A 57,671-nucleotide genomic window follows, 5' to 3' on the forward strand; every position below is an offset into this window, starting at 1 on the left:
AGTTAATTTATTTATTCTCTTTTTCTGTGCTTTGTTTTTTTGGATGAGTTTAACTAGCCTAATTCCCACTCTGCCTTCTTATCTTCAAAATATAGGGGCAACGGTGAAGCAAGTAGGTTACATAATGGGCTGTTTTGCCATTGGTTTACTTTTATCTCGTGTATGGTTAGGAAAATTAGCAGACGAAGGTTTACAAAAATTTATTAATTATCTTCCTTTTCCTTCTGGGATTAATAATTTTATTCTCCGTTTTTTTCGTCGCTTCTTGGGGAAATTAGTTGATTATCCTAGTCGTAAGGTTGTAATTATCATTGGTACAATTGTTGCTTTTATTGCACCTTTAGGATATTTATTTTTTGATTCTTTATCGGAATTAATGATTACTCGTGCTTTTCATGGGGTGAGTATTGCGGCTTTTACTACGGGTTATAGTGCTTTAGTGGTAGATTTATCGCCCCCGAAACAAAAAGGGGAGTTAATTGGTTATATGAGTTTGGCAGTGCCAATTGGAATGGCCATAGGCCCTGCTATGGGGGGATTTTTAGAGGCTTACACCAGTTATGAGTTTTTATTTCTCCTTTCGGCAAGTTGCGGTTTAATGGCGTTAATTTTGGCTTGTCAGATTCGAGAGTTAGATTCTCAAGTTGATAAAAATCAAAATATTTCTGTGTCGGGGGAGGTATTAAGTAAGGAGTCTTTGATTAATCGTGATTTTAAAGAGTTAATTTTTAGTGCGTCTTTTGCTGTACCTGCTTTAGTTTTACTCTTAATTGGTTGTCTTTTTGGTACTTTAGTCACATTTTTACCCTTATATATCCGAGATTTGGGACTTAACTTTAATGTTGGTTTCTTTTATACTGCGGCTGCGATCGCATCTTTTGCAGTACGTTTTCTTTCAGGTAGGGCATCGGATAAATATGGTAGAGGTTTATTCATCAGTGGTAGCCTAATCTGCTATATCTTATCAATGATTTTCCTCACCTTTGTTCAAGATAATATGATGTTGATTCTTTCGGCAATATTAGAAGGAGTAGGTGCAGGTGTATTAGTTCCCATTACCCTTGCGTTAATTTCAGATCGTTGCAGTGCGATCGAACGTGGTAAAGTATTCGCAGTGTGTGTTAGTGGTTTTGATGTGGGGGTTGCCCTCGGTGGCCCCGTTTTAGGTAGCTTAATTCTTGATTTTGGCTATCGTGTACTCTTTGGTGTGACAGCATTAATGGCGATCGCAGCTTTGTTAATTTTTATCGGTTTTAGTAACAAAAATATAGCCAACTCATGGAAATTTGCATGGGGTATAAGTAATGATTTATATGCAGTAAAATAATTAATTTTTTATTGAAGTTTCTTAATAAAAGTAAGAAAAAAAAGGAATAGGAAAAATAAAATTAAGATCTTGATTTATATGTTGTAAAAGATGTCATGGAAAATCAAATTAACTTAGATAATATTGAGGCGATAATCTTTGATTTGGGTGGGGTAATTATAGATGTAGAAATGGAAAGCCCTTATCAAAGACTGTTAAAAATTAGTCCCCGAAATGATCAAGAATTACTATCTGAATTAAAACAAATAGCCTACGAATACGAAATAGGAAAAATAGAAGATGTCACCTTTTTATCTGCTATCAAAAAAATAGCACAAATTGATTTAGATTTAGTAGAAATAGAAAATATTTGGAATCAAATGCTCAACCATGTTCCTGCATATATGGGAGAATTACTAGCTAAAATTAAACTAGAAAAAAGAACATTTATCCTAAGTAACACTAATCCCATTCATATTCGAGAAGTAAAAAAAAGATTTGCCCAAAGTGTAAAGGAATATACTTTTGAATCCTTGTTTGAGAAAATATATTATTCCCATGAAATAAGTTTACATAAACCTGACCAAGCAATTTATGATTATGTTGTCAAAACCTCAAAACTTAATCCCCTTCGTACCCTATTTATCGATGATAATTATCGTAATGTGATCGAAGCAAAGAAATACGGTTTACAAACAATACATATGAATCCTGTAATGAATTTAGATAAAATTTTTCCCTTCCATAAATAATTTGCTAATATCTACTATTAAAATCTCACATTTTCCAATCATTCAAAGATGAGTATATCGAGCTTGTTCCAATTTTTAATCGGTTTTTTCCTCGGAATAATTCTTTTCACGGCAGGAATTGCAGGGGGGGCATATTTTTTCCTAACCCAAGTCTCAAGTAATCCCCCTAAACCGAATTTCTCAGAAGAAAAGTCATCCGTAGAAGAAACCCCACAATCTGAATCTGCCAATCAAACAGAAACAACAACAGCAACGGAAGAAACAGTTAAACAGACACAAGAAACCACAACCAATGAAACAGAGGATTTACCAGAAGGAGCATATAGGGGTAAAGTTATATGGTCAACTGGTTTAAGTTTAAGAGCAGAACCCGGAATCGATTCAGAAAGAATAGGAGGAGTGGGTTATAACTGGGAAATTATCATTCTTGGAACAAGTGACGATGGCGGTTGGCAAAAAATTCGTATTCCTAGCAGTGGGCAAGAAGGTTGGGTTAAAGCAGGTAATATCGAAAAAATAGATTAGACTTTTTCAAAAAATCAGGAAATAAGTTTAATATTGACGTTTTCTTAAATTGTGGGAACATAAAAGACATCAAATTAATCTAGGAAAAATAATTGTATTTAATTATTGATGTTATTACAGATTTGTTTAATGATTATCTTACTATTAATATCTTTTAATTAAATAAATGTATTCTAAATTACACTTTTCTAGGTAAAGGAAATTTTTTGATATAAAAATCTAAAATTGGAATAATATAACAATATCTATATTTTTCATGGTAAAGTCTATTTTACTGTAAAACTATAGTTATCACCTTGTTTTTTCTCGAAAATGCAATTCTTAGTTAAATTTCATTGAAGATTTTTTTCTTAGGAATATAAATTATTGAGCAAAATTTTCCAAAACATATTATCATTACCACTATGATAAAATCCTAGTTTTATTACTGATAAAATTTAGAATTGATCATCATACTATAATGAGGAGTCCTACCAGTTATGAATAATCAACAAATTTGTACACCACAAGGAATAATTGACCACAACAATGAAAGTCAATTTCAAGAACAGTTATTAAGATTTATCGACAACACAAAGGAAAAGGATGTTGTTGTTGATTTTAAAGGTGTTGAGTTTGTTGATTCTAGTGGTTTGATTGCTCTGGTGCGTGTTTATCAAGAAGCAAAAAAACAGGAGAAAAACTTATATCTTTTCAATGTTTCTCCTTCGGTGAAGATGATATTTGAAATTAGCCGTTTAGATAAGGTTATCGGCATAAGAGACAAGGATTATAGGCAACAACTACGCAGTGAAGATTCGATCGCAGCTTAAAATAAAAGTGTTTTAATAAATGAAGAGGTGACAAGGGGGAAAGCCCCCCTGTTTAGCGTTCAGCTATCAGCATTCAACCAATTATTATCTATTTTTTGTTTTTAATTGTCAACCTCTCTAATGTTCTTATTTACCTTTATTTAGTTAGGCAGGAATTCCTTTCAACACTTCTTCAGCCATTGCTAAAGTTTGGTTTATATCCTCTTCAGTGTGAGCAATAGAAGTAAATCCAGCTTCAAACTGAGAAGGTGCTAAATATACTCCTCTCTCAAGCATTCCTCTATGAAAACGGGCGAATTTACTGGTGTCAGCTTTTTTCGCATCATCATAATTATGAACTTCTTCACCAGTGAAAAACATCCCAAACATACCACTAATATTACCACCAGTAACCTTATGACCTGTGTTTTTAGCAATAGTTAATAAACCACTTATAAGTTTATGGGTAATTTCTTCCAAATATTCATAAGTGCCGGGTTTTTGTAGTAGCTCAAGGGTTTTAATTCCCGCCGTCATAGCCAAAGGATTACCAGACAAAGTACCAGCTTGATACATGGGGCCAGAAGGAGCAACCATTGCCATGATTTCCTTTTTACCACCATAAGCACCCACTGGTAAACCACCGCCAATAACTTTACCTAAAGTTGTTAAATCAGGAGTGATACCGAATTTAGCTTGAGCGCCACCATAAGAAATACGGAAACCAGTCATTACCTCATCAAATACCAATAAAGCACCATTTTGCTCAGTAATTAATCTTAAACCTTCTAAGAAACCAGCATCAGGAACAATAAAACCAGAATTGCCCACTACAGGCTCAAGAATAACCCCTGCAATTTCATCAGGATTATCGGCAAATAATTTTTTCACCGCTTCTAAATCGTTATAAGGTGCAGTCAAAGTGTCGGATGTAACGCTTTTAGGTACTCCGGGAGAATCTGGCAATCCGAGGGTGGCAACTCCAGAACCGGCTTGAACTAAAAACATATCACCATGGCCATGATAACAACCCTCAAACTTGATGATTTTGTTTCTACCTGTATAGGCTCTCATCAATCTTAAAACAGAAATACAGGCTTCTGTACCAGAGTTGACAAAACGCACCATTTCAATACTTGGTACTGCATCAATCACCATTTCGGCGAGGATATTTTCTAAATAACAAGGTGCGCCAAAACTTGTACCTTTTTCCAAAGCCTCACTTAAAGATTTGATGACTTCAGGATGAGCATGACCACAAATTGCAGGCCCCCAAGTCCCAACATAGTCAATATATTTATTTTCATCCACATCCCAAATATATGCACCTTTTACACGGTCAAAAACAATAGGTTGTCCACCGACAGATTTAAAGGCTCTTACAGGGGAATTAACTCCTCCAGGCATTAATTTTTGGGCGGCGGCAAAGATTTCGTCGGATTTAGTAGTTTTAAATGATACTGTATTTACCAAAATAATCTCCCTTATTTCTTTTTTTGGTTATTTATTTATAATCTCTATATTTTACTGACATATGAGCTTTACTGCTAAATCTACTTCATTTCGAGGAAGGTATCAGAGTGTTAGGGATTGGGAGGAAGTGGGGTTTTTGGGAGAAACGGGTTAGGTATTAGGAGTTAAGAGTTAGAAGTTATTAATTATCAACCATTTACCTTTGCCCTTTGACCTTTTCTCCATCACTCATAAATGAAAATTTATCCTGAGTTCAGGTGATTGAAGATAAGACTTGTCGTTCAGGCTCTATAAATTCGTGCTAACTTATGTTAAGTATTATTAAAATCATTAAAATTGCCATAATCTTATCCTAATTGTTGCATGAATAATATATCCCGTCGCAGTTTGCTAAAATTATCCGCTATTAGTGGCATTGTTGGTTTTCTCGGCTATTCCCGTGTTGTTAAGCCTCAGCCGACAATTCATAAATGGGATACTTTAGAATTACCTCGTTTTTTAAGTAAGCCAAAGAAAGTGGTAGTTATTGGCGGTGGTTTAGCAGGATTGGCTTCTGCCTACGAGTTAAGTAGTCGGGGTTTTGAAGTTACTTTATTGGAAAAATCTCCCCAGTTAGGCGGTAAAATTGCTAGTTGGGACATTCAAGTAGGAAATGATAGTTTTAGGATGGAACATGGTTTTCATGGCTTTTTTCCTCAATACTATAACCTTAAAAGCATTGTAAAAGAAGTTGCGATCGAATCTAATTTTCAATCGTTAGAATATTATTCGGTGGTGTTTAAAGGAGATAAATATAAACCTGAAAATTTTCGCCCGTCTCATTCCTCTTTTCCTTGGAATATCGTTGATTTAGCTATTTCTTCTCGCAATTCTCTTCATTGGGGCATTAATTTAACAAATCCTGCCCATTGGCGAGTTTTTCACGCTATTACGGCCTTTAAAATTCCTGATAGCTATTATGACCTAGACAATATTTCTGTGGCAGACTGGGCGGCGAAAGGTATTCCCCAAGGCTTATTTGACTTGTACTTTCTCCCCTTTGCAAAATCCTCTCTAAATGCTCCCGATATTCTTAGTACAGGAGAACTAATGCAGTTTTTTCATTTTTACTTTTTCGGGAATCCTGAAGGGTTGGCTTTTAACGGCACAGTGGATGACATGGGCAGAAGTCTAGTTGAACCCATTGTTGATCGCATCGTTGATAATCAAGGTAAAATCATCACTGAAGCTAATATTAGTAAAATCAATTGCAATTCTGGGAAAATTACTTCTATTGAATATTATCAAGGGGATGAGGAAAACAATGTACCTTTTTGGGTAGATCTCAACCCCCTCTTAAAAGATGAACACTATAGCTATTATGGAGGAGGCGATCGCCTCTTTGCTGTAGTTAAAGATACCGATGAAGCCTTTTCTTTAAGCTGTACTCATCAAGGTTGTATTGTTAATAAGCAAGAAGACGGAAAATTTGTTTGTCCTTGTCATGGTGCAGTATATGATCAACAAGGTAAAGTGTTAAATCCTCCTGCAAAACGTAATTTAAAAACTTATAAGGTAATCGAAAGAGGAGAGAATCAAGTCAAATTAGTTGCAAATCAGAAAACCGCTAGTAAACCAAAAACCATTGAAGCGGATTATTTTGTTTTTGCTACTGATGTGGTAGGAACAAAACACCTATTTAATCTCATAGAAGGTGACACAAAAAGTTATCCCGAAACTAAAGCACAAATAGAAAGTTTAGCATTAGCTGACCCCTTTGCCGTTGGGCGTTTTTGGTTAGATAAAGATTTTGAGTGGCAACACAGCAATTTTGCCTCCTTATCAGGCTATCGTCTCACTGATAGTATTACTCTTTATCATCGCATTCAAAATGAATATAAAGCATGGGCGGAAAAAACGGGAGGTAGTGTGGTAGAGTTACACGCCTATTGTTATAAAGAAAAAGAATTTCCTACCCAAGAAGCTATTTTAAATACCTTTAGAGAAGAATTGATTGAGATTGTGCCAGAATTAGCCGATGCGAACATTTTACATCAGCAATTAGTCAACCAAAAGAACTTTTCTGGTTATCCCCCCAATAGCTTTAAAATGCGTCCTTCTACCGAGTCTCAAATCAGTAATTTAATGTTTGCAGGAGATTGGGTCAAAATGCCTTTTCCCTGTGGTTTAATGGAGAGAGCAATTAGTAGTGGTTTGTTGTCTGCTAATGCTATTCTTTATCGAGAGGGTTTACAACGACGAGATTTATTATCTGTTAATCCGTCTGGTTTATTTAGTATTTAACTTGAATTCCCTTGAATTCGATGTAAAATTTTCGGTTAAGGTCAGAAAAAGGAGAAACCCCTCTGTGTCTCCCCTTAAAAGGGGAGAAAGGGAACAGGGAACAATGTTTATTTTGTCACTCCGAACCCATTACTCATCTGTCATAATACGCAAACGAATCATTTTTTCTCCCTCATCATCAAGACGTAACTCGATGACTTCACTGGTTAATTTTTCCAGACAACTAAGAAGCGATCGCAAACTTGGGGTACTACTTCCTGTTTCCACATAAAGACGATCAGCTATACTACCTAATTTTTTCCAGAGAGTGTAGAGTTTACCCACATTCTGCTCTAAATTGGTTGCTTGTTTAACTAAATCCGCCGTCAAACTTAAGCAATCTAATCTCAGGGCTTCTTGTAAAGCAGACTCAACATCTACCGCAGAATCTCTCAGGGTTTCTACTTGGGCGGCAGAATCGAGGTATTTACTCAAACTTTTCGCCGTTGAAGTCATCTGTTTAACTGTGTCCACATCAGGATTGCTTTCAATTTCTTTTTGAATTTCGCTAATTTGTTCTTCTGGTAGTTTTTCTAATTCTTTGACTAAAGGTGCTAAGTGACGGGGGGGTAATGAACCATCAACGGCTTTCTCTTTAACACTTTCGGGAATTAAATCTGAGTTCATCGCTGTATATTCATCCGTCAACTGTTTTACTTCTCGACGGGTAATGCGATCGCCTTTTTGTGCCGCTTCGCTGACTAATTTTTGTATTTCAGGTTCTGCTTTAGCGGTTTCTACAAATGCCCGTTTACTGAAATTATTAATAGCGGTGGGTTCTAAATTTCCTTCTTCTAAGAGAGTATCTGCACTATTGGCAAGTTGAATTAAAGCATAGGCTTGACTTTTGGTAATTTCCCTATTTTTTAGCCAATTTAAAAAACCTGTACCTCTGCCTTCTCCGCCGACTTTTTCCCGATCTCGAACAGCCCTTAAGATTCTACCACGCCAAATATCCGTCTGTAAATCGAAGCGATCGCACACTTTCCAAACATCATCAACTTTTTGCAGAAAATCCTCCTCCGCAATTTGATCATCTTCTGGATCGGGTAAGTTAAACTCTAAATCAGCAGGGATGGTAAGAGCTTCTGCAATTTCAACAGGAGAGGGAACAGTTTCCACCATATATATTTATTTTATTGATGATTGTTAGAAAATGTTTACAGGTTTTCTTATTGTCTATCTTTACATCCAATCTTGTCAATAGATAATTTTAGGGGCAAAGGTAATTAGTGAATAGTGAATAGTTGATAATTAAGAATTAAAAACTCCGAACACTTATTACTTATTTATTATTTATTACTGGTTTCCCCCTATCCCCTAAACACCCTGACACCTCTTAGTGATGAATCTTTGCTAAATCCAATATTTGCGGTATTAAATCTTCTCTTTTAACCGCCATTAAATGGACTCCTTGACAAATTTGTTGGGCATCTTTGATTTGTTCGGCGGCAATAGTCATGCCTTCTAGTAATGGGTTTTCTGCTTTTTCTAGGCGATTAATAATATGTTCTGGTATTTCTACTCCCGGCACATTTTTATTAATAAATCGAGCATTTTTAGCACTTTTTAACAAGAATATTCCTGCTAAAATAGGTCGATCGCATCCTTTAGCAATTTCAGTCATAAAGCGATCTAATTTATCAAAATCTGTGATTAATTGACTTTGAAAAAACTTTGCTCCTGCTTTAATTTTTTGTTCAAAACGTCTTTGTAAACCTGACCAACTCTTTAGTTGAGGATCAACCGCCGCTCCAGCAAATAAGTTTAAATTTCCATCGGTTAGGGTTTTATTATTCAGATCAAAACCCTCGTTTAATTGTCCAATTAACTTTAATAAACGGACTGATTCTAACTCAAAAACTGCTTTTGCTTGAGGATGATCCCCTGCTTTTAAAGGATCTCCTGTTAGAGCTAAAATATTTCTAATTCCTAAACTATAAGCCCCCATTAAATCTGCTTGTAATGCAATGGAGTTGCGATCGCGCCCAGTCATTTGACAAATCGGCTCAATTCCTTCTCTTTGCAACAACACACAAGAAGCAATAGAAGACATTCGCAGTACAGCACGACTACCATCTGTAATATTAACTCCGTGTACCCTATCTTTGAGTAAACGGGCAACTTCTAGCATACGTTCAGGATTGCCACCTTTAGGGGGTGTCACCTCGGCGGTGATGATGAATTCTTTAGATGCGATCGCATTTTCTAGTTTAGTCATTATAAGTGGGTAGGTAAAATTAATTGGATATTTAGGTTATGAAAGGGTAAAAGGCAAAGTTAAAAGGGCGGCATTGGGCAAAGGTAATTAGTTAGTTACCCCTCAACACCCTACGCTCCTACTTCCTTAATACCCCATTAATAAATCGGTGGTAAATAACCCAAAGCATCTTTAACTCTTTTGAGAGTCGCATTGGCGACATTTTCTGCTTTTTCCCTACCATCTCTTAACACAGAATCGAGATAAGTCTTATCTGCCATAATTTCTGCATATTTATTTTGAATAGGTTGTAATGCTTCAATCACCGTATCCGTCAATAAAGGCTTAAATTTGCCCCATCCCATATCCCCACACTCGTTACTTACCTCATCCTTACTTTTACCACTAAAAATGCTATATAATCCCAGTAAATTATTACATTCGGGACGATCTTCACTGAAACTTAAACCCATAATGGGATCAGTTTTACATTTTTTAATCTTTTTCCTAATTTCATCAGGGCTATCTAACAAGTTAATCCTACTCAATTCAGAAGGATCAGATTTTGACATTTTATTTGTGCCGTCAGTCAAACTCATAACTCTAGCCCCTTCTTTTTTAATCATTGGTTCAGGTACTTTAAAAACGGGTTTATCTTCACTACCAAACTTGTCATTGACACGAATAGCAATATCACGAGTTAATTCTAAGTGTTGTTTTTGATCTTCTCCTACAGGTACTTGATCTGCATCGTATAATAAAATATCCGCCGCCATTAGTACGGGATAATCTAGTAAGCCCACACTCACATTTTCTCCTTGTTTAATCGCTTTTTCTTTAAACTGAATCATTCTTTCTAACCAATTCAATGGAGTAACACAATTTAGCAACCATGTTAATTCTGTATGGGCTTTTACATGAGACTGTACAAAAATAGTAGAGTAGTTTAAATCAATACCACAAGCTAAATATAAAGCGGCAATCGTATAAGTATTATCTGCCAATGAAGTGCGATCGTGGGGAACTGTAATAGCGTGTAAATCAACAACACAGAAAAAATTATCATAATTAGGTTGTATTTCTACCCAGTTACGAATTGCCCCTAAATAATTGCCAATATGTAAATTTCCTGTGGGTTGAACTCCTGATAAAACACGCTTTTTAGTCATGATTCTGTTAGAAGATATATGAATTGGATTTTACTAATGATGAACAATATTTTTCATGTCTAAGGGCAAATTATATCATTACCCTTGTTCAGTTCGATCTAAAAATTGGGGTTTTATATATTGATTCCAAGTCTTAAGAATATTTTGAGCATCTTTGGTGTCAATATGACCACTTTTTGCTACTGATAAGGATTTTTCCAGCCAATCTAACCGAGATAAGCGTACTGTAGAAAGTACTTTTAATCCACTTTCTCGCCATTTTTCTAAAAGTGTATCAGTATTAGATCTAGGTGTTGTTGGAGGATTGGGGTATTAGGGTATTGGAATGATAGAGTATTGGGGTTTTAGGGGGAAATTTCTTTTTTATCTTAACTCCTAACTCCTAACTCAAATGATTGCCCCTTACCCTTTTGGCCATCACTCATAGATGAAAATTTATCCCGAACTCAGGTTAATTATCTTAAAACTCTGCATTCATTGGGGTACGAGGAAAAGGAATTACATCTCTAATATTTTCCATTCCTGTCATAAATTGAACTAATCTTTCAAATCCTAAACCAAAACCAGCATGAGGAACAGTGCCATATCTACGTAAATCTAAATACCACCAAAGTTCATCGCCATTAACGTTGCATTCAATAATACGAGATTGTAATACATCCAATCTTTCTTCTCTTTGTGAACCGCCGATAATTTCACCAATGCCGGGGGCTAGAATATCCATGGCCGCTACGGTTTTTTGGTCATCATTGAGACGCATATAAAAGGCTTTAATATCTTTTGGATAGTCAGTAACTATGACGGGTTTTTTGAATAATTCTTCGGCTAAGTATCTTTCATGTTCTGATTGTAAATCTATCCCCCATTCAACGGGAAATTCAAATTTTTTCTTGCTTTTTTCTAAGAGATTTATTGCTTCTGTATAAGTGATTCTTGCAAACTCATTATTAATGATATTTTCTGCATTGGTAAGCACATTTTGATTAATTCTTTGGTTGAAAAAAGCCATATCTTCGGGACAATGATCTAAAACATATTTAAAGACATATTTTAAAAATTCTTCTGCTAAATTTTGATCTCCTTCTAAGTCACAAAAAGCAATTTCTGGTTCAACCATCCAAAACTCTGCTAAATGTCGAGAAGTGTTAGAATTTTCTGCTCTAAAAGTAGGACCAAAAGTATAAACATTTTGAAAAGACATGGCCATAATTTCAGCTTCTAATTGACCACTAACTGTTAAATAAGCCTGTCTGCCAAAGAAGTCATTTTCATAATTAATTTCATCTTTTTTTTCTTGAATGATTTTTTCTAAAGGGAGATTTGTTACGGTAAATAATTCTCCTGCTCCTTCGCAATCACTAGCGGTAATAATCGGAGTATGAACCCATAAAAAACCTTTACTTTGAAAAAATTGGTGAATAGCATTCGCACAAGCATTTCTTACTCGCATTACTGCCCCAATGGTATTTGTTCTACCTCTTAAATGTCCAATAGTTCTAAGAAATTCAAAAGAGTGACGTTTTTTTTGTAAAGGATAAGTTTCAGGATCACAATCACCAAAAATGATTACTTCTTGAGCTTGTAATTCTACTTTTTGACCTTTAGCGGGAGAATCAACTAAAATCCCTTTTATGCTAACAGAAACTCCTGTATTTAATCTTTTAATAATATCTTGATAATTTGGTAAATCTGAGTTTAAAACTGCTTGTAAATTCCCAAGAGAAGAACCGTCATTAATTTCTATAAAAGAAAATTCTTTTAACTCTCTTTTAGTTCTAATCCAACCTTTTACTTCTATTTCTTCTTGAGCTTTTCCATTTCTCAAAATATTAATTATTCTTGCCATTTTTACTTATAATTTTGTAGATTATTAATTGTAATTTTAAATTATATCAAATTATATCAAAAAAAACTTTTATTCAGCAAATTATTAGATTTTATATATATTTATTGTAACTATTAATTATGATTAAATAATCAGATTTATAGACAGTAATCGTAAACAAATAAAATATTTATAATATTAGCTGATTTTGTTCTATAACTAGCTATTGAGATAGTTTGGATAGTCGGTGAAGAATATGTATAAACAATACAAAATTATAAACAAAAGCAAAATTGAGTATAATTAAATATGTTCCCTAAAAAATAAACAAAAATTTCCTATCTGCAATAATATGACTTCAACCATTTTAGCTAGTACTATTGTTGCTCCGAATAAATCGAGTCAAGTTACTCGCAAACCATATCCTAACTATAAAGTTATCGTTCTTAATGATGATTTTAACACCTTTGATCATGTAGCTAATTGTTTAATCAAGTATATTCCTAATATGACTCCTGATTATGCTTGGCAATTAACCAATCAAGTACATTTTGAAGGACAAGCTTTAGTGTGGAGTGGCCCATTGGAACAAGCAGAGTTGTATCATCAACAGTTAAGAAGGGAAGGCTTGACTATGGCGCCTTTGGAGGCTGTATGAGTAAATCTTCTGAGGGAAGAATTGTCTGGAATCACTCTACCCATTTAGACGGGTTAATTCCCATTTTAGAAAAATTGATTACTTATGAAGGCGTTAAAACCGTTACTCCAGCCGTATTAAGTAGATCGCGATCGCACTCTCCCCATATGAAGTTAAAAATATCTGTGCCGATTCGGGGAGGGTTTAAACTAATTGCTAGATGTGGAAAAAGTGTACAAGAAGTTTTTGTGATTACAGAATTGGATAAATCTCGACTAGAAGAAATTATAAAAGGTATTCTTTAAAATGCAAGTCTTTTAATTTTCTGACACTTCACATCAATAACTAATTTTATTTTTGCATAGTGTTTTTGGTTAAGTGAATATCGATCGCATTTTTCTTTTTCTCAATCTTAACTTGAAAAAATAGTTTAAATTTGACTTTATTTTTTCTTGAGAGGGGATTTAATAAATGAATGCAAAACTCTCTTAATCGAATTATTATAGGTTCAGTCTTTTTTTGTGTCACCATTGCTGTGGCTATTGTTGGCTACATGATGTTTGGCTGGACATTATTAGAATCAACCTACATGGTTGTAATTACTATTTTTGGAGTCGGTTATGGAGAGGTAAAACCGTTACAAACCCCCGCAGAAAAAATTTTTACCATTAGTGTGATAATTGCAGGGACATCTTCAGCTATTTATGGTTTGGGGGGATTTATTTCAATGATTACAGAAGGAGAAATTAATCGGGCTTTAGAGGCTCAAAGACAAAGAAAAACTATTTCTAACCTAGAAAATCACGTTATTATCTGTGGTTTTGGGCATATTGGGCAAGTTTTGGCTCAACAACTAGAAGAAGTAGCTGAGAATTTTGTAGTAATTGATCATAACCATGAAATCATTGAATTAGCTAAAAGTCGTAACTACTTAACTGAAGAAGGAGATGCTACAGATGAGAACATTTTAACGAAAGTAGGTATTGATAAAGCCAGAGTCTTAGTAACAGTATTAGCTAGTGATGCTAGTAATGTTTTTATTACCCTCACCGCCCGTGAATTGAATCCTAACCTAGTTATTATCGCAAGGGGTGAGTTTCCTAGCACGGAAAAAAAATTGCGATTAGCTGGAGCGAATCATGTGGTTTTACCCGCTTCGGTAAGTGGCATGAGAATGGCAAATTTGATTACTTCTCCTAACACCAATGATTTTTTTCAACATCCCGAAGAGCAAAGTTATCTTAATGATTTACTTAAACAGTTAGAGGTGCAGATAGAGGAATTATCTGTTGCTGATACTTCTCCTTTGGTGGGCAAAACTGTTAAAGAGTTGGAAATTCGTGGAAAGGGGTCATTTTTAGTGGTGGCTATTAGGCGTTACAGTGGAGACTTAATTAGTCATCCTGCCCCAACTCTAATCTTAAATAGGGGAGATATTTTAATTGTTTTAGGGCATCAAGCGGATTTACCTCAATTTGCCCGTTACTATCGACTTAATCGCTTTTTATCGACTAATCAACATGGATAAACTTTGGGTATTGTTATGTACGGGGTTAGTTTTTTTGATGCAAGCGGGTTTTATGTGCCTTGAGTCAGGATTAACTCGCTCTAAAAATAGTATCAATGTCGCTGTTAAAAATTTTGCAGATTTTGGTATCTCTGTACTTTTATTTTGGGCTTTTGGCTATGGCATTATGTTTGGTGCTTCTCAAGGAAGTTGGTTTGGTGGAGATAATTTCTTTTTCTCTGCGGATACCCAAGGAGATATGACGGTTTTTTTCCTGTTTCAAGCCATGTTTTGTGGTACGGCTACAACTATTATTTCAGGTGCGATCGCAGAACGAATTAAATTCCTAGCTTATACTATAGTTGTGATCTTAGTCTCAGGTTTGATTTACCCTTTTTATGGACATTGGGTATGGAATAGTAATGGTTGGTTAAAACAATTAGGTTTCATCGATTTTGCTGGAAGCACTGTGGTACATGGTATTGGTGCATGGGTAGGATTAGCTACTCTGATTATCATTGGTTCTCGTCAGGGTAGATTTAGCGATAAAGGAGAGGTTAATAAAATTCAAGGCTCAAATTTACCTTTTGCTGTGTTGGGTGCTTTATTTTTATGGTTAGGTTGGTTAGGATTTAATGGCGGTAGCACTTTCGCTTTTAACAATCAAGTACCAAAAATTATTCTTAACACTGTATTGGCAGGAGTGGGGGGAATGATAATGGCAATGATTTTTTGTCAAGTCAAAGAAAAACGGGTTGAGGTAGAAGAATTAATCAACGGTTCAATTTCTGGTTTAGTGGCAATTACTGCAGGTTGTCATATAATACCTAATCCTTTGGCGGTTATTGTGGGCATAACAGGGGCGGCTATGGCTAAATTTGTTTCACAAGCCTTAATTAGAGCCAAAATTGATGATGCGGTGGATGCGGTGGCAGTGCATGGAGGTGCTGGTTTATGGGGTACTATTTCCGTAGCTCTATTCGGTGATTTAGCTTTGATGAAGATGCCTATCAGTCGAATAGAATTATTGTTAATTCAGTTGTTAGGTATAGTCATCGCTATGGTTTGGGCGTTTGGTTTAACTTGGTTAATTTTGAAACCTTTAAATCAGATTTTTCCCCTCCGAGTCTCTCTTGAAGCAGAAGAATTAGGTTTAAATGTAGCTGAACATGAAGCAAAAACAGATACATATGAATTATTAAACGTTATGGACTTACAAGCAAAAACCCATGATTTAACCTTGCGAGTGCCAGTAGAATCTTTTACGGAAGTGGGTCATATTGCTACTCGTTACAATCAAGTTATGGATGCTCTCGAACAAAATCACCGTCAAAATATGGAGTCTTTAGAAGAATTATATGCAGTTACGGCAATAGCCGTTTCAGCCGTAGAAAATAAACAGTTTTCCCCCGATGATTTTGATGCTTTTTGCGATCGCCCCGATGAATTAGGTATTCTTGCTCAGGCACTTCAACAAATGATTACAATTATAAATAATCAACAGGAACAACTACAAGTTTTAAGTGGTGAAACTCCAGAAAACTATAATCAAGAAACAAGAATTTTACAAGATACGGTGGTAGAAATCTTAACTACTCGTTTTGGGCAAATAACCCCCCAATTAAATGTCAGTATTCACAAAATAAATAATTTGACTGAAATAGCCGATTTATTGAAAAAAGCCATTTCTGCAAAATCTATCGATGATTTATAGTAATTCTTATTATGATGAGGCACACTATTTATCTGTATTCAGGAATAGGCAAAGTTAAAAGAAAGTTAAAAGGGCAAAGGTAAATAATTATTAATAACTTCTAACTCCTAACTCATTTCTCCCCAATACCCCAACACCCTAGCCTTATCCGATATTCATAAACTAAACTGAGGTTTAATACATTTTTCCCTATGGATAGGAAATGTTAAAATGATAAGTTAACAAATAATTACTAAAAAGCTATAAAAAGTAAATCAGCAGTTGTGAAGAGCGAAAATATCCAATTTGACAGTATTGAATCCGCCTTAGCAGATATAAAAGCAGGAAAAGCGATTGTAGTAGTGGATGATGAAAATAGGGAAAATGAAGGCGATGTAATTTGTGCCGCCCAATTTGCCACTCCCGATATGATTAATTTTATGGCGGTGGAAGCAAGGGGTTTAATCTGTTTAGCGATGACAGGAGAAAGACTCGATGAGCTAGATTTGCCTTTGATGGTGACAAAAAATACTGACAGTAATCAAACCGCTTTTACAGTTAGCATTGATGGGGCAAAACATCTTGGGGTGACAACGGGTATTTCTGCCGATGATAGAGCAAAAACGATACAAATAGCTATCAATCCTCAAACTCAACCAGAAGACTTAGCACGGCCTGGACACATTTTTCCTTTAAGGGCGAAAAAAGGAGGAGTTTTGAAAAGGGCTGGCCACACTGAAGCGGCGGTAGATTTATCTCGACTGGCTGGTTTATACCCAGCAGGGGTAATTTGTGAAATCCAGAATCCTGATGGTAGTATGGCTCGTTTACCCCAACTATATGAGTACGCCCAAACTCATCAATTAAAGTTAATTAGTATTGCCGATTTAATTAGTTATCGTTTAAAATACGATCGCTTCGTATATAGAGAGACGATTTGTAAGTTTCCCAGTCAATTTGGGGATTTTCAAATTTATGCCTATCATAATGCTTTAAATAATACAGAACATTTAGCCATTGTTAAAGGAGATATAAACGAGTTTTCCCGACAACCAGTAATGGTGAGAATGCACTCAGAATGTTTGACAGGGGATGCTTTAGGCTCATTACGTTGTGATTGTCGAATGCAGTTACAAGCGGCATTGAAAATGGTTGAAAATGCAGGATTAGGGGTAGTTGTTTATTTACGTCAAGAAGGTAGGGGCATTGGTTTAGTTAACAAACTCAAAGCCTACACTCTACAGGATAAGGGTTTTGATACCGTTGAAGCCAATGAAAAATTAGGTTTTCCTGCGGATTTAAGAGATTACGGTATGGGGGCACAAATCCTTAATGATTTAGGTATTAAACAAATTCGCTTAATTACCAATAATCCTCGTAAAATTGCTGGTTTAAAGGGTTATGGTATTGAAATTGTGGAGCGTTTACCCTTATTTATTGAAGCTAATGACTATAATTCCAATTATTTAGCCACAAAAGCAGAAAAGTTAGGACATTTACTTTTACAAACTTATCTTTGCACTGTTGCGGTTACATGGAAAAAACCTCTTAATTCTGCTACTAAGCGCTATGAAAAACTAGAAAATATACGTTATTTAGTGCGTAGTAATAATTTACTTTTACAGGAGGAAATGCGCCCGGTTTCTATTGCTTTATTTAGTCAACCATCAATGATTTTTCACTTGGGTTTTGATAGACCTAAAATGGTTGAATCTAACTGGTATAAGAATAAAAATCATCCTTATTTGAATGGAATTTTAGAAATAATTGATAAAATCCTTACTTGGGAGAATATTGATTCTGTGCAATTTTTACTAGCTGATGGGGATGATCCTATGTTGGGATTACAGGTAAGATTACAAAGAGAAAATATTTCTAATTATTCTTCTATTCAAGAGTTAACCACAAAATTAGAAACTCAAACAATTTATATTTATAAACAAGATGCCTAAAAAATAAAGGTTCTGACCCAGTGGTTATGATAAATTAATAGACAATAAGAGCAACAAAAATTATTATCACAAAAGCAATAGACTAAAATGAAAATTGAAATTTTATCTTTTACTATTTAAGAATCTCCTGTTGCCTACCTTAACCAATAATTTACACGACGAGAAGTAATAGAGCAAAAATTGGTGACTGTTGCCTGTTACCTACTTTAAGTGACAATTTTAGATCGAACTCAGGTAAATTAGTAAGAGCAAGATCAAAACTATAATAATTAATTAGTATATGCGTATTTTAATTATGGGAGGAACTCGTTTTATAGGAGTTTCCCTAACTAAAATTTTAGTTGCTCAAGGTCATGAAGTCGTACTTTTTAATCGGGGTAATAAACCTGCATCAGTTGACGGCATTGAACAAATACATGGCGATCGCATCAATGCTTCAGAATTAAAAGAGAAGTTAGCAGGACAAAAATTTGATGCAATTTTCGATAATAATGGTAGAGAATTAAAAGATACAAAGCCTTTAGTAGAGTTATTCAAAGATCAAATATCCCATTTCGTTTATGTTAGCTCGGCTGGGGTGTATTTACCATCAGAACAAATGCCCCATCGAGAGGATGATCCCGTTGACCCACAAAGTCGCCACAAGGGTAAATATGAAACGGAAACCTACTTAAAAGCTGAGGGTGTGCCTTTCACTTCTATTCGCCCTACTTATATTTATGGTTCTGGCAACTATAATGATTTAGAAGCATGGTTTTTCGATCGCATCCTTCGTAATCAGCCTATTTTGATACCTTATCATGGATTACATTTTACTCAATTTGGTCATGTGGAAGATTTAGCAATGGCTATGAGTCTGGTTTTGGGAAATTCTCAAGCAGTAGGACAAATATACAATATATCAGGCGATCGCTATGTTACTTTTAAAGGATTAGCCTTAGCTTGTGCCGAAGCGGTGGGGAAAAACCCAGAAGAAATTGAGATCAAATATTATGACCCTACCCAATTTAACTTAGGAAAAAGAAAGGCTTTTCCCATTAGAGTTCAACATTTTTTTGCCGATATTTCCAAAGCTCAACAAGAACTAAATTGGCAACCAAAATATGATTTGATTTCTGGTTTAAAAGAGTCTTTTGAAAATGACTATTTAGCTAATGGCAGAGATAAAGTCGATGTTGATTTTAGCCTTGATCAAGAAATCTTAAATAATTAGAAAAAGTAAAAAGGGCAAGGGGCAAGAGTAAAAAATTAAGAATTAAAAACTCCGAACCCCGAACTCTGAACCCCCATCTCCCTAATCATTACTTCTTATCATCATGAAAATTGCGATCGCACAACTTAATCCGACTATCGGAGATATAAAAAATAATCTTAAACAAATAAAAGAAACGGTTAATATTGCTGAAAAAAAAGGGGCAAAATTAATTCTTACTCCCGAATTATCATTATGTGGTTATCCTCCTAAAGACTTACTTTTAAATAAAAATTTTTTGGAGCAAATGAAAAAAGAATTAGAAAAATTTGCTCAAGAAATAAATCCCCAAATATCAGTTTTAATCGGAATTGCTGTTATAAATGATAGTGCAGAAAAAGAAGGCAAAAAACCCCTTTATAACAGTTCTGCTTTAATTAGAAATGGCAAAATTGAAACTTTTTTTCATAAACGTCTTTTACCTACCTATGATGTATTTGAAGAAGATCGCTATTTTAGTGCAGGAAATGAGGCTAATTATTTCTATCTTGATGATGTCAAAATAGGCGTTACAATTTGTGAAGATTTGTGGAATCAAGAGGATTTTTGGGGTAAGAAAAACTACACTACTAACCCTTTAAAAGACTTAGTTAATATTGACGTTGATTTGATTGTTAATCTTTCTGCTTCTCCTTATGTTGTGGAGAAACAAAAAATTAGAGAGAGAATGTTAATTTATTTATCTAAACAATATAAAAAATCCCTTATTTATGTGAATCAAGTAGGAGGAAATGATGACTTAATTTTTGATGGTAATAGTTTTATTGTTGATAAAAAAGGCAATATTATTAATAAAGCTATAAACTTTCAACAGGATTTAATTTACGTAGATTACTGCAAAAAAAATCAAGATTTAATCTCAGAAAATAAGATAAATTTAGTAAATACAAATAAAGAAGAAGAAATTTATCAAGCCTTAGTTTTAGGGGTCAAAGATTATGCAAAAAAATGTGGTTTTAAACAAGCAATTATCGGTTTAAGCGGTGGGATAGATTCTGCTTTGGTGGCAACTATTGCCGTTTCTGCTTTAGGTAAAAATAATGTTTTAGGGGTTTTAATGCCTTCGCCCTATAGTTCTGCCCATTCAATTACAGACGCAGAACAACTGGTCAATAATCTAGGTATAAAAAGCGAAAAATTACCCATTCAAGAAGTAATGAAAAGTTATGACTCTACTTTACACCCTCTTTTTAAAAATACAGAATTTGGTATCGCAGAAGAAAATTTACAGTCTCGTATTCGTGGAACATTATTAATGGCGATCGCAAATAAATTTGGTTATTTACTACTATCAACAGGCAACAAATCAGAAATGGCAGTGGGCTACTGCACCTTATACGGCGATATGAATGGGGGATTAGCAGTGATTGCAGATTTACCAAAAACCCAAGTTTTTTCTTTATGTCATTGGCTTAATCAAGAAAAAGAAATCATACCTCATAATATTCTTACTAAACCTCCTAGTGCCGAACTAAAACCAGATCAAAAAGACCAAGATTCTTTACCCCCTTACGAAATATTAGATGATATTTTAGAAAGATACATAAACCATCATCAATCCGTTACAGAAATAGAAAATTCAGGACACGATTTAGATACCATCAATAAAGTAATCAAGTTAATTGTAAGAGCAGAATTTAAACGAAAACAAGCTCCTCCCGGTCTAAAAATTACTGATCGAGCTTTTGGCACTGGTTGGAAAATGCCGATTGCCAGTCGCTGGATTTAATTGAACAAAAAAAACCTAGCCCACAGGGCTAGGAAAATGATTTAATTAAAACTCTCACAAATTTGAGAGTTAGCGGTAATTTTTATTAACTACACTTAGAATTTGAATACGGTACGAAGAACACCAACAACGATAGTATCTGTACCATTATTAGTATTGTTAGGATCGAATACAGCGTAAACACCGGGGGTTAAGGAAATATTGTCGGTTAAAGGATATTTATATTGACCTTCAACAATCCAAGATTGTCCTCTGTCACGTCCGATAGTACCATCAACACTTCCAGCGCGGGGAACTTGACCACCAGCTAATGTTAATACTGCTCCTTCTTTACCTAAGTCAATGAAAGAAACATTGGTATTCCAAGTAAATAAGTCTGCATTATCTCCGTTACGATTCGCACCAGTGCTATCAGCAGAGTGACCTTGAGCAAAAGCCCAACCTACCCATCCTGCGAGGTTCACTTTCTCAGCTACACGCCAAGTTGCTTGTAAACCAACGTTTTCAGAGGAAGTAGCCGCACCACTGAAAGGATCACGACCACCACGGAAACCACCATTTCTGTTACCAGAACCTAACGCTGCGATGTCGCTAGAAATGCCACTGCTGTAACGGCTTCCAGTGCTACCAGTTAAGTTTGCATCACCTTCAGCAAAGTAACTGTGCATATAAGCTATACCAAAGCTAAGAGTATCAGTAGGATGAACCCCTAACTGAACACCAGTACTGAAAGTACCATTGAATAAACCGTTTCCTTGAGAAGGATCAGAAGCATTATCTGCTAAGTAAGTAGCAGTAATATCAAAGTTTTTATTGAAAGCATATTTCAAACCAAGACCTGCAGTACCGGGTTGACGGTAAATGAAGGGGTTATAGCGGTTAACACGAGCTAAAGCACCAGTACCACTGCTTTCAGTGTAAGGGCTAAAGGTTTCGTAAATATCTTCTGCGGGCATTTCAGTACCTACCCAGAAAGTTGTTTTATCACCTAGCTTAGTTTTGTAGTATAAACGATCAAGAACGACGTCATTACCAGTATTCTGCTCAAAATTAAGACGAGCCATTTCAGTACCGAAGGCGTTACCTAGGCTAACAATATTACCAGCCGCTAAACGAGTTCTTAAGGTATCTTTACCAGTAAAACTAGTATCTAAAGTTAAACGAACTCGGTTGCTGAGAGTTACCTGATCTTGAATGTCATCAGGATTATCTCTTAATCTTTCTCCTGCACCAGTTGTGTAAACGTTTTGTAACTCTTGTCCATTAGCACCACCCTGAGCAACGGCGGCAATAATCACTTCCCCTTTCAACTTGGTAGTGGTGGAAAATTGGTGATCTTCTAAGAAAGCAACTCTACCTTCTAAGTTATCAACTCTTGCACCTAAAGCCGCTAATTCTGCTTCAAACTCAGACATTAAGCGTTTTAATTTTTCAATATCTTCTCTAAGTACAGACTCGCTGGAAGCAATTAAGCGCTCCATTTGTTGCATACAAGCGTTTAAACCTGCGGCGAACTCATAACGACTTAAAGCACGATTACCACGGTAAGTACGATCAGGGTAACCAACAATACAGCCATAACGCTCGACAAGGCTTCTTAATGCTTCAAATGCCCAGTCAGTAGGAGAAACGTCTCTTAGCTGAGATACAGATGTTACCTGTCCCATGGGCTGAGTTTCGTTGTACTGAGAAATTTGGTCAATAGTAGCTGTATCTACTTCGTTCGCATTAGCAGATACGGGAGCTAAACCATTGGATGCGATCGCCATTGCGATCAAAGCGGGAGTTGCGATTGTATAGTTTTTGACTAATTTAAACATAATTCTTTTAAGTTTCCTCACACCTTGAATATCAGTCTCTTAATAATTAATAGCACAAAGATTTACTTTTTTGCTATTTTTTCTGTAACTAAGATAACAACTTTTTTATTTTTTTGTTATCAGATAGCTATTATATAGTAAATAGGAAAAAAAACTATTAAGTAGCTGGAAAATAATGGTGTGTTTTTTCACCGTCCATCATAAACCTTTAAGGTTAAGACTGGTTTAACTTTGTCTTGTTTTATAGAATTATTAGGGCTTTATAATCTTTTGTATCGCAGATTTTTCAGCACTACGGAAACTTATGATTTAATGCTATTAAAATAACTGACCAATGGGAAAAGTAATTCTAATCTTTTTAATCAATATTTATCGACAATATATTTCCCCTTTATTTCCTCCTTCTTGTCGTTTTCAACCTACTTGCTCTCAATATGCGATCGCAGCTATTTCTACTTTTGGAGTTTGGAGAGGCAGTTATTTAGCAATCAAAAGAATTTTGCGGTGTCATCCTTTTCACCCCGGCGGTTATGATCCCGTTCCTTCCTCATTGGAGGAATTACTATTGAATAATAAAAAAAGGGCAAAAGGCAAATAGTTGATAACTGATAACTTCTAACTTCTAGCCCCGTTCACGACAGAAGGGAGTGCATGAGTACAGCGAACTCTCCGAACTAATCTCTCCCCAATACCCTAAGCCCCTAATACCCTAATACCTTAATTCTTCTATCTCAACTCCTCAAACTTTTACCGATCACCGATCTTCGATCGCAACATAAGGAATGCCTCTATCACCGACATAAACTTGAGTAGGACGGAAAATACGATTAACAGCTAATTGCTCTTTCCAGTGAGCCAACCAACCTGCAACCCTAGAAATTGCAAACATGGGAGTGAATAAATCTGGCTTAATGCCCAACTTACGGTAAACTAAACCCGAATAAAAATCAACGTTAGCGTAAATACCTTTATGACCCAGTTTTTCAGTAACTACTTTTTCCACTTCTAAAGCAATATCATAATATTCATCATGACCAGTTAACTCAAATAATCTTTCCGCCAATTGCTGTAATATCTTTGCACGGGGGTCTTTTACTTTATAAACCCTATGACCGAAGCCCATAATTTTCTTTTTATTTTCAATACAATCTTCAATATAGGGACGTACATTTTCCACCGAACCAATTTCTTCCAACATCACTAACACTTCCTCATTTGCACCACCATGTAGAGGACCTGCTAGTGTTCCCACCGCAGAAGCAACAACGGCATAAGGATCAGTTAAAGTTGAAGCTGTTACCATAGCAGAAAAAGTTGAAGCATTCATAGTATGTTCTGCATGAAGCATTAAGCACACATCAAAAATTCTTGCCTCTAAAGGTTCAGGTTCTTTTTCTGTCAGCATATAGAGGAAATTAGCGGCATAATTTAGGTTGTCGCTTGGTTGTACTGGATCATTTCCCATGCGCATTTGTGCAAAAGCCGCCACCATTGTGGGTATTTTGGCTAATAGGCGAACTACAGCGTCTCTAATATATTCTTCTTTGGCTAAAGCACGACGAGAATAGAATAAGCCCAAAGCGGCAGCAGAAGTTTGTAAAGCGTCCATAGGGTGACCACTTTCGGGAAAACACTTCATCATATCTCTAATATGGTATTTAATACGACGATGGCGTGTAATTTCATCTTGGAAGTTAGCAAGTTCATCTTTTGTGGGTAATTTACCCCAAATTAATAGATAAGCTGTTTCCAGAAAAGTGCTTTTTTGAGCTAGGTCTTCAATATTAATACCTCTATACTCTAAAATGCCGTTTTTGCCGTCCACGAAACTAATACTAGATTGGGCAACGGGGATTCCTTCTAATCCGGGTTGATATTCGCAAGAAGGCTTTGTCATGTTTATACCTCAAGAAAAATATAATAAAATCAAAATTGATGGAAAAATTAATAGATTTGCACACCCATAAAAATTATGGGAAATGGGAAATAGCTCTGATCAAAGGTTTAACAAAATAATTCACCTCTCAAAAATAATATTCATCTATATTTTGGTTATCCCGTGAGTTTTTGAGTTAAAAATAAATCATGGGGAAAGTTTATGATTACTATTATTAGAGGTCAAAGGAGTTAATATACTATAAAATTTATGATGATAAAAGTGTTGACTAATACTTTAGCAACTAATCCATTTTGGACTAGCTAACAAGAATAATTGAGCAGTGCCAAGGGGATTACTTAAGTCAGCTACTTCCAAACCAATAATACCAGCTTTTTTGAGGATTAATTTATCTTCAGTTTTTCCCCAAATCAGTAAATGTGCCCATTCGCTTAAATCTGGTTCATGTCCAATCAGGGCAATGTTTCTAGCAGATTTATAAGGGGAAGTTTGTAACCAGTTAAACCATTCCAGAATATTTCCTTGGGGTATTAGAGCAGAATGTTCGATAATATTTAAAGTTCTTTTTGCCTGTTGCAAGATAATAGCGGTTTCTTTTGCTCTAGTGTAAGGGCTTGTGATAATAGCATCAAATTCTATATCCAAATTTGTTAATTTTTGAGCAACTTTTTGGGTTTTAGTTATACCTTTGCGAGTAAGTATTCTTTGAGAATCATTTTTCTCCATCGCTCTTGATTCAGCGATACCATGACGAATTAAATATATCTTCATCTTAAAATTTTGCAAGTTATAAATTTATTTTTGTTGAGAATCAGATTTTATCAGGAAACTGATAATTTTTCTAAAAAATGGGGTTGATTTAGATTACCGAGATTTTGGGCTTCTGAGAAATTACACTAACTGTTTTCTCTTTTTTGACTTGTGTAAGAAGTCTCATAAAATTAAGCTAAGATAATGGCAATATTGTACGTCTAAGGTGTTTAAAAAATCAAAAAGATTGAGGTTATGAAAGAGCAAATTTTAGCACAGAAGCAATATCCTTATTATACGATTCGTTGGTGTGAAAAAATGGCAGATATTCCTCAATCAGCTTGGAATGCAATGGCTTTACCGTTGAAAACCCCTTTTTTAGAGTGGGAATGGTTGCACAATTTAGAAACCTCTGGGAGTGTTAAGCCTCGCGCTGGTTGGCAGTCTTGTCATTTAACGGTATGGCGGGATAATAATTTAGTTGCTGGTGCGCCATTGTATATAAAAGGGCATAGTTATGGAGAGTTTGTTTTTGATCATCAATGGGCAGATTTGGCTTATCGTTTAGGAATACAATACTATCCGAAATTGTTAGGCATGACTCCTTTCACTCCTGCGGTGGGTTATCGTTTTTTAATTGCAGAGGGAGAAAATGAGTTACAAATTACTGAGTTGATGGTAAATGCGATCGACCATTTTTGTGTTAATAATAAATTGTCTGGTTGTAATTTTCTCTTTGTTGATCCTCAATGGAAAGAAGTTATTTCTCAATTAGGATATAGTGCTTGGATGCACCATAGTTATATTTGGTCAGATCAAAACTTCCAAAATTTTGATGATTTCTTGAAAATATTTAAGTCTAATCAAAGGAAAAATATAAAAAGAGAAAGAAAAGTTGTTGAGAAGGCTGGATTAGTTTTAAAAACCTTAGTAGGGGATGAAATTCCCCATTATTTATACCCTTATATTTATCGTTTTTATAGTAGCACCTGTGATAAATTTTATTGGGGCAGTAAGTATCTAACGAAGAAGTTTTTTGAGCAACTTTACCCTCATTATTCTCATCGTTTAATGTTAGCAGTTGTTCACAGAGAAAATGACGATCATCATCCCCTTGCTATGTCTTTTTGTGTGCGGAAAGGAGAGAATTTATATGGACGTTATTGGGGATGTTTAGAAGAATATGATAGTTTGCATTTCGAGACTTGTTACTATAAACCCATTGAATGGGCGATCGCACATGGAGTAAAAATGTATGATCCGGGGGCGGGGGGAAGTCATAAGAGAAGGCGAGGTTTTCCAGCTACTCTTAACTATAGTTTACACCGTTTTTATCACCCCAGAATGAATACTATTTTAAATCATTATATTGATGAAATAAATATGGCAACGGAGGAAGAAATAACGGCAATTAATGACGATTTACCCTTTAATAAAAAGGAAATAAAAATTGAGATTTAATTATTCTCAATAGGGAATTAGGAATTTAATATTAAAAAATTGTAAATATTTTGATTATATAAAGAAATTTGCTTTTAAAATTATGCCCATAATATATGTGAATATTTCTTAGATAACTGGGAAGTTTGGGAAAAGCAGAAGTCCAATATTGTTGAACGTGATTAAGATAAAAATGTTTGAAATTACGGTAATGATTTTGGTGAAAAGCAATGAGAATAGTCATAATTTCACTTAAACAGAGACTTTTAGTACGAACACGTTGGACAGCACCATGAGAGATAAGTTTTTGTTGCCATTGAAGCTCAAATTGTTGGCAGAAATCATCGACATGACAAAATAAATAATCTAAATTAAACATAGGGCAGTAGTTAGTTGATGGTTTGTTATATTCAGCTTACTATCTGCCTGTTTTCTTATCCAAAACTGAGGTTATCACAAGTTCAAAAAGCAGTTATAGAACTTGATAAAAAAGGAATCTACCCTAGTGAATCTAACGTCTCCAAATTTGTTAGGACACCAGGATACTTTCGTTATCAAGAAGTACGTTCTGCTTTGAAGAAAGCCAGAGATGATCTAGGAATTAGATAGATATTGGAAAGATAATATTACCACTTGAATATAGAAAGATAAATATACCTAATTTGCAAGGTTATGATTCAAGTCGCAATAGCTAGAGTTAATTATTATTAAAAAAGGATGGGGGCGGAGAGACTTGAACTCTCACGACCGTTTAAGGTCAACGGATTTTCATTCTCCTGCAACTTTCGTTACTGCTAAGTCTAGCTTTAAGAATTGGACTCTCTCTTTACCCTCGGCTTAAACCGTTAGGGTAGTTCCCGTCGAGTCTCTGCACCTTCCGATTTCTCGGCTTGGCTCAGGATTGCCCTATCACATAATGACTTAGGTTTCCCTGAATTTGAGAACCTACACTTATAAGGTTTCCCCCATAAGGCTCAATTTTCCTTAAGTCCGTAGCGTCTACCATTCCGCCACGCCCCCAGGTGAATTGCTCACATTTATATATTCTAGCGAAGGCATTTTTAAAATGCAAGGTAAATAGAAAAACTTTTTTATTTTTTGGCAAAAACTCCTCAAATACGCCATTGGATTGTGTATTTTCCCGTTATTGTTGAGGAATTGTAACTTCAAGTTAAACCTATCTGTGCATTTTGATACAATAAGCTATGTTAAAAAATCTCAAATAACAAATTCAGATGAATAAAACTGTTGGCGAAGTGATGACTCCTAATCCCATCACTGTTAAACCTGAAACTCCATTGAAAGAAGCGATCGCACTTTTAGTAGAACATAAAATTAGTGGTATGCCCGTGATAAAAGAAGGTGGAGAATTAGTTGGCGTATTATCCGAAAGTGATTTAATGTGGCAAGAAACAGGGGTTGAACCACCGCCATATATTATGATTTTAGACAGTATTATCTATCTACAGAATCCTAATCGTTACGATAAAGAAATTCATAAAGCATTAGGGCAAACAGTGGCAGATGTCATGAGTGATAAGCCCATTACTATTGATAACACCAAAACTATCAAAGAAGCAGCACAATTACTTCATCAAAAGCAAATTCGTCGTTTACCTGTAGTGGATTCAGATAAAAAAATAATTGGTATTTTGACTCAGGGCGATATTATCCGTGCTATGGCTGATGAATAAAGTATTCTGCATTAATTATAAATTTTTATTGATATGACTATAACACCCGAATCTGTAAAACAATTACTTTACTCCGATAATTTTGGCGATCGCATTAAAGGTATAAACGAACTAAAAAAATTAGAAAGTGCAGTGGCATTTTCCCTGATACAGCCAATTCTCAAAGATGACAATGTGAGAGTGCGCTATGCCGCAGTATCCCAATTAGACAGTATCGGAGATGCTAATCGAGAAGAATCTTTAGAACTACTATTAGACACATTATATAACGATCCCGAAGCCGATGTGAGAGCGGCCGCCGCCGACGCTATTGCAGGATTAAAACTACAAGAAGCCTTCCCTGATCTTAAAAAAGTATATCAAGAAACCAATGATTGGTTGATACAATTCAGTATTATCGCCGCTTTAGGAGAATTAGGACATCCCGAAGGATTTGATATTCTTAGCGAAGCCCTTGCAGGAGATAACTCTCTTTTGCAAACTACGGCTATTAGTGCATTAGGAGAATTGGGAGATAAACGAGCCATTGATTTACTTTTACCCTTCGTAAATAACGAAGATTGGCAAATCAGACATCGTTTAGCCCAAGCATTAGGAAAACTGGGGGGAGATAAAGCTCAAGAAATATTACAAAAATTGTCACAAGATGAATTAGATATAGTTGCCCAAGAAGCAAAAACATATCTCGCTTAAATTTTTTGCAATAAAAGGGCAAGGGGCAAAGTTGAAAGGGCAAACTCCTCTATGTCTCCCCCTTTAAGGGGAGAGGGGCAAAGATAAATAGTGTTGGGATGAATAATCCCTAACCCCTAAACTCGAACAAATCTCTCCTTAATACCCCAATCCCCTAATCCCCTATTACTTTTCCTTTCACTCACTGCCATTAATTTTAATTTTATGTTACTCCTCAATAATTACTTGCCAATCTTCATTGGATAAATCACAGGTTTCAAGAATTTTTTGACAAAAAGAATAAATGTCTTGGGCGGATAATTGTACTTCTATAAAAATACCATTTTTAAGCTGACGAGTTACTCTTAAATCTCCTCTATTTTTAGATAGAAAGCGAGGAAAAGTTAATATTATTTCTTCAAATTTATCCGCTTCTAGCTCAGAGATGATATTTAAAGTTGTTTCTAAAACGTCTCGCCAAGTTTTAACAGAATATTCCTCATCAAACATTTTTAAATTTCTGGGAGTAGTGCCAGTCACACCCTTTCTTCTGTTTTGACTTTTATAATTTTTATCACCAAAATAACTCCATATTGTTAAAGCCATATCAGCTAATTTTTCTGCCCGATTTTCAATTTCTTCCCTACGCCATTGGTTAACATTTTGAAAATATTTATTAATTTCTAAGTGACTATTTTTTAATTCTTTTTGTTTATTGATAAAACTATCATTGGATAATTCAGAATTATAAGCAGTTAAAGTTAAATTTCCTAGGGAATGTAATAATAATTCGTGGGTTATTTCGTAATCTTCTCCTAAATGATTTTTCCACCATTCATTTAATCTCTGAGGCATAATATGTTCAATTGTTAAATTCTCAAAAGATACTTTCTCTTTATGTCCAAAAGATTCTTCCATCGATTCTAAAATTAATCGAGCTTTTTCTGTGCGATTACTACCATATAGTTTTACTTGTTTTATTTTCTCTCTAAATTCTTCGTCTTGAGGATAATCTTGGGTTTGTAAATGTCGTTTTAATTCATCTAAAAAATTGATATTTTCTAGGTCAATATTTTTACTTACTTGAGTATATAAAAGAGCAAAAATCCGATTTAATCCTCTAGTTTGCACATTACATACAAATCTTCTGATAATGAAATTCTCTATAATTTTACATACATCAATAAATTCTGTTTCGCTTAACTTATTGGTTTGCCAATCATCATAACAATTCAATAAAAAAGGATAAACTGTTTTTATATCCAAACTTTTAATTCTCGTTAAATATTTTCTAACTTTAATATTCTTTTCTTGGTTAGGATTAAGAAATCTTGAATAGTAATTAGCAAATTTATAAATATCTTTTAAATAATCACTAACATTATTTTTTATGGTTTGTTCTTTTAATTCAAAATAAACTTGATTCTTTTTTACATCTTTGCCTTTTTTTGTGAGATAGTATCTAAGAAAATCCGTGAGATTATCTTGTAATAAGTTTTCCATAGGCAACCAATATTGTTGATACATTTTATCTTGTTTTTCTCCTTGAATACCCATGAATAAATAATTGCGAATTAAATCTGCTTGGGTTAAAGGTTGCCCTTTTGCGTTCAAACTTTCAAAGACTAAATAGGGGTTATCATCTTTACTTAAAACAATACTTATAACGATTAAATAGCCACCGATAATATTAATTAATTTTTTGTATTCAGTTCCGGGAAACCGTTTAATTTTACGAGTAAAAAATTGATAACATTCAGCTATGAGATTTTTTTGTTGTTTGATATGATTATATTCTTCATTAATAATTTGATAAAAAGATTGTCTATCTATTTGTGTGGGTAAAAGTTTATAAAAATTTTCTCCTTCATCATAGGCATTAATCAAATATTTATCATTAATTTCTTTAAACAATTTTGGATTATGAATTATTTTTGCTTGATCTCTAATGGTTGCTAAAAGTATTAATATAGTTGTTAATCTTTGTTGTCCATCTATTAATAAAAATTTGCTAACTTCTTCGGGAAGAAATTCCATTTGCATTGTGACAATTGAACCGAAAAAATGAGGGGAATTAGATTCATTTTCTAATAATTCTACAATATCACTCCATAGTTGTTCCCATTGAGATTTACCCCAACTATAAGAGCGTTGAAACAAGGGTACAATGTATTGTTTTTCACCTTGTATGATTTCTTTTAATGTGGTTTCTCCTGCTTGCATTGTGTTTGATTCTTATGGTTTTCTTGCAATAATTGTATCATGTTTTATCTATATAGCAATAACGAATCATTAATGTCAAAAAAATGCACTTGAACAGAAAATAAGTAATAAGCTGTAAGTAATAGTAGTAATATCTGCAAGGCTTTTCCTAATAATTTATTTATTACTAATTATTTATAATTATTATAGTTATATTTTCATAAATATCAAGACAAAGATATTATTTGATGAGGGATATAAAAGATAGGAAATAATTAATTGAAATAATAAAATATCTCTTTTTAAAGACTAATAAAATATCTCAATTAAACTAAAAATATAAAATTATTAAATATGATAGTATAATCTTAAATTACCTAGAGTTTATATAAAATTAAATAAATTAGTAGTTAACCTCGTAAATAAAATTAATGATTATAATTGGCTTAATGAGTGGCACTTCTGTAGATGGAATTGATGCCGCTATTGTTAATATTGAAGGACAAGGACTAGATTTAAAAGTAGATTTATTAGTAGGTCAAACTTTTTCTTATTCTCCCTCCTTGAGAGAGGAAATTTTGCAGGTTTGTGCGGGTAAATGTCTATCAATGGAAGAACTTAGCAAACTAGATAATGCGATCGCATCTGAATTTTCACAAGCAGTTACAAATATAATTCCAGATAATTTAAAAGTTGATCTAATCGGTTCTCATGGTCAAACAGTATATCACCAACCACCACAAAAAAATCAGTTAGGCTACACCCTACAGTTAGGAAGGGGGGATTTAATCTCTTACTTAACAGGTATTAATACGGTAAGTAACTTTAGAGTGGCTGACATCGCCTTGGGAGGGCAAGGGGCGCCCTTAGTCTCAAAAATAGATGTATGTTTATATCGTCATCCCCATCATCATCGTTGTTTACAAAATATTGGCGGTATTGGTAACGCTACTTATCTTCCATCGAGTCATACACCCCAATGGCAAGAGAAAATTATGGGTTGGGATACAGGCCCCGGAAATGTTTTAATCGATTTAGCGGTGCAAGAATTAACCAATAATCAACAAAAATTTGATTTTAATGGTGAATGGAGTCGTCAAGGAAAGCCCTGTCAAGCCTTAGTCAAAAAATGGTTAAATCAAGACTTTTTCAAGCAAAAACCACCAAAATCCACAGGCAGAGAGCTTTTTAGTCCTCATTACCTTCAACAATGTCTAAAAGATGCTCAGACTTATAATCTTTCTTCGGCGGATTGTCTTGCTACTCTCACAGAATTAACCGTTGCTTCCATTGCCGATAGTTACCATCGTTTTTTGCCATCTCCCCCCCATGAAGTAGTTTTAGCAGGAGGAGGAAGTCGCAATAGTTACTTAAAGGAGAGATTACAGGCACATTTGCCCCATTCCCGTCTTCTCAATAGTGATGATTTAGGTATTAGTAGTGAATTTAAAGAAGCGATCGCATTTGCAATTTTAGCCTATTGGCATATTAACAACTTTCCGGGTAATCTACCACAGGTGACAGGGGCAACAAAAGAGGTTATTTTAGGACAGTATTACCTCAGTCAGAGATAAAATTATCAGTTAAGGTGAGAAATAGAGAAACCCCTCTGTATCTCCCCTTTTAAGAGGAGAGGGGAAACAAACAGTCAATTGTCAATGAAAATATTACACATATTTCTTATTACTTTCCTAACATCACTTTTTTATCAACCCCTAATTGGTTTGAGATAATCTTTTAACTTCTTGCCCTCCAAGTAACGATTCTGTTTGTGCCAAAAATTGGGGAATTTTATCTTGGTGAGGACTATTTTTCAAGCAATTAGTTAAATCGAAATCTCTTAATTTATCGGCTTTTTGCCCCGGAAACCAATGCCCACCATTACCCAGAAGGTTATAACGCATTTTGCCGTATTCGACTAAATCATAAGCGAGGGCTAAATTACGTAGCCATAAAATCGTTGGAATATTGATATTACCCGGTGTCTCTTCATAATTCGGCAAACCTTTCTCCCATGTGTTTAGCCATTCTTCCCCTAAAACTCGTTTGGCTTCATTTTCTAAACGCTCAATAATTGGGGGTAAAAATTCCTCGGCTTTGGATAACAGAGGTAGGGTTTTCAAATGTTCATCAAAATCACTGGGTTTATCTGCACCCACACTAAGAGTATGTACTTGTGGATGAGATAAGCAGAAAAGATTATTAAAAATGATAGGACTTAAAGGCTGACATAAATCTACTAATTTTTGCGATGGTTGATATAGCATTCCCCCTTTATTGGAAGGACTAATTATAAATACACCCATATCATGACGGGTTGCAAATGCGATCGCATCCCAGTTTTTTTGATAAATCCAGTACCAATGTAAGTTAACGTAGTCAAATTGATTAGTTTCAATCGTCTTGATAATTAAATCCGTAGCCCCATGAGTAGAAAAACCAATATACCTAACTTTTCCCTCTGCCTGTAGTTTCCTAGCAACATCTAAACATCCTCCGGGGCGAATAGTGTATTCCAACAACTCAGGGGTGTTAATACCGTGAATGCCTAATAAATCAACGTAATCTAATTGTAAATAATTTAAAGACTTTTCAAAAGTGGCGAGAAATTTTTTACTATCTTCTTCTGGAGGAACTTTTGTTTGTACAATTAACTTCTCCCTTGGCAAAGTCGGTAAAATTTTACCCAACTGCATTTCTGACGAACCATAAAACCTCGCAGTTTCAATGTGATTAATACCCACTTCCAAACTTTTGCGAATGGTAGCTTCTAAATTTCTCTGATTATCTTGAGGAATTTCTGTAAAGGGTAAATCTTGCCATTTATATTGATAACGCATTCCACCACAAGAAAATACGGGCATTTGTAAATCTGTTCTACCAAATCGACGATATTGCATATTTAATCTTCAAATTTTTTTTACGCTATATTTACTTAAGTTTGGGATTGCAAAGTTAAAAGGGCAATAGGTAAAGGTAATAAATTAGTTTTCCCCCCACACCGTAAGGGTTAAATGTATTCAAACCCTACCACCTGAAACCTGAAACATCTATACCACTAATTGTTAATTACTTATAGCTTTCTGATAACTTACTTAAAATTTTTGGTTTTAGACGCTCAAATTCATCTTTTAATCTTTTTTTACTAACTCTTGCATCTCCTGTACTGGTATAGTGTGTACTGTTTTTAATCCATTCTTGCATGATTTTACATTGATTGGAGGCAATAGTTGAAACCATACTATGTTGACATTTTTGGGGTTCTTCTAAAGCAAAAAAGAGAATTTTATAACTGCCTGTACCAGCTAAAGAGGCAACTACTTGTTTTGATGTCTCACTTTTCAAGTCTAAATAACAGGGTAGCCATCTCGCTCCATAAGTAGGATTATAAATGACAGTAATCCATAATATCATCGGATGGGGAGAGCTTAAAAAGAGAAATTGATTATAACGGATACTAACTATACGGTTGAGAATGTCTTGCTTGTCTAACATAACCCATAAACTGGGATAGGTTTCCGTTTCGGTATTAACAATGCGAGGGAAAACGATTTTTTGTAGGGGCTTGTTTTTTGGCCAAGTTAAATCAGTAATGGTTTTTTTTGATGGGGATGATACTTGGGTGGCATCATTTTGAGAATGAGGATGTGCGATCGTAGTTTTTTCTTCTTGTTTTGGTATATCTGCAACAATCGTCGGTTGCCCTGAGTAGCTTGTTTTCTTTGCGCCAGAATTACGTTGATCTATTTCTACATTTTGAATAACTTTTAATATCTCTGCTACTGTTTGAGGGCGATTATCCCGTGATTTTGCCATACACTTCATAATGATGTTTTTTAAGTCTGAAGGTATGGGTAAATGGGCTTCAAAGGGTCGAGGTTCAAAATCATGATGAGCTTTATACCATGCTCCAAAAGAAGAAGTTTCAGGCAGAATCGGCATCTCTAGGGTTAGCATTTCATACAGCATTACCCCTAAACTATAAATATCAGAGCGATTATCCAGTTTTTTCCCTTCCATTTGTTCAGGAGAACAATAAGCTAAAGTTCCCATAAAAGAATGGGTTTGAGTGGCATTTTCTTGCACTAATCTGGCAATACCGAAATCAAGAATTTTCACTAACTCACCGACGGTAGGATCAGGCATTACCAAAACATTACTAGGTTTTATATCTCTATGGACAACCTGACATAAATCCCCGTGTAAGGTAATCCCACTATGGGCTGCTTCCATACCTACACAAATTTGACGGGTGATGTGCAGAAATCTTTTGAGTTCTAGGGGTTGAAATTTGATTAAATCACTTAAACTTTGTCCTTCCAGAAATTCCATGACGTAGTAAGGGACTTCATTTTCGTCAATTCCGTAATCTCTGACTCGGATAATATGAATACTTTTTTCTCCCAATAAAGCGCTGATAGTCGCTTCCCTTTCAAAACGTTGTCTCATTTTTTCATTCAGGAGAGTTTGAGAAAGAAATTTGACAGCAACGGTGACACCACCCAAGACTTTATCCTCGGCACGATATACTTGTCCCATTGCGCCAGACCCGACTAACTCTATCAGTTGATAACGATCGCCTAATATACGGTCTTCTTTTTTCCCTAAACTCATGATTGAACTCTAGTCCTGAATCTTATCTATTTTTATTTTGACTTATATCATCACTTTTTTTATCCGTGTCTGTCTAATATTCCTTCAAAAGTGTAAAGGAGATTATTTCCAGTCATCATACCACTGGTTAAATGATATGTATTTTCGTCAAGACAAAAAAAGGTTTCAAAACCGTTTAAACGGCGAGTATTTCCTAATACCCAATATCTTTGAATTATAGAATCATTACTAATCCATCCTTCTCCCTCTATTTTTTCTAAGTCACTTCTTTTTAAAACATAGGCATATCGGCTTCGGTTTGATGGTATTAATCCTTTATACTCAAAGATAATTTCAGGACGATTTTGAAAAGACCCATTTTGAGGTACATTTTGCGGGAATACTATTTTCATCTGCATTGAAAACCAGTTCGATTGTTCCCAATTAATAATAATTGCACCTTTAAATGGATTTGATTGTTGATTTTTGTCTAACCATGTACCTTTTATTATCCAACTGCCTGATTCTAAAAGAAAAGTGTGAGTCATGAAATTGATTTTTTAATTTCGGGAGATAGATAAGAAGATAGTTTGTGATTTTGAGCCACACATTCTCTATCCTACCTTGAATGGGACATCTTGAACAGACGGAATTATTGATTTAGATGTTGGAAAAGAGGTTGCAGGTTTCAGGTGTCAGGGTGTTGGTGAAGTGGGGACTTGGGGTACTGGGGTATTAGGAAGAAATTAATTCTTAAATTAAAGTACATTATTAGGAATTACTGATTGTTAATTACTTTTGCCCTCCCCCCTCGAGAGGGGGGATAAAGGGGGGTTTGCCCTTCGCCCATAATCCTTAATTAAGATAACTATCTGTAATGTCACTAGAGTTGAAATGGTCAAAAAGATAAACTCCGCTCATGAAAGAGAGAAAAGCTAGGGTGAAAATGATTAATCTAACAACCCAACGGGGATATTTTAATTTTTGTAAATCCAGACGGAATAGTATATTGACTGCGGTAACAACTAATAAATCGGCAAAATATTCAAAGGAACAAAAAATAAAAACTAATAAAACTGACCAAAATAGAATAGCAATAAAGGCTTTTATATCTGAGTTAATACTTTCTTCAAAAACAAAGGTTATTAAGGCAACAGGTGTACTTAAAAAAAGAGAAATTGTAATAATAACAAATAAAGCAATTATTTTAATGACGAATAGTAAAGAATCCTGTTCAATTAAAAATGTTATAGAAATATTTTGTTGTTTTAAAAGCAGTAACCAAAACCCCGCAGTAGATGCGATCGCCCATCCCAAAACGATATAAGTACAGAGAAAAAGACAAAGAGAAATGAGTAAATTGGAGTTAAGCCAAGAATTATAATCATCTTTTTCTAAAGAGTTGTTTTTTCTCGGCATAATAGGAAAATTAAACTTTTTTATTAATATTAGGTATTTATTAAGTTTTTAATCAAAAATCAACCAGTAACCACAACAATCAACTATTTTTAACAGAAGACGATATAAATATTAATCAGATGAAATAATTTCTATAGTGTAAGAAAATACAGTCAACCCGACTAAAGTTTAAGACATATATTGAATCATATAGTCAAAATAAGGGGCTGTTTCTTCTGCTTCTTCTTTGGATAATAAGGCTAAAGCGGCGTTTTTCAAACAACGAATAGATTCAACCATTCCGGGTAAAGGCACACCGAGGGAATTATACATTTCTTTTGCACCAATCAAGCCAATTTTCTCAATAGGTTCTTTGTCTCCTGCCAAAACCCCGTAGGTTGCTAAACGTAAATACCAACCGAAATCTCTTATACACTGATTATATTGTTTTTGTCCTGCCGCATTACCGCCTGGAGCACGAAAATCAGGACGTTTTTTAAATAATTCCTGACTGGCTTTTTCGACAATTTTTTTCTCGTTTTCCGATAAGGTTTCAGCTATTTTGACTCTGAGTAAACCTGTATCTAAAAAGGATTTTATCCCTTGTAACTCACCGCTACTGGGATAACGCAGTTCATCATCTGCTTTGAGAATAACTTGACTAACTATGCTCATTTTATATTAAGGATTTTTCTTGATTTATATGATTAGTTTAACCTAATTTGGACTCTCTCTCTGACTTAAGGAATGTTACATTTTGTTGAAAAAGATCATAAATCTTAATATAGTTAGGGGTTGGTAAAAAAGTAGTGTCAGAGGGATAGGTAAGAGGAAAGAGTTAGAAAAGTTGAAAGACTCCACGACAAAATTCTTTCAGTTTATTGGTGATTTCTTCTGTGGGAAGATATTTTCCTTCTAATTGCCAATTATCAATGGTGGAAAGTCGCCATACTTCTCCTGCATGGGTGAATCCTGCGGTTTCAATGCCGATGAAATGATGAGTTTCTTCTTCCGAGTCTCGATGAAACCTAATTTGAACTAATATACTTCTACTTTGTAAACTACGACTCCATCCCGGAAAGTGAAAACCAATATCAATAGAGTCTGGATCTACTAAATTAATAGTATCAGGGTCATTTTGCCAAGGTTTTAAGTCAGCTTTGGCATCGGGGAAATTTTGTTTAAATAGGTTAACGATGGATGCTATTTTGCTGGTGGTTTCTAATCCTTTAGCTTTTTCTGATGCGTTCATGGATTTTCCTCCTCAGTATTAATAATGATGCTCGTTATGATAGTTTTTTGCTTAATAACTATGGGGATAACGATCGAGATTAAACACCATCTTAACCTTTGTTTAATAATTCTTTATCTTTTTAAATATTAATTGTGCTGGGGGTATTTTCGGCGGCGATGATACGATGAAATCCTGATTCTGGTTTTGCCCATTTATATATATATTCTTTGGGATTTCCCCAACATAAACCTAGATATACTTCTTCTTTTCCTGCGTCTATTTCTGCCCATTGGGCTTCTTGATATAATTCTTCTAAAATACTTTCTGTAATAGGAGAAGTGCGATCGCCACTTAGATAATATTTTAAGCCCTCTGTTACTTTTTGCCAAAATTCGATCACCGAGGATTTTGCATCAATTAAAATCTCCTTATCTCCCTCAATAGGAATTAATTGATTATGAATTTCGGGAAAACTAATAGTCTGATCTTTGAATGTAACTTTTCGCCATACAACTCCTGATACTTGGTGTTTTTGTTGATACTCATGAATCTGTTGCCTAAAATCTCGAAACACAAACACCCGACTCATTTTTTCCAAATCCACCGCTTTAGCAACCACAGGATTATCTAACTTTTCTTCTGCATTAAAAATTAATCTTTTTCCACCCCATGTTGCTCTCAATTCTAATTCTAAAAAGTGGATTAATTCTTCTGTAGTGTATGTCATATTACCATGAACGCAGTGAACAATACTTCATTTTAACTTAGTTAGAGAAATCAGTCGTAATAGATTAGGCTGTATAGAGAGTTAGAGTAAGCCAGAAGCCTATCTAACCTGAATTTAATTTAATCTTGAATATACTCTTTTCCCGTTTGCAATGCGTATTCTGCCCTCATAAATTCTCTGCCCAGATAGGCGGCATGGTCTAACATACTGATAGGAGGATTAGTATTTTCTTCCAATAATTTAACGCAAATCTCTTTTGCTGTTCTTCCCGTAAAGGTTGTGGTGGGCTTTCTTACTTTTCCTCCCTTACAGGCTATCACTTCTCCTGTATCTGGATCAACTGCTAATCCTTGATCATTGATAGCATTTGTGTAGTGTTCAGCACAGATTAATCCAGCATCCTTGTTCAAATAAATGATAAAGTATCCTTGGGGATCTAAGTCAATATGTCTGTTAGAGAGCTGATTGTCTAATTCTGTCAAAGATGAAGATAAGGTTGTACTCATATTTCAGTGTGGCAATTTTTCATGGTTAAGCAAGAAAATGTTTCTTACTTAATTAATTATCTTGTGATAGATTTACTCTTTCTATTGTGCTATCTTTCCTCGCCATTGGGCAACAAACTGATCAATTATTTGCTCAAATGCTTTTTCTTGATAGGTAAAATTTACAAAGGAATATATGGAAGAATAGCCGTTATATAAACCTAATAAAAATCCTGTTAAAATTCTTGTAGTCTCTTGTTTATGTGTAAACTGTTTGCTTCTTGATAAACTCATAGGGATATTATTCGGTAAGCACAAAAAGCTATAGAGAGCTTGATAAATTCCTAATTCGTGGTTATCAATTTTTGCTTGTAATATTTTTTCTGCTTCGGTTAAATAGATTTTTTCTCTGATTAAATACTCCACTATTTTTATTGCTTCTAATTCTTCTAAAGTATATTTTTCTAAAAAAGAAACTATTTGCAATGCTATATTATCTATTTTTAGTTGCTTCTGTAAAATTAAATTAATAGTTATAATTAAAATTTTCCAACTATCAAGATTAGTATTTGAGGTAAAATAGTCATTTTTTATCAACTCTAATTTTTCATCTAAGTTGCTATTATCTCCATAATAAAATAGGAATAAAGGAAAAAATGCGATCGCACCTTCACTCAGAGATAAACTATCAGGGTAAATATTATATTCATTACGTATTTTTTGATAAAACTCATCATGAATTTCCCTTTCCATAGACAAATAATTAAGCATAGAAAAGGTAATTTTAAGAGGAATAGACTCGACAGAAGATAAATCACAGTTTTTGCCCAAATTACTGCCCATATTTAAAGCATAAATAGCAATTAAAAAACTAGCTTCAATATCCGATTCTTGAAGGTATATTAAGGACATTTAGTTAAATTGATAAAGAAATTAGATTAATTAATCAATGATTTTGATTTTAACTCTTCTTGTTCTCTAATATACTTAAATAACTTAAAATCTTCTCCCTTAATGTGGTGTGCCAACCATTGATTCAGAAAATGTAATAACTCAATATTTATATTGACATTTCCCGCTATAAATTTACTTCTTAACTCTTTCACTTTTTGGGTTAATTCTTGATGAATTTTTTTGTGTTCTTGGTAACGTGGATAGCGTTTAGACAACATAAACATTTCTTCATCAGTAAAATGCTGAATAGTATATTTAATTAATTTATCTAAAGTCTGTTGTAAAACATCCTTACCATGACCTTTCTTCATGGCATCATGTAATTCATTTACTATCTCAAATAACTGTTTATGTTCTTCATCTACTTTTTTATTTCCTGTATAATATTCTGGATTCCATTGGGCAAATATTAAGCTCATTATTTCCCTCCTTGTTTTTTGTAGAACATGAGTCGTATATGATTGACAAAATAAATCTTAACCACCAAATAAATTTATATTTTTGTCTTCTTTTATTATCTTCTACTATTCAAGAATAGCACCATAATCTTAATATTACTCAACAATAATGAAATATTGAAGAATATGTTGAATAAGGTCATAATTTGAGTTTTCAAACAACACTTTTATTCTTTTCTAAAGTTAACTTTTATTTTTCCTAATCTATTGTATTTTACTACTTCAGTGAATATACTTAATTTTTATTAATATTCTCAATCATCTGATGATAAACTTAGGTAATTTAGCTAAACTTTATCTCTAAATTTTCCTCAATAGGTTAAAATTGTTTATTAATTTTATAGTCTTTAATAGTGTTTTTAATTTATAAATTTTAATCATGGTTTTCGATAAAAACTGCCCACATAAAAAAATTTTATTAATCAGTAATGGTCATGGAGAGGATTTAAACTCTAGTTTAATCGGAGAAAAACTAAAAATTCTTAATCCAAATTTTCAGGTAGATGCTTTTCCCATCGTTGGAGAAGGTAAGTCTTATCTTAACAAAAATATTCCTATTGTTGCTCCTTTACAACAAATGCCTTCAGGAGGGATTTTTTATCTCAACCCGATTAATTTTATAAAAGATTTAACTTCGGGTTTAATTACTTTAACTATTCAACAAATAGTAACTATTAATAGAATTAAAAATGATTATAATTTTTGCGTAGCAGTTGGAGATATTGTACCTCTTTTTTTTGCTTATTTAACAGGTAAAAAATTTGTTTCCTTTTTAGTTGCTAATTCTAGCTATTATGAAAACCGTTTAAAATTACCTTTCTTAACTACGTTGATACTAAATTCTAACCGTTGTTTACAGATATTTACTAAAGATGAATTTACCCGTGATGATTTGAAAAAGCAAGGATTTAAAAATGTTATTTGTGAAGGCTACCCCATTATGGATACTTTACATTCTTCTGCAAAGAATTTATCAATCAATCCCCAATTGCCGATGATAGCTTTATTACCCGGTAGTAGATTTCCAGAAGTCTTAAATAATTTAATTTTAGAATTAAAAGTGTGCGAAATCTTGGTGAAAAAATATGGAGGTAAATGGCAATTTTATACGGCTTTAGTTTCAACTATTAAAGAGAATGATTTAAAAGATTTAGCTTTACAAATAGACTGGAAATATTCTCAAGGAATTTTGAGGAAAGAAATAAACGGAAAAAAAATAAATATACATCTTTATTATGATGCTTTTGCTGATATTTTACTACAATGTAATCTAGTAATAGGAATGGCTGGAACTGCTGTAGAACAGGCTGTTGGCTTAGGGAAACCTGTAATACAAATTCCGGGAGAAGGTCCTCAATTTACTTATCGCTTTGCTGAGGCGCAAATGAGGTTACTTGGTTTGAATGTGATTACCGTAGAAGATAGTAAAGACATTGAAAAAAAATGTGAACAAGGGGCAGATAAAATTAAAGAAATATTACAAAATTCCAATTTTTTAGAGAAATGTGTTAAAAATGGCAAAGAAAGAATAGGCGATCGAGGTGCATCTTTAAAAATGGCGTATCATATAGAAAAATTAGTGTCACTAAATTAAGATGTCATTTTTGTTTGTAAGGGAAAAGCAGAGAGAAACGAAGAAAAAATAGTATGCAGGAAACGAGATTAAACCTACTTATTAATAATTTTACTAATCAAATAAAAAGTTTTTTAAATAACCCTTGGCGAAAACTATCATTTGTTATTATTGGTTTTTTATCAGGATATATTACTTCTGACCTTCTTTCCACAAGTTTAGCTCAAGCAGGAAAATGGGATGTGCCAATGGCGTCTCTTTACTTACTTTTCACCGAGATTACCAGTATGATTGTTTATGGGGGTAATAAAAATAGAAATAAAATAATGTGGGCGGATTTACTAAACTCTTTTAAAATAGGTCTTGCCTTTGGTTTATATTTAAGTGCGATGACTCTTGCTTCTTAACATATCTAAAAATTTTGAAATCCAGTGAAACGATTTATAATTATCGATCATTCTTTACAAGATTTACAAGGACATCATTATGAGTGTAGTTTTTCTATAGCAGAATCTTTACAAAAATTAGATTTTGAGGTGATTATTATTGCCAATCGTAATTTTCCTCCTTCTTTATATCCAAAAGGAATTAGGGTAATTTCCGAGTTTGAGGTAGATTGGTTTAACAATTCAACCCAAAAGCTAACAGGAGTTAAAAAATATATTGCATTTATTTATCAATTTTTTCTCAATTTTAGTCTTGGTAATTTATTTAATAGCTATAAAGAGAAAATTAAATATCGAATTTTTATATTAAAGACAACTAAACCCAAATTAAGTATTTTTTTAGAAAAAGTAGAAGGAAGTTTTTATCGTCTTAATCAATGGCTAAAAGAAGATTTAAAACTGCTGAAGAATATACCATTTAATTATACTTTCCTAGGAATATTACAAACTGGTGTCGGCGGAATAAAATTTATTTTTTCTATCATCACAAAAATTATTACTAATTCTCTATTTAGGCTTATTTTTTTAGATAGTAAAAGTTTTATTAGTTCGCTGCAAAAAACTATTGAAAAGTTAAAATTAACTTCTGAAGATCAGGTTTTTATTCATACCATTAGTATTGAACAAATAGAAGATTTACTGCATTTATTAAAATCTCAAAAAGTATTTTTTCATCCTCGCTATCATATCATGTTAAGACGAGATATTGACGATGATTTAGTGAAAAATGCTCGAGGAATAGGAATAAAATCTTGTTTAGAATTATTTTATCAATCTAAATTATATCCAAATAAGATAGAATTTTATACAGATACAGAAGAGTTAGTTAACCGTTATAATAGTCTTTCTCCTGTTAAATTAAAATTAATTCCAGTGCCTTTTCGTCAAGAAATATTAAAAGAAAATATAGTAGAAAAGGATAATAATTCTCCCATACATTTAGTATTTTTGGGGGATGCCAGAAGGGAAAAAGGATATTTATATTTACCTGAAATTGTCGAAAATTTATGGCTAGATTATTTATCTAACAATAAACTTAAAATCACTATTCAATCTAACTTTAATAATCAGGATCAAGAAATTCTTACCAGTCGCTTAATATTAGAAAGCTATCCTGAAGACAAAGTTACAATTATTAAAAATCCTCTGAAAACTTCTGCTTATTATCAACTTTTAAATAGTGCTGATTTGTTGATTATTCCCTATGATAATTATAGTTATCGTTATCGAACTTCTGGCGTTTTAACAGAATCACTGGCGGCAGGAAAGCCAGTAATAGTACCTAAAGATACATGGTTAAGTGAGCAAATTGATGAGAATAGAGGTGTAATTTATGATTCTCCCCATCACATTACTGATGCAATTATTAAAATTATTAATAATTTAACCATTTATCAGGAAAATGCACAAAAATTCAGTGTTGGTTGGTGCAAGAAAAACTCTATAGATATTTTGATTAAAACAATATTATCCCCTTTATTATTAGAAGATGAGAGAAATACTTTTACTATTTCAGAAATTGAGAGTAAGCCATTAATTCATCAGTCTTATTTTGTACTAATAGTTGATGGTGATAAATTACTAGATTTGGAGTTAAATCAACAGTTAATAATAGCTAATTTAGAATTTCTTTCCTCTTGTAATTGTCGGTTATCAGTAATAGTTTATTCTTTACGGAGTGAGTTAGATAAAAGCAAATTTGAAAATCTTATTAATGAATATATATCTGATTATAATGTAGTCAACATTTCTTATATTTATAAAAATAGTGTTCCTTATTTTTTAGATAATTTAGATAGGCAAAAATATTTAAGAAATCTTTATCATCAAGAAAATACTTTCACCAAATATTTAGTAGATATAAATAGTTTATATATAGATGATGATTTAGTTAACTATTATACATTTCAAAATATAGATGGGATAATTTTAGATTCTATTGCTAGTCAAATTCTGCTAAATAATATATTCAATGATCATAAAATAGCTGATCTTAATATTATCTGTCAAGTGGCGGAATTAATGGCTTATCAGTCAGCAATTGACAATCATAATAATGTTGATATACAGGAGTTAAATCAAGAATTAAAATTATTCAGTAAGGTTAAAGCTATTCTGGCAACAAAGGAGTATTATCGAGACAAAATCCTAAATATTCACTCTCAATTAGAAGGGTATGTTTTACCAAATATTTATCCTTTAATTTCTCAAGAAAAATCTTTGCAAAAAACTAAGATAAATTCTTTTATCTGGGGTAACAATCGAGATAAATATGAAACTCTTTTAAGACAATTGTTATGGGAAAAAAATAATACTCAAGTAGATGAAAACAAAGTAATTAATGATAGTCAATTAGGGAAAAGAATTGCTATATTATATCCTTGGCAAGATATTTTGGAGAGGAAGGCCGGGGCAAGTCAAAGAGTCGGTTTGTTGATTGATTATTTGAGGGCGAAAGGTCATAATATTTGGTTATTTACTACGGGAAAAGAAAAAGACTTATTTTTAGATAATACCCGTTATACTTTTTTTGAACAGTCTTCTAATAACTTATCTTTAGTTAAAGAAATTTATAGTCATATTTATGAGCATTTTTATAGTTTCAATTCTCTTCATGATTCTCCAAATAATTCTCATTATTCCCCTGAAAATATTGATAGTATTATGAAAGATTGGCGTTTGTCCATGTATTATCAATTTAGATACGATCGCGCTTTTGAAGAACAAGTAAAAAAAGTCTTAAATTGGGCTGATATTGTCATTTTAGAATACCCTTTCTGGAGTAGTATAATAGCTCCATTATGTCAAGAGGCAAAAGTAAAATTAATTATTACTGCCCATGATATTATCTGTGAACAAATATCAAAAAATAATAGCTTATATAATATTCTTTTAACTGAAGAAATAGTTAACTTAAAGAAAGCCAACCAAGTAGTTACGGTATCAGAGAAAGATAAAGAATTTTTAGAACAATTTAAGATTAATAGTGTTGTGATTCCTAATCCAGTTCAGATACATAAAACAGAAGAAATTACTGATGATTTTCAAGTAGAAAAACATAAAAATAATTACCCTTTCCTAGAAGAAAACTATTGTTTATTTGTTGGTAGTGGTCATTTTCCTAATTTAGAAGCAGTAAAAGAAATAAAATTGATCGCACATCAATATCTCCAAGAAAAATATTTTCCTGAGTGTAAATTTATCGTTATAGGTAGTTGCAGTCAACCTGAAAATAATAATAATTTTATTGCATTAGGAAAAGTTGATTTAGACTTATTAAATATTATTTATCAACGGGCAAATTTAATTATTGCACCAATGCAACACGGTACAGGTTCATCATTAAAAATAATGGAAGCCATGAGTTTTTCTCAAGTTATTTTAGGAACAAATATTGCTTTTAGAGGCTACCCTGTTAAAAACGACATTCATGCTTTAATTGAAGATAATTTAAGTTTATATCCTCAAATAATTGCTGAGTGTTTAAAAGTAGAAAATCAGCAAAATATGAAAAATATGGGCAAAAATGCTTTAGCTTTAGCTAGTCAATATGATTATCAATACCTCTATAAAGAATATGAAAACTTGTTTACTATTCTCCTTACTAATTCCGTATGCAGTTGATGACTGGCTTTGTAAGCTAAATAATGCCCTTTAGGGATATTTCCCAATAAACTTAAATCGCCAATAAAGTCTAATAATTTGTGTCTAACGGCTTCATTTTCAAACCTAAGTGGTGGATTTAACCAACCATTGTAATCACACACAAGGGCATTTTCTAAACTACCTCCCTTGATTAAACCTTTTGATTTTAACATCTCAATTTGATCTGCGAACCCAAATGTTCTTGCAGGTGCGATCGCATCTTGGAAAGTTTCTCTTTGAGGATACCAACTATACCATAAATTTTGCAATACTGGATAGGGATAGTCAACCCCACAACTAAATTTCATCTCAGGGGAAGGAAAAGCCACACAAAACGCATCATCTTTTCTTACCCAAATTGCTTCATCAATTTCTCTCTCAGAAGAATAAAATACTTTATTATCATCTTTTAATTCGATATGTTTTACCCATTCTTGTGCTGAACCATCTAACAAAGGAACTTCACTACCATCAATTTCAATTCTTGCCCCTTCTATACCGCATCCCCATAACGCCGCTAATAAATGTTCAACTGTGCGAATTTTGACATCTCCATTGGTTAACTCTGTAGATAACATAGTAGGAGAAACCGATTCTATCGAGGCTTTAATAACTGGTTGGTTTGGTAAATCTACCCTCACAAAAAAACGCCCTTCTTCTCTATCCACAGGGGATATTTTGACTGTGGTAACTTCTCCTGAATGAAGCCCAACGCCAGATAAAGTAAATGGTTTAAACATAGTTAGTAGTAAATAGTTAATGATGAATAAATTTTAGTTTATAGTTGATTTCCCTCTAATACTCTCTCACTCTCATTTTCTCCCTTTCTCCCCACCTGTTATTTAATAAGGAGGGAAAAGACGACGAAAACCATGACATAAAACAATCAAGAGAAAAATAATATTTCGAGGTAATACCCACCACCAACCATAAAAGATGGGCTGACTGGGTTGATAGTTATTATGAATCGTATTTGACAATTTTTGAGCAATTTTGTGCAAAAGTTCGATGTTTCTGGGATAATCTCTTAAATTATTGATCCAATCTTCTGGAATTCCTTTCAAACCTACTGTTGCCCCCATTAATGCCCCTAAAATTGCACCAGTGGTATCCGTATCTCCTCCACAGTCATAAATAGCTGATAATGCTTGAGGAAAATTGCCAAAATGGCGATACCAAGTAAAGATAACCACAGGCACAGTATGATATACATAACCTGAAACACCTTTTTTTTGCCCGATTTTTTCAGCAAATTGTAATACTGATAAATCTTCTTTTAAACTTTCTGTAATTGTGTCAACTAATAGTATCCATTCTCTATTCTTATTCCCTATTTGTTTCAAAAAAGTTGACAATGTTTCTATCTGAGGAGGCTGAGTAAATCTATCCCGAATTATCCATGCTGTCAAGGATGCGATCGCATCTGCTCCTATTAAAGCACGAGGATCAGAATGGGTTATTCTAGTAGATAAACAAACATATTCTCTTAATTTATCTTGGTTGTGAGCAAAAAAAGCTCCTATAATTGCACTTTTCATCACTGCTCCATTACCCGCCGAATCAACACCACTACAACGGGGATTAAATCCTAACCAAAGTTTAATAATGGATTTGAGGGTAGCTAATCCAACCCCTGCTGGTAAAGATAGTAGCCACCATTTTAAACACCATGCTAATCGCCTAACGTATTTTTCTGGAGAATTAGGATGAGCAATTAGGCATTGAGCGACAAATATAGTATGCTCGGTATCATCACTAATCATGCCATAACGCCATAAAAGTCTCTGATGCCATTGATGCCTAAAGATTTTGTGATTACGTTGTCGAGAAATACCTTCTGCCGGTAAACCCACTGAATCACCTATTGCTGTACCAATTAATATACCTAATAAAGATGATATGTCGTTATTACTTACCACTTATTACTCCTCAACAACGTAAAGTTTAATTTTCTATCATACAAGGAGATAAAAACGATTTCATAAAGCATTTTTTGATTACTTGCTTTAAATCTAACACAGTATTTTTCAATTCTTCGGCTAATTCTTCTGTGAAATCATCTAATCTATTTCTCTCTTGAAATGCTAATTGATTTAGATCTTTTTCCCATCTTTTAATACTTTCTGGACTAGGATTTTCTATTATTTCATCTTTTTCTTTAGTCATTTTTTCCATAGTACCATCACTATTAATTGTCAACTCCCCCTGAATAATTTTAGTAATTAATTCTCCTGTGGACATTCCACTTTCTAGGGCTTTATTTTCTATTTCTTGAATAACTTTTACTGGTAATCTTAAAGTACCTTTTGTTCTTTTATTTATGCCAAAAACAATAGCTTCAATACGATTTGCTGTAATTTTATGAGGGGCATAAGTATCTAAAACTTCTTGCCATTTTGCTAATAATTCTTCTTCTTTTAGCTTAATTAACAAACGAGCTTGAGTTTCATTTTGTGGAATAATATTGAATCCTGATTTTATTAGTTTAATAGCAACACCTGCTGAAGCAATTACTTGATTTGCTCTCCAAACAGGATAATAAACTCCTTGCTCACAGTAGTCTTTAAAGGATTTATACTTATTTTTATATAAACGATAATATTTTACTTGATAAAGTTGTACTCCTAATTTTATATAGCTAATACGATTATATTTAATACTATTAGTAATTTGCTCTAATTGATTATATTTTCCTTCCTCACTGATGCAATAACATTCTTCTAAAATTGATCTAAAAGGCTCTTTTATTTCTTCCCAAAATAACTCATCTTGATTTTCTTCTGCACTATTATAAAGAAGAGCTATCCCAGAAGAATCTGCTACGCAGCACGCCTCTATATTATTACGGTAATAACTTCTTAATTTTACACTATTATTCATTACATTATTGCCTCTCAATTTACTCATAATTCTTCTTTAGCTAAGTTTTTTTAGTACTTTATTAGTACCTTATTGCCAATGGGTCTATCATTATACATCGTTTGTCCAAGGGATAAATAATATTTTTTTTAGAAGAATAAATAATCATAAATATATTAAAATTTTGTGCGTTTTTTACTAATTAAAAAAAGGTATTAAATTCAAGAAAAATATTGATGAGTATATATGTCCATTGCACCACTCAATCTTCAAAGGAAGAATCAATCACATAAGAACTAACAAGATTAAGACAAGGTTAACTTTTGCTTAGTATAAAGAAAATACACAAATAATTCTGCCTAAATTTTTCGTAACATTTTTTACATTTTGAAATAGAATTAAGACATGATGGTAAAAAAAACAGAATATACTCTTAACAGGAGCTTCTCTCTTCCCTGTCTTAACCAGATAAATTAAATGCACTCCTAGCTTATTACTCACCCACTTAAGTCCCATTAATTCTTACTTAGCTGATATGATCAAAAGACGGGTAAATTAGTAAAAGAGTAGTTAATGAAGACCGATAAAAGCAAAAAAAATCAAGTCATTATCCAAGTAGCAGTGATTTTGGCTGTGTGTGTGGCAGGTGCAACTTTTTTTACACCTAAATTACTGGAAATTTTAAACAATGTTTTGATTTCTCCCTTTGAGAAAAAACCAGAATATCGATTGGATGCTCCTTCTGAAGTCTTGTCTCTTGTTAATTTACCTCCATCGGAAAGAAAAGCTAGTTTAGAGGCAATTGCGAATAAGGATACTCCCTCTTTAGATCGTAATCGTGCAAAATATTTATTAGCGGTGGATGCTTTGAGAAATGATTTTGATGGAGCAAAAGCCTTACAATATTTAGAAAATCTCGATCGCACCTATCCCATTTTAGCTCCTTATGTTCTTTTGTTACAGGGTAGAGCCTACGAACTAAATAATAGTACAGAAAAAGCACAGAAAATCTGGCAAGATGTGATTAATAAATACCCTGATGAGTTAGTCAGTGCAGAAGCACATTATAAACTAGGTAATTATGACCCTGAATTTTTCCAAGAAGCTATTAATCGATTCCCTCAACATCCTCGCACCCATGATATTGCAATTAAACTACTAGAAGAAAATCCTCAACAAAAAGAATTATTGCTACTCCTTGCCGAATATGACATTGTACCCGAAAATAAAGCAAGAGTCGATCGCCTCGTTAAAGAATATGGTCAAGAATTAGAGCCTAAACAGTGGGATATTGTTGGTAACTACTATTGGCAAACAGGCAATTATAACCTTGTGTCTTCTGCTTATGAAAAAGGCACATCTACCCCACAAAATTTATATAGAATTGCCCGTAGTTATCAAGTATCCGACAAAGAAAAAGAAGCCAAAACCGCTTATTTTAAGTTAGTGGAAACCTATCCAGATGCCCCAGAAACAGGGTTGGCATGGCGTCGATTAGCGGCGATGTCTGATGGAGAAGAAGCCCTTTCTTTCCTCAATAAAGTAGATGACAAATATCCTGATGAAGTTGTCATAGCATTAAGAGAAAAAGCAACCCTCTTAACCCAATTAGGTAGGTATCAAGAAGCCACCAACGTTAGAGATACAATTTTACAAAAATATCCCCAAAGTGAGGAGGCGGCAGACTATCGTTGGCAAATAGCGAAAGATTTTGCCGATAGCGGTGATTATGTTTCCGCATGGCAGTGGGCGCAACAAATTAGTGTTAATAACCCCGATAGTGGGGTTGCACCAAAAGCAGGATTTTGGATTGGGAAATGGGCAGAAAAACTGGGGCAAAATCAAGAAGCAACTAAAGCCTATGAATATGTTTTACAAAATCATCCCCATTCTTATTATGCTTGGCGTTCTGCAGTTCGCCTAGGGAAAGATGTGGGAGATTTTAATAATTTACGTAGTTTGCCTTTACAAGTAGAAACTCCACAACAGCGCCCCATTCCTCCTGCTGGATCAAATCAGTTTAAAGAGTTATTCTTATTAGGAGAAGATCAAGATGCGATCGATCTTTTTACTGCAGAAATAGGTAATAAAGAAGAAATAACAGTATCTGAACAATTTGTCCAAGGATTATTAAAACAAAATCAAGAAAAATACTTAGAAAGTATCAATTTAATTTGGAATTTAAAAAACAGAGATAATCCAGAAGACTACGGAGAATGGCAAATATTACGCAGAAGCCCTGAATATTGGTATGCTTTATTCCCGTTTCCCTATGAAGATTTAATTGTAAAATGGTCAAAAGAAAGAAACTTAAATCCTTTTTTAGTTGCCTCTTTAATGCGTCAAGAATCCCGTTTTGAAAAAGAGATAAAATCCCCCGTTGGTGCTACAGGGTTGATGCAAATTATGCCAGAAACAGGAGCTTGGATTGCCCCTCAAATTAACCTTAAAGAATATTCTCTCACCAATCCAGAAGATAACATTAAAATGGGTACATGGTACTTAAATTATACTCATGATACTTACAATAATAATTCCATGTTGGCGATCGCAAGTTATAATGCGGGGCCAGGCAATGTAAGTAATTGGATTAGTCGTTACAGTCTTGCAGATATAGATGAATTTGTGGAGAATATACCCTTTCCAGAAACTAAAAATTATGTAGAAACAGTATTTGGAAATTATTGGAATTATGTAGAATTATACGATCCTAAAATTGAGGAAAAATTAAATTAGTGATGGGGTGAATAGTTGATAACTCTTAACTCCTAACCCTAAACTAATCTTCTTTCTCTCTAATAATCTAAAATAACTACTATTATGGTATGGAAAATTAAGCACTTAATATTATTATTTATTTCCTTTTTTATTATCAGTTGTCAAGCAGAAGAAACGGATAATTTAGAATTAACAAAAGGACAATTTATTAATACACAAATCGTTAACCTAGACGATAATTTTAAACCCATCACAGGCGAAATTATCTATGTTCCTGCCTATTCTTATATTTATTATTCTAATCGTCAAAGAAGTCATAGTTTAGCTATTACGTTGAGTTTTCATAATACTGATTTAGAGTTTCCTATTATTATTAAATCTGTTAAATATTATGATAGTAAAGGGCAATTATTAGAAGATTATGTATCCAATCCAATACAACTAAATGCCTTAAGTTCAACCAATTTTTATATAGAAGATAATGATACTAGAGGGGGAGTAGGGGGTAATTTTCTCATTGAATGGGTTGCACAAAAAAAAGTTTCTTCTCCTATTGCGGAATCTGTTATGGTTAGTACAGCTAGTACTCAGGGGATTTCTTTTGTCAGTACAGGAAGAATAATTAAAGAGTTAAAATTTGAGGATGTAAAATAAATAAACCAATATTATTTATGCCTAGAGAAAGTATGAAAAAAATCCCTTATCTTTTATTCGCTATTATTCTATTCCTTTCAACTTTATTCTTAAATCCAGCTAATGCTAACGCTTACACGGAAGAGGAAAAACTATTGCTTCAGTCTTGGCGTCTAGTCAATGAGGCTTATGTGGATGATTCTTTTAATAATCAAAATTGGTGGTTTATTCGACAAAAATTTTTAAAAAAGCCTTTACATAGTAAGGATGAAGCCTATGAAGCTATCAGTGAAATGTTGGCTACTTTAGATGATCCTTATACAAGGTTTTTGCCTCCCAGACAATATCGAAATCTACAAATTACCACTTCAGGAGAATTATCTGGTATTGGCTTACAAATAAGTATTAATCCCGAAGATAAACATTTAGAGGTAGTTTCTCCGTTACCGAATTCCCCTGCTGAAGCGGCAGGTATTCAACCAAGAGACCAAATTTTGACCATTGATGGTATTGATACTGAAACTTTAACTTTAGATGAGGCGGCTAATAAAATTAGAGGGAAAATTGGTACTTTAGTGACCCTAGAGGTAAAAAGTAAAAAAGAGGGTATTATTAAAGAATATCAGTTAAAGCGCGATCGCCTCTCTCTTAGTTCAGTAACAGCCCGTTTAGATACAAGTAACTCCGACTATCCCATTGGTTATTTACGTTTGAACCAGTTTAGTGGCAATGCGAGTAAAGATTTAGCCCACGAATTAGCAAAATTAGATCAAGAAGGGGCAAAAGCCTATATTTTAGACCTAAGAAATAACCCCGGTGGATTATTACAGGCAGGAATTGAAATCGCCCGTCTTTGGCTTCCACCTAGTACCATTGTATATACAGTGAATCGTCAGGGAATTTTTGGTAGTTACGACGCAACAGGTAATCAATTAACGGATGCACCTTTAGTAGTTTTAGTCAATCAAGGTTCAGCTAGTGCTAGTGAAATTTTAGCAGGGGCTTTGCAAGATAATCAACGGGCAACTTTAATCGGGGAAACAACTTTTGGTAAAGGCTTAATTCAGTCTTTATTTGAATTGCCTGATGGTGCAGGAATTGCTATTACTGTGGCTAAGTATGAAACTCCTAATCATAAGGATATTAACAAAAAGGGTATTACTCCTAATGTAGAAATTACTCAAGATCCTATCAGTTATTTTGAAATTGGCACAGAAAAAGACCTTCAATATCAAGCTGCGATCGCATTTTTGACGGAAAATGATAGTTTACCCACCATGATTAGTCAGAATGACAATTAGGAATTAGTAATTAAGACAAGGCAATAGGGAATAGTTAAGAATTAAAAACTCCTAGCTTTCATCCTCATTACTCTTTACTCCCCTAAACCTGCAACCTGTAACCTGCCCTCATTCAATATTTTTAAGCCAAACTGAGATTAATTATTTACAGAGTTTAAACTTTGCCACAAACTATCTAACTTATCATGTGCTACAGAGGAAGAAATCTTACCATTAGTATGCAGTGCAGATAAATAACTAACCTGTTGAGAAAAACTTTGTAAATCTCGATGGAGAGAAGGAGAATTAAATTTTTCTGGGGATGAATAATAATAATCTTTTAAATCTTGAGGGGATAAATTAATGTAGTTTCCGTGGTTATTCTTTCTCATAGAATCAATCCTCCTCTTAAATACACTTTATGGTTTATACTTAATTTCATGTTAACCTTTTCTTAACCTAATAATGAGGTATATTACGAAAAGTTGACATAGTAAATATTAGAGGGGTTTTATTCTCCCCAAGGAAAATGAGGATGGGATGCTAAAAGCGGGTATAGCAGTAAAGATTATCAATCCTGAATATGTAAGGGGTTTTGTTGGCTATTTATTAATGCAGGAATCTTCATCTCGTTGGTTAGTAAAGGTAATTATTAAGGAAACTCATTTACCCAAAACCTCTGAAATGTTAGTATTATCTTTAGAAGAATCAGATTTTGAAATATTACATCACAGTCTTTAAACAAATAATTTAATCATGATTATATTACCCGGCACTACTGTTACTGTTACCAATCCCGATGATATTTATTATCGTTATCAAGGATTAGTCCAAAGAGTTACTGATGGTAAAGCGGCGGTTTTATTTGAGGGCGGCAATTGGGATAAGTTAATTACTTTTAATCTATCTGAATTGGAGATTTTTGATCCTAAAGCCAAAAAGTAATTTTGTTACAATATTTAGGAATTCGGGTGTTGAGGTATTAGGGGATTAGGGTATTGGGGAAGCGTGTTGATTAAACACTTTTGCCTCTTGCCTCTTACCCCTTGGATATTCGGGAGTTAAAAAGGTGTTTTTGTTGTTAGATGTATAATGGTTTGAGTATGGGGATGAGTAAAGATAATTTCTCTAGCATGAAGATATAATCGATCCTCATTTTGTTCTAATTTACCATAGATGCGATCGCCTCTTATAACCAGACCTAATCCTTGTAAACAATGTACTCTTAACTGATGAGTCCTACCAGTGATAGGTATTAACTCTAAGCGGGTTTGTGCTTCCTTTCTCTTTATGACCCGAAAATGAGTAACACTAGGTTTTCCATATTGATAATTAACTTCCTGACGAGGCCGCGATCGAGGATTTCCCCACAACGGTAAATCAATTATTCCCCTATCTTCTTTTACTATGCCCTCTACAACCGCTTCATAGATTTTTTTCACCTCTCTAGCAGAAAATAGTTGTGACATTTTAAGATGGGTATCTTCATCCTTCGCCAAAATTAATATGCCTGAAGTATCTTGATCTAATCGATGAACTGTTTTAAGATAATTATAGGATTTAGCCGTGAAAATCTGTCTAAAACGAGTTTCCACACAGTCAAATTTATCAATACCTCTACCAGAAACTGATAACAACCCACTAGGCTTATTTACCACTAATAAATAATCATCCTCATAAATAATTGGTAAAGTTGCCGAAGATGTACGAACCTCAAAACTGGGTAATCCAGACAAGAGAAACCCCATCAAAGGCTGACATCTTGACTCACAGGCAGGATAAAAACGACCATTGACCTTTTCACCGTTAGGAGAAGTATCACCCCACCAAATTTCAGCCATTGCAATAGGTATTAAATTGTTGGTAGCCGCATAATGAAGTAATTTTGGGGCGCAACAATCCCCTGTACCCGTAGGAATAAAATCTTTTCCAAGCAAACTTCCCACACTTAAACTTTCCCCCGCAAAGTTGGTCATAGAATAAGCCGTTTGCATTTGTGCTTGTAATTGTCGGGATAATTCTTTTCTTTGCCTTTTTAAGTTTCTAATTTCTTGATCTGCGAAACTAATTTCAGCTTTTAAAGGCTGTAAAATTTCCTGCCATTTATGTTTTAAATTTCTTCTTTGCCAATCATCTTTTCGACTTTCTTGCTCCAAATCTTTTAATTTTTCTTCAATATGACTATTATTAATAGTTATATTTTTTAGCTCATTTCTTAATTCATGTCTGAGTTGTTTTCTTGCTTGATGAATCTCTTTTAAGGATTGCCATTCTTGCTGAAATTTTTGTTCTAAATTATTATATTCTTCTCTGACGGAAATATTTTTAAGAGCAATAATTTGACACTTTATTTGATCTAGTTTTTGTAAAGTCAACTTCTCCGCCATTGTGATGACTGAATTCGCAGGTATTTGATTAACCCATCCCTGAATTTCTTTTTTGCCCCCCCAAAATCCTGAAAAAGCCTTAATAACTTTCAAATCACCTAAATTATCTTTAACGACTAACACTCCTAGCATTTTTCCTTTAGGCATTTTTATCTCATTTTTATCTAATTCAGCACATAATTTCAATGCTATTTTTTCAGATAAAATTGTGCGGGGTAACTTTAATTTTTGCTGAGTTTTAGGGCAAAATCCTTCATAATAATAAGTAACTATTTCTTCTTGAAAAATATCTTCTTTTTTGACAAAATCATCTACAGAATGCAGTATTGTCTGTAAATTCATATTTTATTAGTTAGGCTGGTTTGAATGACTTTTAAACTTGCACTTTTTCCATAATTTAGTAGTAGTTATTTTTAATATTTATTTATTTAGACTTATTTAATTTAATGCCTAAAGTTGCAACTACAAACTATGAGAATAAGCAGGAATAGTTATATTATCCCTTGAAGTTGATTAATTTTTTATAGGATAATCACATTTTTTCTACAAGTTAGTAGTAAGCCTTTTAAGGCTTATTTAGCGTAGTGGCTAAAGCCATAACTACAAACAAATCTATGATGTCATTCAGATAATGCCATTGAGCCTTGCCAACTGTTAATCATGAATGCCTCTA

At 33.8% G+C, this 57,671-nt stretch carries 50 protein-coding genes and 1 pseudogene (2 of these 51 cut by a window edge); 25 read left to right on the forward strand and 26 right to left on the reverse strand.

The genetic code is table 11. From position 1 onward, the window contains the following. The 4 genes from Dongsha4_RS08185 to Dongsha4_RS08200 form a co-directional block, all read left to right on the forward strand. Positions 1 to 1,327 carry the 3' portion of an MFS transporter gene (locus Dongsha4_RS08185; RefSeq protein WP_330205184.1) on the forward strand. It extends 44 nt beyond the left edge of the window, so the window shows 1,327 of its 1,371 coding nt (coding positions 45-1,371); its start codon lies beyond the left edge, outside the window; the stop codon is at positions 1,325 to 1,327. A gap of 95 nt (positions 1,328 to 1,422) precedes the next feature. Beyond that, positions 1,423 to 2,058 carry an HAD family phosphatase gene (locus Dongsha4_RS08190; RefSeq protein WP_330205185.1) on the forward strand — a complete coding sequence of 212 codons (636 nt, stop codon included), beginning with the start codon at positions 1,423 to 1,425 and terminating at the stop codon, positions 2,056 to 2,058. Positions 2,059 to 2,106: 48 nt separating this feature from the next. Further along, entirely contained in the window at positions 2,107 to 2,583 is a 477-nt protein-coding gene (locus tag Dongsha4_RS08195) for an SH3 domain-containing protein (protein ID WP_330205186.1), read from the forward strand. Between the two features lie 479 nt (positions 2,584 to 3,062). Continuing rightward, positions 3,063 to 3,395 carry an STAS domain-containing protein gene (locus tag Dongsha4_RS08200; protein ID WP_330205187.1) on the forward strand — a complete coding sequence of 111 codons (333 nt, stop codon included), beginning with the start codon at positions 3,063 to 3,065 and terminating at the stop codon, positions 3,393 to 3,395. Between the two features lie 144 nt (positions 3,396 to 3,539). Here Dongsha4_RS08200 and hemL read toward each other — a convergent pair whose 3' ends face one another. Further along, entirely contained in the window at positions 3,540 to 4,847 is a 1,308-nt protein-coding gene (hemL, locus tag Dongsha4_RS08205; protein WP_330205188.1) for a glutamate-1-semialdehyde 2,1-aminomutase, read from the reverse strand. A 363-nt stretch (positions 4,848 to 5,210) separates the two neighbouring features. Between hemL and Dongsha4_RS08210 the strand changes: the two genes are divergently transcribed. Further along, positions 5,211 to 7,130 (forward strand): FAD-dependent oxidoreductase, encoded by a 1,920-nt coding sequence (locus tag Dongsha4_RS08210; protein WP_330205189.1) that lies wholly within the window; start codon positions 5,211 to 5,213, stop codon positions 7,128 to 7,130. Between the two features lie 129 nt (positions 7,131 to 7,259). On the opposite strand, the gene Dongsha4_RS08215 is transcribed toward Dongsha4_RS08210, so the two are convergent. From Dongsha4_RS08215 to asnS, 4 genes are all read right to left on the reverse strand, one after another. Then, positions 7,260 to 8,294 carry a hypothetical protein gene (locus tag Dongsha4_RS08215; RefSeq protein WP_330205190.1) on the reverse strand — a complete coding sequence of 345 codons (1,035 nt, stop codon included), beginning with the start codon at positions 8,292 to 8,294 and terminating at the stop codon, positions 7,260 to 7,262. A gap of 214 nt (positions 8,295 to 8,508) precedes the next feature. Then, positions 8,509 to 9,390, reverse strand: a complete 882-nt coding sequence (locus Dongsha4_RS08220; protein ID WP_330205191.1) for a methylenetetrahydrofolate reductase — start codon at positions 9,388 to 9,390, stop codon at positions 8,509 to 8,511. 137 nt (positions 9,391 to 9,527) lie between these two features. Then, positions 9,528 to 10,538: a tryptophan--tRNA ligase gene (gene trpS, locus Dongsha4_RS08225; protein ID WP_330205192.1), complete on the reverse strand. Its 1,011-nt coding sequence runs from the start codon at positions 10,536 to 10,538 to the stop codon at positions 9,528 to 9,530. A gap of 460 nt (positions 10,539 to 10,998) precedes the next feature. Continuing rightward, a complete protein-coding gene (asnS, locus tag Dongsha4_RS08230; RefSeq protein ID WP_330205193.1) occupies positions 10,999 to 12,384 on the reverse strand; it encodes an asparagine--tRNA ligase in 1,386 nt (461 codons plus the stop codon). 331 nt (positions 12,385 to 12,715) lie between these two features. Between asnS and clpS the strand changes: the two genes are divergently transcribed. The 7 genes from clpS to Dongsha4_RS08265 all read left to right on the forward strand — a co-directional run bounded on the left by clpS (position 12,716) and on the right by Dongsha4_RS08265 (position 21,133). Continuing rightward, entirely contained in the window at positions 12,716 to 13,021 is a 306-nt protein-coding gene (gene clpS, locus Dongsha4_RS08235; protein WP_015218024.1) for an ATP-dependent Clp protease adapter ClpS, read from the forward strand. Next, positions 13,018 to 13,305 carry a DUF2103 domain-containing protein gene (locus tag Dongsha4_RS08240; protein WP_015218023.1) on the forward strand — a complete coding sequence of 96 codons (288 nt, stop codon included), beginning with the start codon at positions 13,018 to 13,020 and terminating at the stop codon, positions 13,303 to 13,305. The genes clpS and Dongsha4_RS08240 overlap by 4 nt, the downstream gene beginning before the upstream one ends. A gap of 170 nt (positions 13,306 to 13,475) precedes the next feature. Continuing rightward, positions 13,476 to 14,528 carry a potassium channel family protein gene (locus tag Dongsha4_RS08245; protein ID WP_330205194.1) on the forward strand — a complete coding sequence of 351 codons (1,053 nt, stop codon included), beginning with the start codon at positions 13,476 to 13,478 and terminating at the stop codon, positions 14,526 to 14,528. Then, entirely contained in the window at positions 14,521 to 16,221 is a 1,701-nt protein-coding gene (locus Dongsha4_RS08250) for an ammonium transporter (protein WP_330205195.1), read from the forward strand. Before Dongsha4_RS08245 ends, Dongsha4_RS08250 begins: the two co-directional genes overlap by 8 nt. Before the next feature lie 263 nt (positions 16,222 to 16,484). Then, entirely contained in the window at positions 16,485 to 18,152 is a 1,668-nt protein-coding gene (gene ribBA, locus Dongsha4_RS08255; RefSeq protein ID WP_330205196.1) for a bifunctional 3,4-dihydroxy-2-butanone-4-phosphate synthase/GTP cyclohydrolase II, read from the forward strand. Positions 18,153 to 18,432: 280 nt separating this feature from the next. Continuing rightward, entirely contained in the window at positions 18,433 to 19,365 is a 933-nt protein-coding gene (locus tag Dongsha4_RS08260) for an NAD-dependent epimerase/dehydratase family protein (RefSeq protein ID WP_330205197.1), read from the forward strand. Positions 19,366 to 19,468: 103 nt separating this feature from the next. Then, the gene (locus Dongsha4_RS08265) at positions 19,469 to 21,133 is read left to right on the forward strand and encodes an NAD+ synthase (RefSeq protein ID WP_330205198.1); all 1,665 of its coding nucleotides are present in this window, start codon (positions 19,469 to 19,471) and stop codon (positions 21,131 to 21,133) included. Between the two features lie 95 nt (positions 21,134 to 21,228). Here Dongsha4_RS08265 and Dongsha4_RS08270 read toward each other — a convergent pair whose 3' ends face one another. After that, entirely contained in the window at positions 21,229 to 22,953 is a 1,725-nt protein-coding gene (locus tag Dongsha4_RS08270; RefSeq protein WP_330205199.1) for an iron uptake porin, read from the reverse strand. Positions 22,954 to 23,287: 334 nt separating this feature from the next. Between Dongsha4_RS08270 and yidD the strand changes: the two genes are divergently transcribed. Further along, positions 23,288 to 23,551 (forward strand): membrane protein insertion efficiency factor YidD, encoded by a 264-nt coding sequence (gene yidD, locus Dongsha4_RS08275; RefSeq protein WP_330205200.1) that lies wholly within the window; start codon positions 23,288 to 23,290, stop codon positions 23,549 to 23,551. Positions 23,552 to 23,707: 156 nt separating this feature from the next. Here the strand turns inward: yidD and Dongsha4_RS08280 are convergent, their stop codons facing one another. Both Dongsha4_RS08280 and sixA read right to left on the reverse strand, forming a co-directional pair. Next, a complete protein-coding gene (locus Dongsha4_RS08280; RefSeq protein ID WP_330205201.1) occupies positions 23,708 to 24,850 on the reverse strand; it encodes a citrate synthase in 1,143 nt (380 codons plus the stop codon). A gap of 276 nt (positions 24,851 to 25,126) precedes the next feature. After that, on the reverse strand, positions 25,127 to 25,621 hold the full coding sequence (gene sixA, locus Dongsha4_RS08285; RefSeq protein WP_330205202.1) for a phosphohistidine phosphatase SixA: 495 nt from the start codon (positions 25,619 to 25,621) through the stop codon (positions 25,127 to 25,129). 234 nt (positions 25,622 to 25,855) lie between these two features. Here sixA and Dongsha4_RS08290 point away from each other — a divergent pair, with 234 nt between their 5' ends. Then, positions 25,856 to 27,061 (forward strand): GNAT family N-acetyltransferase, encoded by a 1,206-nt coding sequence (locus tag Dongsha4_RS08290; protein ID WP_330205203.1) that lies wholly within the window; start codon positions 25,856 to 25,858, stop codon positions 27,059 to 27,061. Positions 27,062 to 27,167: 106 nt separating this feature from the next. On the opposite strand, the pseudogene Dongsha4_RS08295 reads toward Dongsha4_RS08290, so the two are convergent. After that, a pseudogene (locus tag Dongsha4_RS08295) lies at positions 27,168 to 27,419 on the reverse strand (IS982 family transposase); the annotation flags it as partial. Positions 27,420 to 28,275: 856 nt separating this feature from the next. Here Dongsha4_RS08295 and Dongsha4_RS08300 point away from each other — a divergent pair. Together Dongsha4_RS08300 and nblB are read left to right on the forward strand one after the other, a co-directional pair. Further along, on the forward strand, positions 28,276 to 28,734 hold the full coding sequence (locus tag Dongsha4_RS08300) for a CBS domain-containing protein (protein ID WP_330205204.1): 459 nt from the start codon (positions 28,276 to 28,278) through the stop codon (positions 28,732 to 28,734). A gap of 33 nt (positions 28,735 to 28,767) precedes the next feature. Then, entirely contained in the window at positions 28,768 to 29,427 is a 660-nt protein-coding gene (gene nblB, locus Dongsha4_RS08305) for a phycobilisome degradation protein NblB (RefSeq protein WP_330205205.1), read from the forward strand. A 207-nt stretch (positions 29,428 to 29,634) separates the two neighbouring features. On the opposite strand, the gene Dongsha4_RS08310 is transcribed toward nblB, so the two are convergent. Continuing rightward, positions 29,635 to 31,629, reverse strand: a complete 1,995-nt coding sequence (locus Dongsha4_RS08310) for a DUF262 domain-containing protein (RefSeq protein ID WP_330205206.1) — start codon at positions 31,627 to 31,629, stop codon at positions 29,635 to 29,637. 410 nt (positions 31,630 to 32,039) lie between these two features. Between Dongsha4_RS08310 and Dongsha4_RS08315 the strand changes: the two genes are divergently transcribed. Further along, positions 32,040 to 33,182 carry an anhydro-N-acetylmuramic acid kinase gene (locus tag Dongsha4_RS08315; protein WP_330205207.1) on the forward strand — a complete coding sequence of 381 codons (1,143 nt, stop codon included), beginning with the start codon at positions 32,040 to 32,042 and terminating at the stop codon, positions 33,180 to 33,182. 141 nt (positions 33,183 to 33,323) lie between these two features. On the opposite strand, the gene Dongsha4_RS08320 is transcribed toward Dongsha4_RS08315, so the two are convergent. From Dongsha4_RS08320 to Dongsha4_RS08365, 10 genes are all read right to left on the reverse strand, one after another. Continuing rightward, entirely contained in the window at positions 33,324 to 34,508 is a 1,185-nt protein-coding gene (locus tag Dongsha4_RS08320; RefSeq protein ID WP_330205208.1) for an aldo/keto reductase, read from the reverse strand. Positions 34,509 to 34,677: 169 nt separating this feature from the next. Beyond that, complete coding sequence (locus tag Dongsha4_RS08325) at positions 34,678 to 36,222, reverse strand: serine/threonine-protein kinase (RefSeq protein ID WP_330205209.1); 1,545 nt, start codon at positions 36,220 to 36,222, stop codon at positions 34,678 to 34,680. Between the two features lie 59 nt (positions 36,223 to 36,281). Then, positions 36,282 to 36,749, reverse strand: coding sequence for a hypothetical protein (locus Dongsha4_RS08330; RefSeq protein ID WP_330205210.1), 468 nt, complete (start codon positions 36,747 to 36,749; stop codon positions 36,282 to 36,284). Between the two features lie 307 nt (positions 36,750 to 37,056). Further along, positions 37,057 to 37,620, reverse strand: coding sequence for a hypothetical protein (locus Dongsha4_RS08335; RefSeq protein ID WP_330205211.1), 564 nt, complete (start codon positions 37,618 to 37,620; stop codon positions 37,057 to 37,059). A 168-nt stretch (positions 37,621 to 37,788) separates the two neighbouring features. After that, positions 37,789 to 38,274, reverse strand: a complete 486-nt coding sequence (locus Dongsha4_RS08340; RefSeq protein WP_330205212.1) for an allophycocyanin subunit alpha-B — start codon at positions 38,272 to 38,274, stop codon at positions 37,789 to 37,791. 163 nt (positions 38,275 to 38,437) lie between these two features. Then, on the reverse strand, positions 38,438 to 38,851 hold the full coding sequence (locus Dongsha4_RS08345; protein WP_015218189.1) for a hypothetical protein: 414 nt from the start codon (positions 38,849 to 38,851) through the stop codon (positions 38,438 to 38,440). Positions 38,852 to 38,972: 121 nt separating this feature from the next. Further along, positions 38,973 to 39,560 (reverse strand): hypothetical protein, encoded by a 588-nt coding sequence (locus Dongsha4_RS08350; protein ID WP_330205213.1) that lies wholly within the window; start codon positions 39,558 to 39,560, stop codon positions 38,973 to 38,975. Positions 39,561 to 39,679: 119 nt separating this feature from the next. Continuing rightward, positions 39,680 to 40,066, reverse strand: a complete 387-nt coding sequence (locus tag Dongsha4_RS08355; RefSeq protein ID WP_330205214.1) for a DUF4346 domain-containing protein — start codon at positions 40,064 to 40,066, stop codon at positions 39,680 to 39,682. An 81-nt stretch (positions 40,067 to 40,147) separates the two neighbouring features. Then, positions 40,148 to 40,957 carry a hypothetical protein gene (locus Dongsha4_RS08360; protein WP_330205215.1) on the reverse strand — a complete coding sequence of 270 codons (810 nt, stop codon included), beginning with the start codon at positions 40,955 to 40,957 and terminating at the stop codon, positions 40,148 to 40,150. A gap of 26 nt (positions 40,958 to 40,983) precedes the next feature. Then, positions 40,984 to 41,418: a bacteriohemerythrin gene (locus Dongsha4_RS08365; protein ID WP_330205216.1), complete on the reverse strand. Its 435-nt coding sequence runs from the start codon at positions 41,416 to 41,418 to the stop codon at positions 40,984 to 40,986. A gap of 418 nt (positions 41,419 to 41,836) precedes the next feature. Between Dongsha4_RS08365 and Dongsha4_RS08370 the strand changes: the two genes are divergently transcribed. From Dongsha4_RS08370 to Dongsha4_RS08380, 3 genes are read left to right on the forward strand one after another with little or no spacing between them, the layout of a single operon-like run. Further along, positions 41,837 to 43,051, forward strand: coding sequence for a lipid-A-disaccharide synthase-related protein (locus tag Dongsha4_RS08370; RefSeq protein ID WP_330205217.1), 1,215 nt, complete (start codon positions 41,837 to 41,839; stop codon positions 43,049 to 43,051). Positions 43,052 to 43,104: 53 nt separating this feature from the next. Further along, positions 43,105 to 43,437, forward strand: coding sequence for a DUF565 domain-containing protein (locus Dongsha4_RS08375; protein ID WP_330205218.1), 333 nt, complete (start codon positions 43,105 to 43,107; stop codon positions 43,435 to 43,437). Positions 43,438 to 43,461: 24 nt separating this feature from the next. Then, a complete protein-coding gene (locus tag Dongsha4_RS08380; RefSeq protein WP_330205219.1) occupies positions 43,462 to 47,100 on the forward strand; it encodes a glycosyltransferase in 3,639 nt (1,212 codons plus the stop codon). Here the strand turns inward: Dongsha4_RS08380 and lpxC are convergent. The 3 genes from lpxC to Dongsha4_RS08395 form a co-directional block, all read right to left on the reverse strand. Then, positions 47,043 to 47,861, reverse strand: coding sequence for a UDP-3-O-acyl-N-acetylglucosamine deacetylase (lpxC, locus tag Dongsha4_RS08385; RefSeq protein ID WP_330205220.1), 819 nt, complete (start codon positions 47,859 to 47,861; stop codon positions 47,043 to 47,045). The genes Dongsha4_RS08380 and lpxC overlap by 58 nt on opposite strands. Positions 47,862 to 47,963: 102 nt before the next feature. Next, the gene (locus tag Dongsha4_RS08390; RefSeq protein WP_330205221.1) at positions 47,964 to 49,040 is read right to left on the reverse strand and encodes an ADP-ribosylglycohydrolase family protein; all 1,077 of its coding nucleotides are present in this window, start codon (positions 49,038 to 49,040) and stop codon (positions 47,964 to 47,966) included. A gap of 25 nt (positions 49,041 to 49,065) precedes the next feature. Next, the gene (locus Dongsha4_RS08395) at positions 49,066 to 50,001 is read right to left on the reverse strand and encodes a hypothetical protein (RefSeq protein WP_330205222.1); all 936 of its coding nucleotides are present in this window, start codon (positions 49,999 to 50,001) and stop codon (positions 49,066 to 49,068) included. A gap of 552 nt (positions 50,002 to 50,553) precedes the next feature. Here Dongsha4_RS08395 and Dongsha4_RS08400 point away from each other — a divergent pair. From Dongsha4_RS08400 to ctpA, 3 genes are all read left to right on the forward strand, one after another. Then, positions 50,554 to 52,716: a transglycosylase SLT domain-containing protein gene (locus Dongsha4_RS08400; protein WP_330205223.1), complete on the forward strand. Its 2,163-nt coding sequence runs from the start codon at positions 50,554 to 50,556 to the stop codon at positions 52,714 to 52,716. An 84-nt stretch (positions 52,717 to 52,800) separates the two neighbouring features. Next, a complete protein-coding gene (locus tag Dongsha4_RS08405; protein WP_330205224.1) occupies positions 52,801 to 53,352 on the forward strand; it encodes a DUF3124 domain-containing protein in 552 nt (183 codons plus the stop codon). A gap of 32 nt (positions 53,353 to 53,384) precedes the next feature. Then, positions 53,385 to 54,632 carry a carboxyl-terminal processing protease CtpA gene (gene ctpA, locus Dongsha4_RS08410; protein ID WP_330205408.1) on the forward strand — a complete coding sequence of 416 codons (1,248 nt, stop codon included), beginning with the start codon at positions 53,385 to 53,387 and terminating at the stop codon, positions 54,630 to 54,632. A gap of 137 nt (positions 54,633 to 54,769) precedes the next feature. Here ctpA and Dongsha4_RS08415 read toward each other — a convergent pair whose 3' ends face one another. Beyond that, entirely contained in the window at positions 54,770 to 55,003 is a 234-nt protein-coding gene (locus Dongsha4_RS08415; protein ID WP_330205225.1) for a DUF7219 family protein, read from the reverse strand. A 148-nt stretch (positions 55,004 to 55,151) separates the two neighbouring features. Here Dongsha4_RS08415 and Dongsha4_RS08420 point away from each other — a divergent pair, with 148 nt between their 5' ends. Together Dongsha4_RS08420 and Dongsha4_RS08425 are read left to right on the forward strand one after the other, a co-directional pair. After that, entirely contained in the window at positions 55,152 to 55,352 is a 201-nt protein-coding gene (locus Dongsha4_RS08420; protein WP_330205226.1) for a hypothetical protein, read from the forward strand. Positions 55,353 to 55,367: 15 nt separating this feature from the next. Next, the gene (locus tag Dongsha4_RS08425) at positions 55,368 to 55,556 is read left to right on the forward strand and encodes an NAD(P)H dehydrogenase subunit NdhS (protein WP_015218645.1); all 189 of its coding nucleotides are present in this window, start codon (positions 55,368 to 55,370) and stop codon (positions 55,554 to 55,556) included. A gap of 116 nt (positions 55,557 to 55,672) precedes the next feature. Here the strand turns inward: Dongsha4_RS08425 and Dongsha4_RS08430 are convergent, their stop codons facing one another. Together Dongsha4_RS08430 and Dongsha4_RS08435 are read right to left on the reverse strand one after the other, a co-directional pair. After that, on the reverse strand, positions 55,673 to 57,340 hold the full coding sequence (locus Dongsha4_RS08430; RefSeq protein ID WP_330205227.1) for an RluA family pseudouridine synthase: 1,668 nt from the start codon (positions 57,338 to 57,340) through the stop codon (positions 55,673 to 55,675). Positions 57,341 to 57,618: 278 nt separating this feature from the next. Then, on the reverse strand, positions 57,619 to 57,671 hold the 3' end of the coding sequence (locus tag Dongsha4_RS08435) for a hypothetical protein (protein WP_330205228.1). The gene runs 304 nt beyond the window's last position; only the last 53 of its 357 coding nucleotides appear in the window; its start codon lies off the right edge, out of view; its stop codon occupies positions 57,619 to 57,621.

This window comes from Cyanobacterium sp. Dongsha4 (assembly GCF_036345015.1).
Taxonomy (GTDB): domain Bacteria; phylum Cyanobacteriota; class Cyanobacteriia; order Cyanobacteriales; family Cyanobacteriaceae; genus PCC-10605.

Excerpts from the sequence above, each read along its gene's own strand:
- asnS (WP_330205193.1), bottom strand. The coding sequence starts at position 12,384 with ATGGCAAGAATAATTAATATTTTGAGAAATGGAAAAGCTCAAGAAGAA.
- Dongsha4_RS08325 (WP_330205209.1), bottom strand. The coding sequence starts at position 36,222 with ATGAGTTTAGGGAAAAAAGAAGACCGTATATTAGGCGATCGTTATCAA.
- Dongsha4_RS08270 (WP_330205199.1), bottom strand. The coding sequence starts at position 22,953 with ATGTTTAAATTAGTCAAAAACTATACAATCGCAACTCCCGCTTTGATC.
- Dongsha4_RS08400 (WP_330205223.1), top strand. The coding sequence starts at position 50,554 with ATGAAGACCGATAAAAGCAAAAAAAATCAAGTCATTATCCAAGTAGCA.
- Dongsha4_RS08365 (WP_330205216.1), bottom strand. The coding sequence starts at position 41,418 with ATGAGCTTAATATTTGCCCAATGGAATCCAGAATATTATACAGGAAAT.
- clpS (WP_015218024.1), top strand. The coding sequence starts at position 12,716 with ATGACTTCAACCATTTTAGCTAGTACTATTGTTGCTCCGAATAAATCG.
- Dongsha4_RS08320 (WP_330205208.1), bottom strand. The coding sequence starts at position 34,508 with ATGCAATATCGTCGATTTGGTAGAACAGATTTACAAATGCCCGTATTT.
- Dongsha4_RS08330 (WP_330205210.1), bottom strand. The coding sequence starts at position 36,749 with ATGACTCACACTTTTCTTTTAGAATCAGGCAGTTGGATAATAAAAGGT.
- Dongsha4_RS08200 (WP_330205187.1), top strand. The coding sequence starts at position 3,063 with ATGAATAATCAACAAATTTGTACACCACAAGGAATAATTGACCACAAC.
- Dongsha4_RS08355 (WP_330205214.1), bottom strand. The coding sequence starts at position 40,066 with ATGAGTACAACCTTATCTTCATCTTTGACAGAATTAGACAATCAGCTC.
- Dongsha4_RS08215 (WP_330205190.1), bottom strand. The coding sequence starts at position 8,294 with ATGGTGGAAACTGTTCCCTCTCCTGTTGAAATTGCAGAAGCTCTTACC.
- Dongsha4_RS08375 (WP_330205218.1), top strand. The coding sequence starts at position 43,105 with ATGCAGGAAACGAGATTAAACCTACTTATTAATAATTTTACTAATCAA.
- Dongsha4_RS08405 (WP_330205224.1), top strand. The coding sequence starts at position 52,801 with ATGGTATGGAAAATTAAGCACTTAATATTATTATTTATTTCCTTTTTT.
- Dongsha4_RS08265 (WP_330205198.1), top strand. The coding sequence starts at position 19,469 with ATGAAAATTGCGATCGCACAACTTAATCCGACTATCGGAGATATAAAA.
- Dongsha4_RS08245 (WP_330205194.1), top strand. The coding sequence starts at position 13,476 with ATGCAAAACTCTCTTAATCGAATTATTATAGGTTCAGTCTTTTTTTGT.
- Dongsha4_RS08240 (WP_015218023.1), top strand. The coding sequence starts at position 13,018 with ATGAGTAAATCTTCTGAGGGAAGAATTGTCTGGAATCACTCTACCCAT.
- yidD (WP_330205200.1), top strand. The coding sequence starts at position 23,288 with ATGGGAAAAGTAATTCTAATCTTTTTAATCAATATTTATCGACAATAT.
- ctpA (WP_330205408.1), top strand. The coding sequence starts at position 53,385 with ATGAAAAAAATCCCTTATCTTTTATTCGCTATTATTCTATTCCTTTCA.
- sixA (WP_330205202.1), bottom strand. The coding sequence starts at position 25,621 with ATGAAGATATATTTAATTCGTCATGGTATCGCTGAATCAAGAGCGATG.
- Dongsha4_RS08210 (WP_330205189.1), top strand. The coding sequence starts at position 5,211 with ATGAATAATATATCCCGTCGCAGTTTGCTAAAATTATCCGCTATTAGT.
- Dongsha4_RS08260 (WP_330205197.1), top strand. The coding sequence starts at position 18,433 with ATGCGTATTTTAATTATGGGAGGAACTCGTTTTATAGGAGTTTCCCTA.
- Dongsha4_RS08220 (WP_330205191.1), bottom strand. The coding sequence starts at position 9,390 with ATGACTAAACTAGAAAATGCGATCGCATCTAAAGAATTCATCATCACC.
- Dongsha4_RS08415 (WP_330205225.1), bottom strand. The coding sequence starts at position 55,003 with ATGAGAAAGAATAACCACGGAAACTACATTAATTTATCCCCTCAAGAT.
- lpxC (WP_330205220.1), bottom strand. The coding sequence starts at position 47,861 with ATGTTTAAACCATTTACTTTATCTGGCGTTGGGCTTCATTCAGGAGAA.
- Dongsha4_RS08195 (WP_330205186.1), top strand. The coding sequence starts at position 2,107 with ATGAGTATATCGAGCTTGTTCCAATTTTTAATCGGTTTTTTCCTCGGA.
- trpS (WP_330205192.1), bottom strand. The coding sequence starts at position 10,538 with ATGACTAAAAAGCGTGTTTTATCAGGAGTTCAACCCACAGGAAATTTA.
- Dongsha4_RS08345 (WP_015218189.1), bottom strand. The coding sequence starts at position 38,851 with ATGAACGCATCAGAAAAAGCTAAAGGATTAGAAACCACCAGCAAAATA.
- Dongsha4_RS08420 (WP_330205226.1), top strand. The coding sequence starts at position 55,152 with ATGCTAAAAGCGGGTATAGCAGTAAAGATTATCAATCCTGAATATGTA.
- Dongsha4_RS08395 (WP_330205222.1), bottom strand. The coding sequence starts at position 50,001 with ATGAATAATAGTGTAAAATTAAGAAGTTATTACCGTAATAATATAGAG.
- Dongsha4_RS08280 (WP_330205201.1), bottom strand. The coding sequence starts at position 24,850 with ATGACAAAGCCTTCTTGCGAATATCAACCCGGATTAGAAGGAATCCCC.
- Dongsha4_RS08425 (WP_015218645.1), top strand. The coding sequence starts at position 55,368 with ATGATTATATTACCCGGCACTACTGTTACTGTTACCAATCCCGATGAT.
- Dongsha4_RS08300 (WP_330205204.1), top strand. The coding sequence starts at position 28,276 with ATGAATAAAACTGTTGGCGAAGTGATGACTCCTAATCCCATCACTGTT.
- Dongsha4_RS08430 (WP_330205227.1), bottom strand. The coding sequence starts at position 57,340 with ATGAATTTACAGACAATACTGCATTCTGTAGATGATTTTGTCAAAAAA.
- Dongsha4_RS08360 (WP_330205215.1), bottom strand. The coding sequence starts at position 40,957 with ATGTCCTTAATATACCTTCAAGAATCGGATATTGAAGCTAGTTTTTTA.
- Dongsha4_RS08340 (WP_330205212.1), bottom strand. The coding sequence starts at position 38,274 with ATGAGCATAGTTAGTCAAGTTATTCTCAAAGCAGATGATGAACTGCGT.
- Dongsha4_RS08335 (WP_330205211.1), bottom strand. The coding sequence starts at position 37,620 with ATGCCGAGAAAAAACAACTCTTTAGAAAAAGATGATTATAATTCTTGG.
- Dongsha4_RS08370 (WP_330205217.1), top strand. The coding sequence starts at position 41,837 with ATGGTTTTCGATAAAAACTGCCCACATAAAAAAATTTTATTAATCAGT.
- Dongsha4_RS08250 (WP_330205195.1), top strand. The coding sequence starts at position 14,521 with ATGGATAAACTTTGGGTATTGTTATGTACGGGGTTAGTTTTTTTGATG.
- Dongsha4_RS08315 (WP_330205207.1), top strand. The coding sequence starts at position 32,040 with ATGATTATAATTGGCTTAATGAGTGGCACTTCTGTAGATGGAATTGAT.
- Dongsha4_RS08310 (WP_330205206.1), bottom strand. The coding sequence starts at position 31,629 with ATGCAAGCAGGAGAAACCACATTAAAAGAAATCATACAAGGTGAAAAA.
- nblB (WP_330205205.1), top strand. The coding sequence starts at position 28,768 with ATGACTATAACACCCGAATCTGTAAAACAATTACTTTACTCCGATAAT.
- Dongsha4_RS08350 (WP_330205213.1), bottom strand. The coding sequence starts at position 39,560 with ATGACATACACTACAGAAGAATTAATCCACTTTTTAGAATTAGAATTG.
- Dongsha4_RS08290 (WP_330205203.1), top strand. The coding sequence starts at position 25,856 with ATGAAAGAGCAAATTTTAGCACAGAAGCAATATCCTTATTATACGATT.
- Dongsha4_RS08190 (WP_330205185.1), top strand. The coding sequence starts at position 1,423 with ATGGAAAATCAAATTAACTTAGATAATATTGAGGCGATAATCTTTGAT.